This is a genomic window from Gordonia neofelifaecis NRRL B-59395, from assembly GCF_000192435.1.
Taxonomy (GTDB): domain Bacteria; phylum Actinomycetota; class Actinomycetes; order Mycobacteriales; family Mycobacteriaceae; genus Gordonia; species Gordonia neofelifaecis.
The window spans coordinates 1-56,311 of the sequence record NZ_AEUD01000012.1 but is presented as its reverse complement, the minus strand read 5'-3'; the positions used below and the strand labels follow the sequence as shown (position 1 = coordinate 56,311).

The 56,311-nt window shown below is 68.8% G+C and carries 53 protein-coding genes and 1 tRNA gene (1 of these 54 cut by a window edge); 31 read left to right on the top strand and 23 right to left on the bottom strand.

Annotated features, from left to right (window positions below; all coding sequences use genetic code 11):
- On the top strand, positions 1–1,158 hold the 3' portion of the coding sequence (locus tag SCNU_RS13720; protein WP_009679983.1) for an LmeA family phospholipid-binding protein. Its footprint begins 21 nt before the window's first position; 1,158 of the gene's 1,179 nt are visible here — the last part of the coding sequence; its start codon lies off the left edge, out of view; it ends in the stop codon at positions 1,156–1,158.
- A gap of 46 nt (positions 1,159–1,204) precedes the next feature.
- Here the strand turns inward: SCNU_RS13720 and deoC are convergent, their stop codons facing one another.
- Entirely contained in the window at positions 1,205–1,882 is a 678-nt protein-coding gene (gene deoC, locus SCNU_RS13715) for a deoxyribose-phosphate aldolase (RefSeq protein ID WP_009679982.1), read from the bottom strand.
- A 27-nt stretch (positions 1,883–1,909) separates the two neighbouring features.
- Between deoC and purU the strand changes: the two genes are divergently transcribed.
- Both purU and SCNU_RS13705 read left to right on the top strand, forming a co-directional pair.
- Positions 1,910–2,800, top strand: a complete 891-nt coding sequence (gene purU, locus SCNU_RS13710) for a formyltetrahydrofolate deformylase (protein ID WP_009679981.1) — start codon at positions 1,910–1,912, stop codon at positions 2,798–2,800.
- 362 nt (positions 2,801–3,162) lie between these two features.
- The gene (locus SCNU_RS13705) at positions 3,163–3,666 is read left to right on the top strand and encodes a hypothetical protein (RefSeq protein ID WP_009679980.1); all 504 of its coding nucleotides are present in this window, start codon (positions 3,163–3,165) and stop codon (positions 3,664–3,666) included.
- Positions 3,667–3,697: 31 nt separating this feature from the next.
- Here the strand turns inward: SCNU_RS13705 and SCNU_RS13700 are convergent, their stop codons facing one another.
- Complete coding sequence (locus tag SCNU_RS13700; RefSeq protein WP_009679979.1) at positions 3,698–4,459, bottom strand: SDR family oxidoreductase; 762 nt, start codon at positions 4,457–4,459, stop codon at positions 3,698–3,700.
- Between the two features lie 59 nt (positions 4,460–4,518).
- On the opposite strand from SCNU_RS13700, the gene SCNU_RS13695 reads away from it, so the two are divergent.
- The gene (locus tag SCNU_RS13695; protein ID WP_009679978.1) at positions 4,519–5,655 is read left to right on the top strand and encodes an ROK family transcriptional regulator; all 1,137 of its coding nucleotides are present in this window, start codon (positions 4,519–4,521) and stop codon (positions 5,653–5,655) included.
- Positions 5,656–5,657: 2 nt separating this feature from the next.
- On the opposite strand, the gene otsB is transcribed toward SCNU_RS13695, so the two are convergent.
- The 5 genes from otsB to SCNU_RS13675 are packed head-to-tail and all read right to left on the bottom strand — an operon-like array spanning position 5,658 to position 10,337.
- A complete protein-coding gene (gene otsB, locus SCNU_RS13690) occupies positions 5,658–6,431 on the bottom strand; it encodes a trehalose-phosphatase (RefSeq protein WP_040518483.1) in 774 nt (257 codons plus the stop codon).
- Entirely contained in the window at positions 6,428–7,870 is a 1,443-nt protein-coding gene (locus SCNU_RS13685; protein WP_009679976.1) for an alpha,alpha-trehalose-phosphate synthase (UDP-forming), read from the bottom strand. The genes otsB and SCNU_RS13685 overlap by 4 nt, the downstream gene beginning before the upstream one ends.
- 3 nt (positions 7,871–7,873) lie before the next feature.
- Positions 7,874–8,041 carry a hypothetical protein gene (locus tag SCNU_RS20650; protein WP_009679975.1) on the bottom strand — a complete coding sequence of 56 codons (168 nt, stop codon included), beginning with the start codon at positions 8,039–8,041 and terminating at the stop codon, positions 7,874–7,876.
- Positions 8,042–8,064: 23 nt separating this feature from the next.
- Complete coding sequence (locus SCNU_RS13680; protein ID WP_009679974.1) at positions 8,065–8,871, bottom strand: MerR family transcriptional regulator; 807 nt, start codon at positions 8,869–8,871, stop codon at positions 8,065–8,067.
- Entirely contained in the window at positions 8,868–10,337 is a 1,470-nt protein-coding gene (locus tag SCNU_RS13675) for a threonine/serine exporter family protein (protein ID WP_009679973.1), read from the bottom strand. The genes SCNU_RS13680 and SCNU_RS13675 overlap by 4 nt, the downstream gene beginning before the upstream one ends.
- A 179-nt stretch (positions 10,338–10,516) precedes the next feature.
- Here SCNU_RS13675 and SCNU_RS13670 point away from each other — a divergent pair.
- Both SCNU_RS13670 and SCNU_RS13665 read left to right on the top strand, forming a co-directional pair.
- Positions 10,517–10,591: transfer RNA gene (locus SCNU_RS13670), tRNA-Thr, on the top strand.
- Positions 10,592–10,763: 172 nt separating this feature from the next.
- On the top strand, positions 10,764–11,090 hold the full coding sequence (locus SCNU_RS13665; protein WP_139026016.1) for a hypothetical protein: 327 nt from the start codon (positions 10,764–10,766) through the stop codon (positions 11,088–11,090).
- On the opposite strand, the gene SCNU_RS13660 is transcribed toward SCNU_RS13665, so the two are convergent.
- Complete coding sequence (locus SCNU_RS13660) at positions 11,083–11,604, bottom strand: nitroreductase/quinone reductase family protein (protein ID WP_009679971.1); 522 nt, start codon at positions 11,602–11,604, stop codon at positions 11,083–11,085. The genes SCNU_RS13665 and SCNU_RS13660 overlap by 8 nt on opposite strands.
- On the bottom strand, positions 11,601–12,077 hold the full coding sequence (locus tag SCNU_RS13655) for a GyrI-like domain-containing protein (protein ID WP_009679970.1): 477 nt from the start codon (positions 12,075–12,077) through the stop codon (positions 11,601–11,603). Before SCNU_RS13655 ends, SCNU_RS13660 begins: the two co-directional genes overlap by 4 nt.
- Before the next feature lie 71 nt (positions 12,078–12,148).
- Here SCNU_RS13655 and SCNU_RS13650 point away from each other — a divergent pair, with 71 nt between their 5' ends.
- The 3 genes from SCNU_RS13650 to SCNU_RS13640 are packed head-to-tail and all read left to right on the top strand — an operon-like array spanning position 12,149 to position 15,305.
- The gene (locus SCNU_RS13650; protein WP_009679969.1) at positions 12,149–13,729 is read left to right on the top strand and encodes a carboxylesterase/lipase family protein; all 1,581 of its coding nucleotides are present in this window, start codon (positions 12,149–12,151) and stop codon (positions 13,727–13,729) included.
- On the top strand, positions 13,726–14,133 hold the full coding sequence (locus SCNU_RS13645) for a RidA family protein (RefSeq protein WP_009679968.1): 408 nt from the start codon (positions 13,726–13,728) through the stop codon (positions 14,131–14,133). The genes SCNU_RS13650 and SCNU_RS13645 overlap by 4 nt, the downstream gene beginning before the upstream one ends.
- Positions 14,130–15,305: a winged helix DNA-binding domain-containing protein gene (locus SCNU_RS13640; protein ID WP_009679967.1), complete on the top strand. Its 1,176-nt coding sequence runs from the start codon at positions 14,130–14,132 to the stop codon at positions 15,303–15,305. Before SCNU_RS13645 ends, SCNU_RS13640 begins: the two co-directional genes overlap by 4 nt.
- Before the next feature lie 11 nt (positions 15,306–15,316).
- Here the strand turns inward: SCNU_RS13640 and SCNU_RS13635 are convergent, their stop codons facing one another.
- Complete coding sequence (locus SCNU_RS13635; protein WP_009679966.1) at positions 15,317–16,897, bottom strand: multicopper oxidase family protein; 1,581 nt, start codon at positions 16,895–16,897, stop codon at positions 15,317–15,319.
- Between the two features lie 223 nt (positions 16,898–17,120).
- Here SCNU_RS13635 and SCNU_RS13630 point away from each other — a divergent pair, with 223 nt between their 5' ends.
- Genes SCNU_RS13630 through SCNU_RS13620 form a run of 3 tightly spaced genes read left to right on the top strand, consistent with a single transcriptional unit; the run spans position 17,121 to position 19,759 of the window.
- Positions 17,121–17,828 (top strand): response regulator transcription factor, encoded by a 708-nt coding sequence (locus tag SCNU_RS13630; protein WP_009679965.1) that lies wholly within the window; start codon positions 17,121–17,123, stop codon positions 17,826–17,828.
- A gap of 2 nt (positions 17,829–17,830) precedes the next feature.
- Positions 17,831–19,312: a sensor histidine kinase gene (locus tag SCNU_RS13625; protein WP_050792829.1), complete on the top strand. Its 1,482-nt coding sequence runs from the start codon at positions 17,831–17,833 to the stop codon at positions 19,310–19,312.
- Positions 19,313–19,333: 21 nt separating this feature from the next.
- Positions 19,334–19,759, top strand: a complete 426-nt coding sequence (locus SCNU_RS13620) for an HIT family protein (protein WP_009679963.1) — start codon at positions 19,334–19,336, stop codon at positions 19,757–19,759.
- A 118-nt stretch (positions 19,760–19,877) separates the two neighbouring features.
- Here the strand turns inward: SCNU_RS13620 and SCNU_RS13615 are convergent, their stop codons facing one another.
- Positions 19,878–21,977 carry a RecQ family ATP-dependent DNA helicase gene (locus SCNU_RS13615; protein ID WP_009679962.1) on the bottom strand — a complete coding sequence of 700 codons (2,100 nt, stop codon included), beginning with the start codon at positions 21,975–21,977 and terminating at the stop codon, positions 19,878–19,880.
- A 179-nt stretch (positions 21,978–22,156) separates the two neighbouring features.
- Here SCNU_RS13615 and SCNU_RS13610 point away from each other — a divergent pair, with 179 nt between their 5' ends.
- From SCNU_RS13610 to SCNU_RS13590, 5 genes are all read left to right on the top strand, one after another.
- On the top strand, positions 22,157–23,422 hold the full coding sequence (locus tag SCNU_RS13610; protein ID WP_040518461.1) for a bifunctional glycosyltransferase family 2/GtrA family protein: 1,266 nt from the start codon (positions 22,157–22,159) through the stop codon (positions 23,420–23,422).
- A complete protein-coding gene (locus SCNU_RS13605; protein ID WP_009679960.1) occupies positions 23,419–25,581 on the top strand; it encodes an ArnT family glycosyltransferase in 2,163 nt (720 codons plus the stop codon). Before SCNU_RS13610 ends, SCNU_RS13605 begins: the two co-directional genes overlap by 4 nt.
- Before the next feature lie 111 nt (positions 25,582–25,692).
- Positions 25,693–26,907, top strand: a complete 1,215-nt coding sequence (locus SCNU_RS13600) for a low temperature requirement protein A (protein WP_238526446.1) — start codon at positions 25,693–25,695, stop codon at positions 26,905–26,907.
- Positions 26,908–26,938: 31 nt separating this feature from the next.
- Positions 26,939–28,192, top strand: coding sequence for a phosphoribosylamine--glycine ligase (purD, locus tag SCNU_RS13595; protein WP_009679958.1), 1,254 nt, complete (start codon positions 26,939–26,941; stop codon positions 28,190–28,192).
- A 161-nt stretch (positions 28,193–28,353) separates the two neighbouring features.
- Positions 28,354–29,043, top strand: a complete 690-nt coding sequence (locus SCNU_RS13590) for an LppP/LprE family lipoprotein (RefSeq protein ID WP_009679957.1) — start codon at positions 28,354–28,356, stop codon at positions 29,041–29,043.
- Between the two features lie 16 nt (positions 29,044–29,059).
- Here SCNU_RS13590 and SCNU_RS13585 read toward each other — a convergent pair whose 3' ends face one another.
- From SCNU_RS13585 to SCNU_RS13575, 4 genes are all read right to left on the bottom strand, one after another.
- Positions 29,060–30,019 carry an alpha/beta hydrolase gene (locus SCNU_RS13585; protein ID WP_009679956.1) on the bottom strand — a complete coding sequence of 320 codons (960 nt, stop codon included), beginning with the start codon at positions 30,017–30,019 and terminating at the stop codon, positions 29,060–29,062.
- A 69-nt stretch (positions 30,020–30,088) separates the two neighbouring features.
- Positions 30,089–30,226, bottom strand: coding sequence for a hypothetical protein (locus tag SCNU_RS20645; RefSeq protein WP_009679955.1), 138 nt, complete (start codon positions 30,224–30,226; stop codon positions 30,089–30,091).
- 38 nt (positions 30,227–30,264) lie between these two features.
- Positions 30,265–30,669 carry a DUF302 domain-containing protein gene (locus tag SCNU_RS13580; protein ID WP_009679954.1) on the bottom strand — a complete coding sequence of 135 codons (405 nt, stop codon included), beginning with the start codon at positions 30,667–30,669 and terminating at the stop codon, positions 30,265–30,267.
- Between the two features lie 38 nt (positions 30,670–30,707).
- Positions 30,708–30,968: a metal-sensitive transcriptional regulator gene (locus SCNU_RS13575; RefSeq protein ID WP_009679953.1), complete on the bottom strand. Its 261-nt coding sequence runs from the start codon at positions 30,966–30,968 to the stop codon at positions 30,708–30,710.
- Between the two features lie 157 nt (positions 30,969–31,125).
- Here SCNU_RS13575 and purB point away from each other — a divergent pair, with 157 nt between their 5' ends.
- From purB to SCNU_RS13560, 3 genes are read left to right on the top strand one after another with little or no spacing between them, the layout of a single operon-like run.
- A complete protein-coding gene (gene purB / locus SCNU_RS13570) occupies positions 31,126–32,553 on the top strand; it encodes an adenylosuccinate lyase (protein ID WP_009679952.1) in 1,428 nt (475 codons plus the stop codon).
- A 12-nt stretch (positions 32,554–32,565) separates the two neighbouring features.
- Entirely contained in the window at positions 32,566–33,462 is an 897-nt protein-coding gene (locus tag SCNU_RS13565; protein ID WP_009679951.1) for a phosphoribosylaminoimidazolesuccinocarboxamide synthase, read from the top strand.
- A complete protein-coding gene (locus SCNU_RS13560) occupies positions 33,455–35,611 on the top strand; it encodes a S9 family peptidase (RefSeq protein WP_009679950.1) in 2,157 nt (718 codons plus the stop codon). The genes SCNU_RS13565 and SCNU_RS13560 overlap by 8 nt, the downstream gene beginning before the upstream one ends.
- A 9-nt stretch (positions 35,612–35,620) precedes the next feature.
- Here SCNU_RS13560 and SCNU_RS13555 read toward each other — a convergent pair whose 3' ends face one another.
- Both SCNU_RS13555 and SCNU_RS13550 read right to left on the bottom strand, forming a co-directional pair.
- Positions 35,621–36,787, bottom strand: a complete 1,167-nt coding sequence (locus SCNU_RS13555) for a thiolase family protein (RefSeq protein ID WP_009679949.1) — start codon at positions 36,785–36,787, stop codon at positions 35,621–35,623.
- A gap of 42 nt (positions 36,788–36,829) precedes the next feature.
- Positions 36,830–38,305 carry an MFS transporter gene (locus SCNU_RS13550; RefSeq protein ID WP_009679948.1) on the bottom strand — a complete coding sequence of 492 codons (1,476 nt, stop codon included), beginning with the start codon at positions 38,303–38,305 and terminating at the stop codon, positions 36,830–36,832.
- A 110-nt stretch (positions 38,306–38,415) separates the two neighbouring features.
- Here SCNU_RS13550 and SCNU_RS13545 point away from each other — a divergent pair, with 110 nt between their 5' ends.
- From SCNU_RS13545 to SCNU_RS13525, 5 genes are all read left to right on the top strand, one after another.
- On the top strand, positions 38,416–38,874 hold the full coding sequence (locus tag SCNU_RS13545; protein WP_009679947.1) for a winged helix-turn-helix transcriptional regulator: 459 nt from the start codon (positions 38,416–38,418) through the stop codon (positions 38,872–38,874).
- A gap of 117 nt (positions 38,875–38,991) precedes the next feature.
- Positions 38,992–39,903, top strand: a complete 912-nt coding sequence (locus SCNU_RS13540) for a crotonase/enoyl-CoA hydratase family protein (RefSeq protein WP_009679946.1) — start codon at positions 38,992–38,994, stop codon at positions 39,901–39,903.
- A gap of 3 nt (positions 39,904–39,906) precedes the next feature.
- The gene (locus SCNU_RS13535) at positions 39,907–41,517 is read left to right on the top strand and encodes a class I adenylate-forming enzyme family protein (protein ID WP_009679945.1); all 1,611 of its coding nucleotides are present in this window, start codon (positions 39,907–39,909) and stop codon (positions 41,515–41,517) included.
- A gap of 10 nt (positions 41,518–41,527) precedes the next feature.
- Positions 41,528–42,115 carry a TetR/AcrR family transcriptional regulator gene (locus tag SCNU_RS13530; protein ID WP_139026011.1) on the top strand — a complete coding sequence of 196 codons (588 nt, stop codon included), beginning with the start codon at positions 41,528–41,530 and terminating at the stop codon, positions 42,113–42,115.
- A gap of 117 nt (positions 42,116–42,232) precedes the next feature.
- A complete protein-coding gene (locus tag SCNU_RS13525; RefSeq protein ID WP_009679943.1) occupies positions 42,233–43,129 on the top strand; it encodes a type IV toxin-antitoxin system AbiEi family antitoxin domain-containing protein in 897 nt (298 codons plus the stop codon).
- Positions 43,130–43,266: 137 nt separating this feature from the next.
- Here the strand turns inward: SCNU_RS13525 and SCNU_RS13520 are convergent, their stop codons facing one another.
- Positions 43,267–44,823, bottom strand: coding sequence for a DHA2 family efflux MFS transporter permease subunit (locus tag SCNU_RS13520; RefSeq protein ID WP_009679942.1), 1,557 nt, complete (start codon positions 44,821–44,823; stop codon positions 43,267–43,269).
- A gap of 22 nt (positions 44,824–44,845) precedes the next feature.
- The gene (locus SCNU_RS13515) at positions 44,846–45,316 is read right to left on the bottom strand and encodes a MarR family winged helix-turn-helix transcriptional regulator (RefSeq protein ID WP_040518477.1); all 471 of its coding nucleotides are present in this window, start codon (positions 45,314–45,316) and stop codon (positions 44,846–44,848) included.
- A 72-nt stretch (positions 45,317–45,388) separates the two neighbouring features.
- Between SCNU_RS13515 and SCNU_RS13510 the strand changes: the two genes are divergently transcribed.
- The 4 genes from SCNU_RS13510 (at position 45,389) to SCNU_RS13495 (ending at position 48,179) form a co-directional block, all read left to right on the top strand.
- Positions 45,389–45,889 (top strand): glutathione peroxidase, encoded by a 501-nt coding sequence (locus SCNU_RS13510; protein WP_009679940.1) that lies wholly within the window; start codon positions 45,389–45,391, stop codon positions 45,887–45,889.
- Positions 45,890–45,977: 88 nt separating this feature from the next.
- Entirely contained in the window at positions 45,978–46,217 is a 240-nt protein-coding gene (gene purS / locus SCNU_RS13505; RefSeq protein WP_009679939.1) for a phosphoribosylformylglycinamidine synthase subunit PurS, read from the top strand.
- A gap of 4 nt (positions 46,218–46,221) precedes the next feature.
- Positions 46,222–46,902 (top strand): phosphoribosylformylglycinamidine synthase subunit PurQ, encoded by a 681-nt coding sequence (gene purQ, locus SCNU_RS13500; RefSeq protein ID WP_009679938.1) that lies wholly within the window; start codon positions 46,222–46,224, stop codon positions 46,900–46,902.
- Positions 46,902–48,179 carry a M18 family aminopeptidase gene (locus SCNU_RS13495; RefSeq protein ID WP_009679937.1) on the top strand — a complete coding sequence of 426 codons (1,278 nt, stop codon included), beginning with the start codon at positions 46,902–46,904 and terminating at the stop codon, positions 48,177–48,179. The genes purQ and SCNU_RS13495 overlap by 1 nt, the downstream gene beginning before the upstream one ends.
- Before the next feature lie 161 nt (positions 48,180–48,340).
- Here the strand turns inward: SCNU_RS13495 and SCNU_RS13490 are convergent, their stop codons facing one another.
- Entirely contained in the window at positions 48,341–49,198 is an 858-nt protein-coding gene (locus SCNU_RS13490) for an NmrA family NAD(P)-binding protein (protein WP_009679936.1), read from the bottom strand.
- 134 nt (positions 49,199–49,332) lie between these two features.
- Here SCNU_RS13490 and SCNU_RS13485 point away from each other — a divergent pair, with 134 nt between their 5' ends.
- The gene (locus SCNU_RS13485) at positions 49,333–49,722 is read left to right on the top strand and encodes a winged helix-turn-helix transcriptional regulator (protein ID WP_009679935.1); all 390 of its coding nucleotides are present in this window, start codon (positions 49,333–49,335) and stop codon (positions 49,720–49,722) included.
- Positions 49,723–49,734: 12 nt separating this feature from the next.
- On the opposite strand, the gene SCNU_RS13480 is transcribed toward SCNU_RS13485, so the two are convergent.
- The 3 genes from SCNU_RS13480 to SCNU_RS13470 are packed head-to-tail and all read right to left on the bottom strand — an operon-like array spanning position 49,735 to position 53,221.
- The gene (locus SCNU_RS13480) at positions 49,735–51,030 is read right to left on the bottom strand and encodes a PQQ-binding-like beta-propeller repeat protein (protein ID WP_009679934.1); all 1,296 of its coding nucleotides are present in this window, start codon (positions 51,028–51,030) and stop codon (positions 49,735–49,737) included.
- Between the two features lie 38 nt (positions 51,031–51,068).
- Entirely contained in the window at positions 51,069–51,719 is a 651-nt protein-coding gene (locus SCNU_RS13475; protein WP_040518457.1) for a DUF305 domain-containing protein, read from the bottom strand.
- A complete protein-coding gene (locus SCNU_RS13470; RefSeq protein WP_040518476.1) occupies positions 51,716–53,221 on the bottom strand; it encodes an LVIVD repeat-containing protein in 1,506 nt (501 codons plus the stop codon). Before SCNU_RS13470 ends, SCNU_RS13475 begins: the two co-directional genes overlap by 4 nt.
- Before the next feature lie 390 nt (positions 53,222–53,611).
- Between SCNU_RS13470 and SCNU_RS13465 the strand changes: the two genes are divergently transcribed.
- The gene (locus SCNU_RS13465) at positions 53,612–56,152 is read left to right on the top strand and encodes an ATP-dependent Clp protease ATP-binding subunit (RefSeq protein WP_009679931.1); all 2,541 of its coding nucleotides are present in this window, start codon (positions 53,612–53,614) and stop codon (positions 56,150–56,152) included.
- Positions 56,153–56,311 lie beyond the last annotated feature (159 nt).

The window sequence follows — 56,311 nt, the reverse complement described above, 5'->3', positions numbered from 1 at the left end:
TCGCAGCCCTCCGACGGCTCCGCCGACGACGCCGCTCGGCAGGTCCCGGATCACGCCGCGCCCGACGCGGCGGCCCCTGCTCCGTCGGACGCCGACACCGCGGCCGTCACCCCCTCCGAACCCGGGCCTGCGGAACAGGCGACCGAGTCGCCCGCCCCGGAGGACACGTCGGCCACCGAGGAACTCTCGGCCGGGCGGCACAGCGCCCCCGACGACACCCCGACCGGCGAGGTCGTGACCGGACCGATCCGCTACCAGCCGGATCCGCAGACGCAGGCCTACTCGCAGTCGGGAAAGCCGCCGACCAGGCAGATGGACGCGCTCGACTCGGAAGCGTTCGCGCCGATTCCGTCGGGACCCCCGATGCCGCCGCCCACCTCGCCCGATGCGCCGATCAAGTCGTCGCCGGCCCGCAAGCGCGGTCGTGGGCGGACGATCGGTCTGATCGCCGCGGCGGTCGTGCTGTTGATCGTCATCGCGGGTGTGGGCTCGGAACTGTACATCCGCCACAAGGTCACCAACTGTCTGCAGACATCGTTCGAGAACCTCACCGGTACCGGCACCGACGTCTCGGTGTCCCGGAAGCCGATGCTGCTGACGATGATGGACGGCGACGTGCCATGGGTGCAGGTCGATACCACCGGCGGTGGCAACGACACCATGCAGCTCCACGCTCGCGCGGAGGGCATCAGCACCGACGGCGGCACCGTGAAGTCGCTCGACGGCAACGGTTTCCTGCCGTACGAGCGCATCAAGACGATGAGCAGCGGCGAGAACGGCAGCCCGGCGATCGAGTCGATCCCCGCCGATCCCAAGGCGGGCACGCTGAAGATCGAGACCACGGTGACCGTCGCGATCCTTCCGGTGCCCGCAACTGTCACCCTCAAGCCGGTACTGAAGGACGGCGCCGTCTCGTTCGAGGTCGAGGACGCCACCGCGCTGGTCTTCGGCCTGCCCAAGGACTTCGCTCAGCCGATCGTCGACCAGGTCACCAACGCCATGTTCGGCCCGCTGTTCAAGCAGATCAAGGTCACCAAGCTCGACGTCGGTCAGACCGGGATCGACTTCGCCTTCTCCGGCCAGGACGTGAACCTGAAGTCGGCGGCGGAGTCGACGAACACCTCGTCGACCTCGTCGTCGAGCGGCTGCTCGGTCTAGCCCAGGGCCGCAGCCTTCCCCAGGCCGGTCGGGTAGCCCCGGCGCGCTACTCCGGGAAGCCGGCGAGCACCGTCCGGGTGCCCGACAACCCGAGCCGATCGGCTCCGGCGGCGATGAGTTCGGCGGCGAACTCGGCGGTCCGGATGCCCCCGCTCGCCTTGATGCGGACGTTCGGGCCGACCGCCGCGCGCATCACCTCGATCGCGCGGACGCTCGCACCGCCCGCGGGGTGGAAGCCGGTCGACGTCTTGACGAAGTCGGCGCCGGCCTCGGCCGCGCGCCGGCACACCTGCGTGAGACAGTCCTCGCCGGCCGCGTCGAGCAGGACCGCGGATTCCACGATGACCTTCAGAACGACGTCCCGTCCGACGGCCTCCCGCACCGTCAGCACGTCGGCGAATACCTCGTCGTAGCGTCCGTCGACGGCCGCACCGACGTCGATCACCATGTCGACCTCGTCGGCGCCGGTGTCGACCGCCAGACGAGCCTCGGCCGCCTTCACCAGTGAATGGTGCTTGCCGGACGGGAAGCCGGCGACCACGCACGTCTTCGCCGCCCCGGTGTCGATCGGCAGCATCGACGGGGACAGACAGATCGAGTAGGCGCCGAGCCGGAGCCCTTCGGCGACAGTCGCTTCCGCGTCTGCACGGGTCGCCTCGGGCTTGAGCAGCGTGTGGTCGACCATCGCGGCGACCGCGGCGCGGGTCAGGTTGGTGTTCGTCACGAATTCGAGCTTGGCACACTTGGAGGGGTGAGCAACTCGCAGATCTCCTCCGGCGACGACGATCGCCGCTTCGTCCTGACGCTCGGCTGCCCGGATCGCACCGGTATCGTGGCGGCACTCTCCGGCTTCCTGGCCGGTGTCGGAGGCTGGATCACCGAGGCCGCCTATCACTCGGATCAGACCACCGGCTGGTTCTTCACCCGGCAGGCCGTGCGGGCGGATTCGATAGGCATGTCGGTCGAGGAGTTCCGCAGTCGGTTCGCCGAGGTCGCCGCCATGTTCGGTCCGGAGGCCGAATGGCAGGTCAGCGACACCGGCGCGGAGAAGTCGGTGGTGCTGCTCGTGAGTAAGGACAGTCACTGCCTCACCGACCTGCTGGCCCGGGCCGAGCGCGGTGAGTTCCCGGCGCGGATCAGCGCCGTGGTCGGCAATCACCGGGATCTGGAATCGATGACGACGCGGTTCGGCGTGCCGTTCCACTACGTGCCGTTCACGCCGGGCGGCAAGGACGAGGCCTTCGGCGAGGTCCGCCGCATCGTGGACGGTTACGATCCGGACGCCGTCGTGCTCGCGCGCTTCATGCAGATCCTGCCGCCCGAGTTGTGCGAGGCGTGGGCGGGCAAGGCCATCAACATCCACCACAGCTTCCTGCCGAGCTTCGTCGGGGCGCGGCCGTACCACCAGGCCTTCGACCGCGGCGTCAAACTGATCGGCGCCACCTGCCACTACGTGACGGCCGATCTCGACGCGGGCCCGATCATCGAGCAGGACGTCAGCCGGATCAATCACGAGTACTCGGCGGCCGACATGGTTCGGCAGGGGCGCGACATCGAGACTCTGGTTCTGGCCCGCGGGGTGCGCTGGCATCTGGAACACCGGGTGCTCGTGCACGACCGCAAGACGGTGGTCTTCCAGTAGGAGAGCCGACGGCGCGAAAGTTTGTCCCGTCAGCGGCCGCCGAGGGCGCATTGCCCTCGGAAGCCGGTGAATCGACATGATTTCTTTACATGTCGGCGAGTAGCGGAACCCCGAGCCGACGGTGTGCGTCCAACTGGGTATGCGGGATTCGGGGATATACACGCGCCGGGAGCTTGTCGGGCTGGGAGTCGACGATCGCAGGCTCGCTCGATTACTGCGCTCTGGTGATCTCGCGCGGCTGCGAACCGGCTGGTTCGCGATGCGCGCGCACGATGAGAAGGTGGCGCGGGCCGTGCGGGAAGGCGTTGGCGTGCAGGCCGCGACGCGGAGGCGTCGGGACCGCACGCCATGCCGTGGACTCCGTGGAGGTCGCGCTGGCGTGCGCGGCTCGATGCCTCACCGCGGAGGAATGGATAGCGGTGTCCGATTGCCATCTCCACCACACGCGAGGCTCGGTCGAGGACTTGCGCGCGAGCCTGGTCGACGCCGGACCGGCGGTGATGCGGCTCCTCGATTCGACTGACCCGCGCTGCATGTCGGGCACGGAGAGCATTGCCCGGGTACGACTGCAGGCGCTGGGTTTCGACGTGGTGGTCCAGCCGGCGATTCCGGGTGTCGGCTGGGCCGACCTCCGGATCGGCACCCTGATCCTGGAGTGCGACAGCTTCCAGTACCACGCGAACAAGGCCGACTATGAGCGTGACCATCATCGTGATCGCCGCGCGACGGTCGACGGTGATGGCTGGTCCTGCGGCTCACCTACGACGACGTGCTCTTCGGCTGGGAGGAGACGCTCGCGGACATCCGGAAGATCACCGACCGCGACCGGCATCGGCCTCGATCACGCGAGGCCGACAGACTTTTGAACTCCCAGGGGCCGTCGGGACCGCTCGGCGCCTACCCGGTCTTGATGTTCCGGCGCGAGGTCGCCTGATCGCGGGGGCGGACGACGATCTGGTCGAGGTTCACGTGCGACGGCCGGGAGGCGGTGAAGGAGATGATCTCGGCGATGTCCTCGGCGACCATCGGGGTCACGCCGTCGTAGACGGCGTCGGCCTTGGCGGCGTCGCCGCCGAATCGCACCAGAGAGAACTCGGTCTCGACCATGCCCGGGCAGATCTCGGTGAGCCGGATCGGCTTGCCGATCAGTTCCAGGCGGAGCGTGCGATGCAGAACACCCTGCGCGTGCTTGGCGGAGGTGTAGCCCGCGCCGTTGTCGTAGGCCTCGAGCGCGGCGGTCGAGGTGATGGTGATGATCAGGCCGTCGCCGGAGGCTTCGAGCTCGGGCAGCAGTGCCTTGGTGACGCGGAGGGTGCCGACGACGTTGGTCTCCCACATCCAGCGCCAGTCGTCGAGGTCGGCCTCCGAGACCGGCGCGAGCCCCTTGGCGCCGCCCGCGTTGTTCACCAGCACATCGACGCGGTCGAGGGTCCCGACGAAGCGCTCCACCGATGCGGCGTCGGTGACGTCGAGGTACATCGCCCGACCGCCGATCTCCTCGGCGAGAGCGTCGACCCGATCGACGCGGCGCGCACCGAGGACCACCGAGTAGCCGTCTCGGGCCAGGCTGCGCGCGGTCGCCGCGCCGATGCCCGAACTCGCGCCGGTGACGACCGCGACTCTGCCGTTGCTGTTGCCTGATCTCTCGGAGCTGCTCATGGCACAGAGTGTAGGTCGTGTTGCGGTCGGGCTCCGCCGATGGCTGCTAGGTTCGAGGCATGACCATCAGCGGCGTCGTCGCCGCGCCACTTCGTTTCGGAACGGGCCCCGCCGCTGCTGTCCTCAACGCCGTTCGCGTCGGGGCACCGGCGACCCGCGACCGGCTCGTCGCCGACACCGGCCTCTCCGCGGCGACGGTGAACCGCCAGGTGAACGCGCTGCTCGAGGCGGGCCTGGTGATCGAGCGGCCGGACCTCCTCGGGCACACGGGGGTGGGCCGCCCGAAGCTGCCGCTCACCCTCGACCGTGACCGGTTCTGCGTCGCGGGCATGCACATCGGGGCCCGGCGCACCGCATTGGTGATCGCCGACGTCGGCGGCCGGACGCTCTACAGTCACGCCATCCGCACACAGGAGCTGGCGGGCGTCGACGCGGGCGCCGCCGTCGAGCGACTGTGCGATCTCCTCGCCGAGCTCGCCGGGCGGTTCTCGGGGCGGCGCGTGCTGTGGGCCGGTGCGGCGTTGGGTGGAGTCGTCGACGATGCGACCGGCGTCGTCGACCACACGATCCTCAAGTGGCGTCGCCAGCCGCTGGGCGATCGGCTGCACGCGGCACTCGGCGTGCCGGTGTCGGTGTCCGAACACGTGCAGGCGATGGCCGCCGCGGAGCTGTTGCTGTCGTCGACCGTCGAGCGCAGCGGCTCGAGTCTGTTCTTCTACGCCCGTGAGACCGTCGGCATGGCGCTGATCATCGACGGCGAGGTGCATCAGCCCGCGCGCGGTGCGGGCACCATCGCCGGCCTGCGGGTGCAGCCGGGAGTCCTGGCGACCGAGCCCGTCGCCCCGCTGCAGTCCGTGATCGGCACCGCGGCCGTCAAGGCGGCGGCGGCTCGCCTCGGGGTCGAGGCCTCATCGAGCGCCGTCGCCGACGACCGTGCGCGGGTGCTCGGCGAGGCGGTGGCGACGATGCGCGACGTGCTGAACCCGGATGCGATCACCGTCGCGGGCGACGCGTTCTCCGCGCACCCGCACGGACTGGCGCCGGTCCAGGCGGCGTTCGACGCCGCAACCCTGCTGCCGCGTCCGCTGGAGATCGTGCCGACGTGTTTCGGTGTGCAGGTTCCCGACTCCGCGGCGGTCGCGGTCGCGCTGTCGGCGGTGTACGCCGATCCACTGGGAGTGGTCTCGGCCGGGTGAGCTCAGCTCGCGGCGACGCGCAGGGACGCGATCGTCTCCAGCACCGCGGCGACACCGTCCGGATCGGCGACGCGGTACCGAGCGGCCGTGGGACCGCCGCCGACCTTCACACCGACGTCACCGGGACGCAGGTGGGCGAACGCCTTCTCATCGGTGACGTCGTCGCCGAGATAGAGCACCGCGTCGACGCCCATCGCCGCCCGAAGCCGGTCGAGGGCGTGGCCCTTGCTGGTCTCGATGACGGCGAGTTCGATGACCGCCTTGCCATGGGTCACGTGCACGCCGTCCCACGAGGCGGGGCCGGTCTCGGCGAGATCCAGGGCCGCAGCGCCGTCGTCCGGCGTCGCATTCCGCACGTGCAGCGTGGTGCTGATCGGCTTCACCTCGACGGAGGTGCCGGGGAACCGCGCGCTGATGGAGCGGAAGTCGTCGATGATCTCGTTCAGCAGGTCCCGCTGCCCATCGGTGATCGGCGAGTCGAAGCCCTCGGCGAACTCGGCGCCGTGACTGCCGACCAGGGTGAGCGCGTCGCTCGCACCCGACAGTGCTCGCAGATCTGCTCGGGCACGCCCCGACACGAGCGCGGCGAACGCGCCGGGCGCCGTCGCGCAGCGCTCGAGGGCGGCCATCGAGCGCGGATTCGGCACCGCGTCCTCGGGGCGCGCGACGATCGGGGAGACGCACCCGTCGTAGTCGGAGGCGACGAGGACGCGCGGCCTGGCGGCGAACGCGTCGAGCGCGGCCCGCAGGTCGTCGTCGAGCACGGGCGCGGTCACGCGTCGCCGGCGAGCGTCCGCAGGAAGCTGCCCGCCCACAGTTCGACGTCGTTGGTCATCACCTGGTCGTGGAGCACGCGCATCCGTGCGCGGCGATCGTCGGCGGGGTCGGTCGCCGCGGCCTCGATCACGTCGTCGACGTTGCTGTCGTCGTAGGGATTGAGGAGGTACGCCTCGGACAGTTCGGCTGCGGCGCCGGTGAACTCGCTGAGGACGAGGGCGCCGCCGAGGTCGTCGCGAGAGGCCAGATACTCCTTGGCGACGAGGTTCATGCCGTCCCGGAGGGGCGTCACGAGCATCACGTCGGCCGCGCGGAAATAGGCGAGCAGCTCGTCCCGCGGCACCGGCTGCAGGAGGTAGCGGACGGGTGGACGGGCGACGGTGCCGTACTTCCCGTTGATGTGTCCGACCATCTGCTCGATCCGGTTGCGGATCTCGATGTAGCTGTCGACGCGCTCGCGGCTCGGGCTCGCGAGTTGCACCATCACGGTCTTCGCCGGATCGAGGCGTCCGTCCGCGAACAGGCGCTCGAGGCCGGCCAGCCGGATGTCGATGCCCTTGGTGTAGTCGAGGCGGTCGACGCCGAGCAGCAGCACCTCGGGGTCGCCGAGCTCGGCGCGGATCTGGCTCGCCCGCTCCTGGGCGGAGGCGGCCTCGGCTGCGACGTTCGCGGAGTCGATGGAGATGGGGAACGACCCGACGGTGACCGTGCGCCCGTCGTACTCGACCGTGCCGAAGCATTCCCGCGCACCGATCGGTCCGCGAGAGGTCTCGGCGTCGAGCACCCGGCGCGCCAGGGTCAAGAAGTTCTCGGCGCCGCCCGGCAGATGAAAGCCGAGGAGGTCGGCGCCGAGGAGGCCCTCGGCGAGCTCGGTGCGCCAGGGGAGCTGGCTGAACAGCTCGGGGGGCGGGAACGGGATGTGCAGGAAGAAGCCGATCCGGAGATCGGGGCGCAGTTCCCGGAGCATCGCGGGCACCAGTTGAAGCTGGTAGTCGTGCACCCAGACGGTGGCGCCTTCGGCCGCAGCCTCGGACGTCTTCTCGGCGAACCGGCGATTCACGCGGACGTACGCGTCCCACCAGTCGTGCCGGAAGACCGGCTTCACGAGGAGGTCGTGGTAGAGCGGCCAGAGGGTCGCATTCGAGAAGCCCTCGTAGTAGTCGGCCACCTCGTCGGCGCTCAGCGACACCGGGTGGAGGTCGATGCCCTCGATGTCGGGGGCGTCCTCCGGCTCGCCCGGGGTCGACGGGCGCCCCGACCACCCGACCCACGCACCGGAGTGTGTCGCGAGGGTCGGGGTCAGTGCGGTCACGAGACCGCCGGGAGCCCGCTTCCAGATGTTGGTCCCGTCGGGAAGGATGCGCTTATCGACGGGAAGCCGATTTGCGACGACGACGAAATCCGCACCCGCCGCAGGGTGCCCACCGGGCGCACTCATCGCTCAGGCGGACTCGCCCGGGGCGATGCCCAGCATCGAGAGCAGCATGCGGCACTCGTCCGCGTCGGTGGCGTACGCCGCCACCACGCGACGGGCCTGATGTGCGGTCTCGTCGGTCACCGGCTCCAGGTCGTCATCGGCGATGTCGTCGGTTGTCTTTGCTGCTGCCATGGCCGGAATTCTACCCGAGTCGTTCAGCCGTGCCTCTGGGCGTTCGCGACGATCGCGTCGCGCACGTAGCGGGCGAGTCCGGGCTCCATCTCGTCGTAGCTCGCAGTGAACCGCGGGTCGCTGACATACATCTCACCGAGGCATGTGTGGAACTCGTGGCTGCAGTCGTAGAAGCGGTCGTCGATCTGCCGTCGTGCCTGCTCGGCGGCATTCATCGCGGCCTCGCCGGTGGCGGGCTCGCCCGACCGCTTGGCCGCGATGAACGCCGCGTTGATCGCGTCGGTCTCGGCCTTGACCTGTTCCCAGTCGGCCTTGGTGTACCGGGCGGTGCGCTCGGCCGACTGCTTCCACGCGTCGGTGTCACGCCAGCGTTCCTCCGCCTCCACCTGGTACTCGTCCTTGAACCCGTGGCCGAAGATCTCCCGCATCTCTGCCTCGGTGACCGGTCGTTGCGTCATCTCTCTCTCCATCGCTCGATCGATGGCTGCGACGAGGTCGGTGAGCTCGTCGAGCCGGGACATGACGGCGTCGCGCTGCCTGCGGAGGTGGTCGACGGGGTCGTCGTCTCCATCGAGCAGCGCCGCGATCTCATCGAGCGGCATCTCCAGCCGCCGATAGACGACGATGCGCGCGAGCCGCTCGCGGTCGGCCTCGGTGTAGAGGCGATAGCCCGCGGCGGTGCGCATCGTCGGCGACAGCAGTCCGATCTGGTCGTAGTGGTGCAGGGTCCGCACCGTCACGCCGGTCCGGTCGGCCAGGCGGCCCACCGTCCAGGTGGTCGCGCCCGATCCGGTTGTGCCGGGGTCGTCTGCCGTGCTGCTCACCGTCATGTCCTCCAGCGTGGAGGCTTACGTCGCGTGAGGGTCAAGCCCTGGTTCCGGTTCTCCTTCATCGCGATGCGCGGGCGGATCAGTGCGACCGGGAGCTGCGGGCGTTTGATCGTGCGCGCGATGAACTCGCCGAGGGTCACGCCGGCCGCCAGCGAGCAGCCGATGGTGATGGCCGTGGCCAACTGCTGGAAGCCGGCCAGGGTCTGTTCGCTCATCACGCCGAACAGTCCGCGGTACATCGACAGACCGGGCAGCAGCGGTGTGATACCCGCGACGGCCACGACCAGCGGCGGCACCAGCGCGCGGCGTGCGGCGAGACCGCCGACGAGGCCGACGGTGACGGCGGCGACCGCACTGCCGATGATCGGTCCGGCGTCCGTGAACGACAACCCGCTCACGACACCCGACGCCACCATGCCCGCGCCTATCGCGACCGGGATCGCGCGCCGCTCCGCGTAACTGGCCAGTGCGAACGCACCCGCCGCGATTCCGCCGCCCAGCACGCTCGGCACGACGTCGGACGGGCCGAACGGCGAGGTGGTCGACAGCGGCGGCAGTTCCACGCCGAACGTCTCGACGAGCCGGATCGCCGCGGCGACACCCGCGAGGATCCCGCCGGTCATCAACACGACCTCGGAGAATCGCGCGGTGCCGGTGATCGGCGCACCGGTGATCGCGTCCTGCACCGAACCGACCAACGACAGTCCGGACAGCAGGACGACGATTCCGGCGGCGATGATCTGCGACGGCGCGAAGCTGACGCCGAGTGCCTCGCGCCAGTGATACAGGGCCGCGGCGGGCAGCACCGCGATGAATCCGCCGAGCACCTGCTGGAAGAAGATCGGCGTGCCGATGCGGGCCAGCTTGCGGTTCAGTCCGACGATGACGACGGTCATCAGGAAGGCCGTCGCGCCGACCAGTGTGGTGCCGCCGAGCAGGATCGAGATGCCGAGGGCCATCACGCCCCACGAGAGGTTCGCGACCCAGTACGGGTACGGGTGCGACGCACTGGTGATGCCGTCGACGATCCGGTGCGCGGTGCCGGGCGTGATCGCGAGCTGGCGGATCCGTCGAACCAGACGGTCGACGTGCGCGAGCCGGGTGAAGTCGAGCGATCGGTAGTGCACGGTGCGCACAGCGGTGACCGGCGGCAGCGTCGGGCCGCGGCGGGCGCTGACGAGGATGGTGTTGTAGGTGACGTCCACCTCGACGTCGTCGAGACCGTAGATGCCTGCGACGAACTCGATCTGGCTGCGGGTGTCGATGGCGCCGGTGCCTGAATCGAGGAGCACCGCGCCGATGCGGGCGGCGAGGTCGAGCACCTCGGTGATCGCGGCCTCGTCGTCGAGCGGTATCGGTTTGCGGGGTGCGACGACGATGCTGCCCGGCTCGATCGTGTCGATCGTGGCCGTGGCCGTGGCATCGCCTAGTAGCTTGTCGAGCCCCTGTCGGAGCATCGTCTTCACTCGCACCCTGCCTCCTCACAGGTCAGTCGCGGGCCGGGCCGGGCAGGCCGCCGCTTTCGATCCTGGCATCACCGGCACCGGTCCGCCGGGGTTCTCCCGGAGCGGTGCCCGAGGGAAGTCGTCTCACCGGCACCGGGCGTTACTGGCCGGCGGTGTGACGCTATATACTTCCGCGGCAGGCCTCCTTAGCTCAGTGGTAGAGCACTCGCCTTGTAAGCGAGCGGTCGTCGGTTCAATCCCGACAGGGGGCTCCATCCGGAATCGGGTGCACAGTCGCCGATTCCGATTCTCGCGCCGAGTCCCGGCACGGCTCGCACGGGGCCGGGACCGGCGCGACGAGGTCCGCCGAGCATGGTCGTCGGTCTGTTGAATTAACGTGGCGGCCAGCACTTCTGCCGCCGGGTCTGGGTGTGGTCCAGTATCCGGGTGAACGATTCGACGCCCTCGCCGCAGATGCCGTACCCCTCGCCGCAGCAGCCGCAGTTCGGGTATCCGCCGCAGCCGGTCGTCTATCAGGCACGGTTCCGCAAGCACACCGGCATGCTGATCCTCGCGCAGTGGACCGATGCGAGCGTCGTGGGTTCGATCCACGAGGTCCGGGCGGCCTATCGCGGTGCCCAGTCGCACTGTCTGCTCGCCGGCTGGTGGGGTGTCTTCTCGATGCTCTTCTACAACCCGATGGCGCTGGTCGGCAACTGGAGCGAGATGCGCCGCATCACGCACCTGGCCAAAGCCAACGGGGAGGTCAGCTGATCCGGATCACCGGGATCGTCCGACCGACCTCCGCCGCTCGTCGCCGATAGTCGGCGAACAACGGGAACACGCTGTCGGCGAGCGCCCACAGCCGCGCCAGCTCCGCCTCGTCGTCGACGACCTCGGCGGTCCGCCACCGACCGCCGCCGGACTTGCTGAGCCGAACTCGCGGGTGGGCGCGCAGGTTGTGGAACCACGCCGGGTTCGTGTCGCGACCGTAGCTCGAGGCGATGACGACGACGTCATCGCCGTCGTGGAAGTAGAGCACCGGGTTCACCCGCTCGGCTCCGCTCTTGGCGCCGATCGTCGTCAGCAGAGCGGTCGGCAGCACCATCCCCGAGCTCACCTTTCCGCGACTGATCCGCAGGAGCGTCGGGTCGATCCGCGGCGCGAGTTCGATCGACGTCCACCGGCCGACGGGCGTCCGCAGGACGGCGGCGAAGAGTTTGACGCTCGTCCGGAGTCCGCGGGCGGGATCGACGATCGGCAGATCGTCTTCGGTCGGGGAACTCACAGCAGCACCAGCAGGTCGGTGCGGAGGTCGTCGTGCGCGATGACGCTCGGGTCGGTCACATAGATCTCGACGACGGCGCGAGGCGCGGCGCCACCCCGTGCGAAGTGCATCTCCATCAGCAACTCCCACGCCGAACCGAGTCCGTCGAAGCCTCCGAGGTGCGACATCACCAACGCGCGGCCGGTCGGGAACAGGCAGTTGTCGACGCCGTCGACGTCCGCGGGGCCGGCGACCGGGAACCCGATGGTCAGGTCGAACTCGTCGGAGACGTCGCCGTCGTACACCGCGAATCCGGGGCCGATCGGCCCGGCCTGGGCGATCTCGTGGAAGTGCCCGTCGAAGATCTCGGGCAGATCGTCGAGGCGGACCTCGGGGAACTCCATGGTCGCGACCTGTACGGCTTCCGGCAGGAATACCTCGGTGGCCTCGAAGAACGGCTCTTCACGCAGGATCAATGGCAGCGAACTGGTCATGCGTCCATGCTACGGGCGGGCGAGGCGGCCATCCGGGCAAGTCGTGCGGACTCACCGCGGTCGGGGGCAAAATGGCAGACGTGACTGACACCGATCACGTCGTCGACACCGTCTACGGCCCGCTTCGGGGCACCAGCACTCCAACCGCCGACCTCTGGCTCGGCGTCGCGTACGCGGCGCGGCCGACCGGACCCCGGCGTTGGCTGCATGCGCAGCCGCCGCGGGAACGCACCGAGGTGGTCGACGCCCGCAACTATGCGCCGGTGTGTCCGCAGCCGGTGATGCAGGTGATCGATCTCGGCCCGGACGCCTTCGCCAACGAGGACTGCCTGTACTTGAATGTCGGGACGCCGCGCGGCGTCGCGGGCACCGAGAGCCGTCTTCCGGTGATGGTGTGGGTGCACGGCGGCGCCTACCTGTGCGGTGCCGGATCTCAGCCGCTGTACGACCCGGGCTCGCTGGTCCAGTCGTCGGTGACCAGGGGGACGCCGACCATCATCGTCACCCTGAACTACCGGATGGGCGCGTTCGGATTCACCGATCTGCGGCACCTGTCGTCCGGCGGCGAGACGTTCCAGGCCAACTGCGGTCTCTCCGACGTCCTCGCCGCACTCGGCTGGGTGCGCGACAACATCGAGCGGTTCGGCGGCGATCCCGGCAACGTGACGCTGTTCGGCGAATCCGCGGGCGCGGGCGTGGTCACGACGCTGCTGGCGTCTCCCGCGGCGAAGGGCCTGTTCCACAAGGCGATCGCCCAGAGCTCTCCCGCCACCACCGTCTACGACGCCGAGCGCGCGCAGCGCTACACGAACATGCTGCTCGCCGAGTTGCCGCCGGAATACGTGAAGAGCAGCGAACTGCGCCGGACACCCGCAGTGGACCTGGTGAACGCGTCGTCGGCGATCTTCAACCTGGTGCCCAACCGGTTCCCGGGCACCATCGCCTTCGCGCCGGTGGTCGACGGCGACCTGGTTCCGCTCGATCCGCTCGAGGCGATCGTGACCGGTGAGGCGCATCGGGTGCCCCTGCTCATCGGCACCAACCGGCACGAGACGTCCCTGTTCCGCTGGATGTCGACGCCGCTGCTGCCGGTCAAGGACCACGGGGTGGACGCGATGTTCACCCTGATCGGCGTCGAGCGGCCCGCGCTCCGGGTGCCGGAGGCCGACCACCTCGACTCGTCGTACCAGCACGTGCCGTCCGGAGTTCGCAGCATGGCGATCTCGCGGGACATCGGATTCCGGATGCCCGCGGTGTGGATCGCCGAGTCGCACGCACAGGTGGCGCCCGTCTATCTGTACCGATTCGACTGGGCCACACCGATTCTCCGCGTCCTGGGGTACGGCGCCGCGCATGCCACCGAGGTGCCGTACGTCTGGGGGAATCCGGCGTCGTCCAAACGCGATCCGATGTACGCTCTCGGCGGTCGGGCCACCGGGGAGAAGGTGCGGCACCGGATGCAGTACCGCTGGCTGGGTTTCGCCGCGGACGGCGATCCGAACACCGGTGAGGACGGCCACGCGGTGTGGGAGGCGTACGTTCCGCAGCGTCACAGCTCGCTGCTGATCGGCGGTACCGAGGACACCCCGGTGGAAGGCCTCGATGACAACATTCTGCGAGCGTGGGGAGATGAGGTGCTGAGCTTCCGATGACGGGTCCGGAGTACTTCCGTTCGGCGCGGCTGCACGACGGAGGGTTCGCGTACGGCGCCCAGGTGGCGCCGCATTCGCTCATCTACACCGCGGGTCTGTCACCGCTGGACCGGCACGGGGCGGTCGTGGCGGCGGGCGATCCGCTCGCGCAGGTCGATCGCGTGGTCGAATGCCTCGACGAGCTGCTCGACGAACGGGGCGCCGGGCGCGCCGACATCGTGAAGCTCACCGTCTACGTCGCCACGATCGACGGCGAGGTGCTCGGCGCGGTGTGGTTCGCACTCGATGCGATCTTCGACGGTGCGACGCCGCCGGCGATCGTGCTCGGGGTCTCGGCGCTGCCCTATCCGGGTCAGCGGGTCGAGCTCGAAGCGGTGGTCGCGCTGGGGGTTGAGCCTCGATGACCTTGCCGCATGTCTCCGACGACCAGCGTCGCGCACGGTTCCAGCGACGGCAGTTGCTCGACGGATCGGCCGGTCACGCGGTCACCGAAGTGGCGGACGCGGTGGTCGGACTGCATGCGACGGTGCCGTCGACCGTGCACCTGTCGGTCTGGGCACGCGGCGGCGCGCCGAGCCCCGACGCGGTCGAGGACGCGCTGTACGCCGACCGGTCGGTCGTGAAGCAGCTGGCGATGCGCCGGACACTGTTCGTGATGACGCGACCGGTGCTCGCCGATGCCGTCGGCGCCATCGGTCTGCGGGTGGCGGCGTCGGAGCGCACCAACATGCTGCGCGATCTTCGGCGCGACGACGGTCCCGCCGATCCGGAGGGCTGGATCGACCGCGGTCGTGCGGCGGTCCTCGCGCAGTTCGCGGACGGATCGTCCCGGTCGGCGTCCGAGCTGCGGAAGCTGCTGCCCGAGTTCGACATCGAGATCATGCGCGATGAGCACAAGTCGTACGGCGGCCCGTCTCCGATGCTGCCTCGGCTGCTGAACTATCTGGCCGCGCGAGGCGATGTGGTCCGCGGCGTCAATGCGGCCGACTGGCATCGGTCGCGGCCGACTTGGACGTCCATGGAGACCTGGCTCGGCGAGCCGCTGGCCCACGTCGAACCGCCGGTCGGACACGCGGAACTGATCGAGCGGTGGCTGCGGCAGTACGGGCCCGGAACCGAGACCGATCTCGTCTGGTGGCTCGGCACCACCAAGTCCGCGGTGCGCAAGGCGCTCGCCTCGCTGCCGGTCACCGAGGTGGAGCTGGACTCGGGCGCGGTCGGTTACCTCATGTCCGACGACCTGGCGCAGGTCGAGCCGGTGGAGCCCCGAGCGCTGCTTCTGGCCGGGCTCGATCCGACCACCATGGGCTGGAAGGAGCGCGACTTCTACCTGGGCGGTCACGGTCCGCAGTTGTTCGATCGCAACGGCAACGGCGGCCAGACCGCGTGGTGGGACGGGCGGATCGTCGGCGGGTGGGTGCTGGCCGACGACGGTGTTCGGGTCATCCCGCTCGAGGATCTGCCGGCCGACGCGTCGAGGGCGTTCGCCGAGCGGGCCGACGAGCTCTCGCACTGGTTGGGCGAGGACCGTCCGACCCCCGGATTCCCGTCGCCGTTGATGCGCGAGCACGGCTGACCGGGCGATCCTCAGCCGACGTCGAGGCGGGTCATCATTCCGGAGTCCATGTGGTATCCGTTGTGGCAGTGGAGCATCCACGCGCCGGGATTGTCGGCGACGAGGTCGACAGACACTGACGACCGGGGAAGCACGTTGACGGTGTCCTTGCGTGCGCCGGGCACGCCGTCGGCGCGGCGCAAGGCGAAGGTGTGGCCGTGCAGGTGCACGGGATGCCACATCGACGACTCGTTGACGAAGGTGAGGCGCACGGCCTGCCCCTGGGTCACGCGCATCGGGGTGACGTCCGGATAGCGCTGCCCGTTGATCGCCCAGTCGTAGGCCATCATCGACCCGGTCAGCCGAGCGGTCAGCTCCACGTCGGGGCGTTGGGCGGGCAGGGCGACCGAGTCGAGGGCGCGCAGACCGTACGCGGTGGTCACCGGCCCGGAGAGTTCGGCGGCCGCCTGTGCCGTGGTGACGTCGGTGTTCGGTGCCGTGGTCAGAACGGCCCGGGCCCGGCCGGACTTACCCTCCGGCTGTGCGATGAGCGGGAACGCGCCGTCGCCGACCGTGACGATCGCGTCGTACCGCTCGCCCATGCCGACGAGGACCGCCGCGGTCGGAGTCGGCACGATCGGGAAGCCGTCGGTGTGCGTGAGCGTCATGGTGTGTCCGCCGAGCGCGACGCGGAACGCGGTGTCGGCGGCGGCATTGATGATCCGGAGGCGGACCCGTTCGCCGGGCCGCGCGCGCATCACCGACGGGTCGGTCTCCACCCGCCCGTTGATCAAGTAGTGGGGGTAGGTGACGTCACCGGCGTCGCCGCCGAGCAGATCGCTCGAGTTCATGCCCATCCCGGCCATGTCTCCGGTGCTCATATCCATTCCGCCCATGTCCATTCCGCTGTGGTCCATGGAGCCGTGGCCACCGGTCGACCCGGCGGGTCGGAGACCTTCGAGGATCTGCTCGGGGCTCTTGCCGACGCCGCTGGTCCAGTCGTCGAGGACGACTGTCCACTCGGCGTCGTACCGGCCGGGGTCGGCCGGATCGTCGACGATCAGCGGCAGGTACAGGCCGTAATCGGTGTCCATGCCGACGTGCGGATGCGCCCAGTAGGTGCCCGGATGGGGGAGGGAGAAGCGGTAGGTGAAGTCGTCGCCGGAGGCGATGTCGGGCGTCGCGGGCGCGGCACCGTCCATGTCGTTGCGCAGGGCGATGCCGTGCCAGTGCATCGAGGTCGCCTTCGGAAGCCGATTCTCGACGTTCACCGAGAGCTCGTCGCCGACATCGGCGCGCAGTAGTGGGCCGGGGACCGATCCGTTGTACGCGAGTGTCCTCGCACGGACTCCGCCGCCGAGGTCGATCTCCGACTCGGCGGCTCTCAGTGTCGCCTCGACCGTGCGCCCGGTGTGCGGTCGTGCCCGTTCGGCGGCCGCGACGACACCGCGATCCGAAGTCGCGGCCGGCGGGCCGGCGGGCTCGGCCGTCCTGGTGCAGGCGGCGACGGTCGCAGCCCCGGTGAGGGCGACAGCAGTCAGGAAGGAGCGTCGGGTCACGGAGTCGACCGCCTTCGGCGTCGTAGGCGATGGAGCACCGGGCTTCGCAGTCATGGGTCCTCGTCTCGGGGGAGCAGCTGGTTCTCACCATGCCCGGACGAGATCAAGATGCTCGGTGCCGTTTCCTCAAGCTTCGGTGAAGACTCAAGCTTCGGTGAAGATCGGAGGGTGCGTCGTCGGTCGTCCCGACGCGCGCTTGTCGGGCGGGACCGTCGCTCACAGAACCCTCCCAGGCGTTTACCAGTCGAACCTCCGGAGGAGGGGGCAAGCTGAGGGCATGACCTCTGCTGACAAACCCGCCAAAGTCCTCGTCGTCGACGATGAGGAGAACATCAGGGAACTGTTGTCGGTGTCGCTGAAATTCCAGGGCTACGAAGTGGTCGCGGCCGCGGACGGGCCTCGCGCCCTCGACGTGGTCCGGACTTTCAAGCCCGACATCTTGGTACTCGACGTGATGATGCCGGGAATGGACGGCTTCGGTCTGCTGCGCAGACTGCGCGCCGACGGCATCGATGCACCGGCTCTGTTCCTCTCCGCACGGGACTCTGTGGAGGACAAGGTGAACGGACTGACCATCGGCGGCGACGACTACGTCACCAAGCCGTTCAGTCTGGAAGAGGTGGTGGCTCGACTGGCAGTCCTGCTGCGCCGCAGCGGCTTCGGGGTGGGCGACGAGGAGCCGACGCGGATCGTCTTCTCCGACCTCGAACTCGACGACGAGACGCACGAGGTCTTCAAGAACGGCGAACTGGTCTCGCTGTCGCCGACCGAGTTCACACTCCTGCGGTATTTCATGGTGAATGCGGGAACCGTCCTGTCGAAGCCCCGGATCCTCGACCATGTCTGGAGCTACGACTTCGGCGGCGACGTGAACGTCGTCGAATCGTACGTGTCGTACCTGCGCCGTAAGGTCGACACAGGTCCCAAGCGGCTCATCCACACCCTCCGCGGTGTGGGCTATGTGATGCGCGAACCGCGGGAGTGACCATGTCGAGTCCGTCCACCGCTCCGCCGCGGGCGCCCCAGCGGGCCCGCAGACGCGGCGTGCCGCTGCGCATCTCCCTGGTCTTCCTCACCGCGTTGCTGGTCGCGCTCGGGCTGGTCTTCTCCGGGCTGGCGGTCACCTCCGCGATGCGCGGCAACCTGATCTCCCGCACGGATGAGGGCCTGCAGGATGCGGTGAACGGGTGGGCGCGTCCGCGCGACATGTCCGACGATCACCGGACGGGTCCGCCCGGACCCAAGCGTCCGCCGTCGCAGTACTATGTCTCGACGACGCTGCCCGACGGAATGACGCTCACCATCAGCGACTTCACCTCGAGCCCCGACCTCAGTTCGCTGCCCGACGGCGACGCCTCGCCGGTGACGGTGAAGTCGGTCGACTCGGGTCCGCAGTGGCGGGTCATCAAGCGGCAGTCGGACTTCGGATCCACAATCGTCGCGATCCCGCTGACCGACGTGCAGGAGACGATGAACCGTCTCATCTGGCTGCAGGTCGGCATCGGAACGGTCGTCGTGATCGTCATCGGTGTGCTGAGCTATCTCTTGGTGCGGTCGAGTCTGCGGCCGCTGCGGCGGGTGGAGGAGACCGCGCACGCCATCGCCGGCGGCGACCTGCATCAGCGTGTCGCCGAGGCCCCGGCGAACACCGAGGTCGGGAGTCTGGGACGGTCGGTGAACGCGATGCTGACGCAGATTCAGTCGGCGTTCGCCGCAACCGCCCGTTCGGAACGGCAGGCGTGGCAGTCGGAGGAGAAGATGCGCCGCTTCGTGGCGGACGCGTCACACGAGCTCCGTACCCCGCTGACCTCGATCAAGGGGTTCTCGGAACTGATGGCGATGGGCGCCGTGGACTCCGACGACGCGGTGCGCCGCATCTCGTCGGAGGCTGATCGGATGAGTCTGCTCGTCGAGGATCTGCTGATGCTCGCCCGACTCGACGCACAGCGACCGCTGAGCCGCGGGGAGGTCGAGATGGTGCCGCTCGTCGAGGACGCGGTTGAGGCGGCGCGCGCCGGGTCGCCGGGCGCCGACATCGCGTTCGACGTCCCCGCACAGACCGGCGACCCGGTGATCTCCGGCGATCCGTCGCGACTGACCCAGGTGGTCCGCAATCTCGTCGGGAATGCAGTCGCCCACGCCGGTCCCGATGCGCACATCCAGGTGTCGGTCGAGTCCGCGCCCACCGAAGTCCGGGTGACCGTCGCCGACGACGGACCCGGCATGACGGCCGAGGATGCCGAGCACGTCTTCGAGCGCTTCTATCGCGGCGACGACTCCCGGCATCGCGACGTGCCGGGCGCGGGTAACGGGCTCGGACTGTCCATCGTGGCCGCGCTCGTCGACGCCCACGGCGGCCGCGTCGGCGTGGACACGGCACCGGGTGCCGGTGCGCGCTTCTGGTTCGTGCTCCCGCGCATCGACACCGCGGGCTTCGACGTGCCGGGCCAGCCGCCTGCGCCGGTCTGACCCTGGTCTTACACTCGGGACATGCCTTCGGTTTTCACGCACATCATCAACGGCGATCTGCCGGGCCGCTTCGTCTGGAAGGACGGCACCGCCGTCGGTTTCATGACCATCGCGCCGGTGACCCCGGGGCACGTGCTCGTGGTGCCACGCAAGGAGATCGACCACTGGGAGCAGATCGACACCCCGACGTTCACCCACATGACAGACGTCTCGCAGAAGATCGGTCGCGCGGTCAAGGACGCGTTCGACGCGCCGCGGATGGGTCTGCTGATCGCCGGCCTCGAGGTCCCGCACCTGCACATCCACGTGTTCCCGGCGCACTCGCTGGAGTCGTTCGACCTGACGAAGGCCGACCCGAATCCGTCGCCGGAATCCCTCGACGAGGCCGCCGAGAAGATCCGCACGAGCCTCCGTGCCCTCGGATACGGGGAGAACGTTCCAGACTGACTCTCGCGATGCCGTCCTCCGCGTCCCCGTCACCGCACCTGATGGACACATGGTCCACGGGCAGTCGTCACGGGGACGCGCAGGACACCAGGTCGAGGCAGTGCGACATAGGCCGCGGCTACGCCGTCTTGTGAATCACCAGCGGGAGGACGGCGGAGGCACCGGCGTCGCGGAGTGCCGCGGCGGCGAGGGTGACCGGCCATCCGGTGCCGGTCTCGTCGACGACCAGCAGCACTGTGCCGGCGGTCTGCGGCATCGGACCGAGATGCTCACGCCAGTACGCGGCCTCGTCGGCGCCGGTGGTCTCGCGTCCCGGGCGCGGTCCGGGGATCACTGACAGTGGTTCGCCGACGTCGCGGCGGCCGACCTCCCGTAGTCGGGCGGCGAGGACGGCGGCCAGCGATCCGCCGGTCAGGTCGAGCGAGTAGATGCCCTCGGCCCGGACCCCAGACGAGCGGGTCCACTGCGCGACGACGGTGACTGCGGCGTCGGCGAGCGCTCCGGTGGCGTCGGGATCACCGGCCTTCGCGGCATCGAGCACGTCTCGCCACTGCGGGGCGTCGGCGAACGCGAGAACCCGGCCGGGTTCGGCCATCGAGCCCGGCGGAATCCGGCCGCGGGTGCCGAAGGCGCCGCCCGGCCACATCTTGCGGGGCTCGAGGATCTCCGCGTCCCGGCGGAGCACGCCGCCCACCGTCGCGACGATGTCCGCGGCGGGCGCCTCCGCCAGACCCGGGGTGATCTCACCGCGGCACACCGAGCACTGACCGCAGTCTTGCGCTTGCGGATCGTCGAGGGACTCCGTCAGCAGCCGCATCAGGCACTTCTCGCCGCGAATGAACGATCGCATGATGTCGGCCTCGCGGCGTCGGACCGCCAGCACGCCCGCGTAGTGCTCGGCGTCGTACACCCACGGCTCGCCGGTGACCGACCAGCCCTCGCTGGACCGTTCGACCACGCCGTCGACCGCCAGCTGCTTGCACATGAGCTCCACCCGGCCGCGTCGAATACCGGTCGCCGACTCGAGACCCGGAACGGTCATCGGGCCGTCGGCCGCGCCCAGCGTCTCCAGCAGCCGATCCATGCGGGCCGGGTCGGGAATGGTGGCCGTGGCGAAGTGCTCCCAGATCGCGTCGTCGAGCTTGGACGCCAGCAGCATGACGACTGCCTCGTCGAGCGCGCGACCGGCACGACCCACCTGCTGGTAGTACGACACCGGCGACGGCGGCGCCCCGACGTGCACGACGAATCCGAGGTCGGGCTTGTCGAAGCCCATCCCGAGCGCCGAGGTCGCGATGAGGGCCTTGACGCGGCCGGCGAGGAGGTCGTCCTCCAGCCGGTGGCGTTCCTCGGCGGGTAGTCCGCCGGTGTACGCGGCGACGGGGAGGTCGTCGCCGTGCACGGCACGGATCGCCTGGACCAGCCGATCGGCGTCGGCGACCGTGAGGACATAGACGATGCCCGAACCGGGGAGCATCGGTAGTTCCTGCGCCACCCACGCATAGCGCTGCAGCGGCTCGAGCCCGTCGATCACGTTGAGATGCAGGGACTTCCGTGCCAGCGGGCCGCGGAGGACGAGGGTCGCGTCGCCGAGCTGCGCGGCGACGTCGGCGGTGACGCGCGCATTCGCCGTCGCGGTGGTCGCCAGCACCGAGGTCTGCGGGTTCAGGGTCTGCAGCACGTCGGACACGCGCCGGTAGTCGGGCCGGAAGTCGTGGCCCCAGTCGGAGATCGCGTGCGCTTCGTCGATGACGACCAGACCCAGCCTCCCGGCGAGGGCCTCAAGCACCCGCCTGCCGAATCCCGGGTTCGCCAAGCGCTCCGGCGACACCAGCAGGACGTCCAGCGAACCGTCGAGCAACTCCTGCTCAACACCTGCCCACTCGTCGATGTTCGCGGAATTGACTGTGGCGGCGCGTAATCCGCCGCGAGTCGCGGCCGCGACCTGATCGCGCATGAGGGACAGCAGCGGGGACACGATCAGGGTCGGGCCGCCGCCGGCGGCACGGATGACGGCGGTTGCGGCCCAGTAGACGGCCGACTTGCCCCAACCGGTGGCCTGGACGACGAGCACACGCGCCCCGGGCGAGGCGAGCGCGGCGACCGCCGTCTCCTGATCGGCGCGGAGCCGCGCGTCGGGTCCGGCCAGCGAGGTGATCACCTGATCGGCGATCTCGCGTTGCGCGGGGGCGAGCTGCTGCGGGGTCTCGGTGCTCATGTCGCCCAATCTATCTGTGCCGTCGGACGATCACGAGCGGGTCGTCCACAGGAAGATCGCCTTCATCCACAGGAATCCAGGGGTGATCCACAGAATGATCCACAGGACCGCAGCCATCCACAGCAGGCTCCCAGGACAGCCCCAGGGCTGCGGGAGCGTGGCCCGCGAGTCTCGTACCCATGACAGAAGTACTGAGCCGGGCCTCGGCGGAGAACGAAGCCGTGCCCGAGACGCCGGTTCTCGACGTGGTGATGCCGGTCTACAACGAAGAAGACGATCTGGAGCAGTCGGTGCGACGACTGCATCGGCACCTGAAGGACAACGTGCCGTACCCGGCGCGGATCACCGTGGCCGACAACGCGAGCACCGACTCGACCCTGGCGATCGCGCTGCGGCTGCAGGCCGAGATCCCCGGCGTGCGCGCGGTGCATCTGGACCTCAAGGGCCGCGGGCGCGCGCTCAACCACGTCTGGCGCGACAACGACGCGCAGATCGTCGCCTACTGCGACGTCGACCTGTCGACCGATCTCAACGCGCTGATGCCCCTCATCGCGCCGCTGATCTCGGGGCACTCCGACATCGCGATCGGAACGCGCCTGTCGCACTCGTCACGGGTGGTTCGGGGCGCGAAGCGGGAGTTCATCTCGCGGTCGTACAACCTGATCCTCCGGACGGCGATGCGCGCCCGGTTCTCCGACGCCCAGTGCGGATTCAAAGCCATGCGCACCGACGTCGCGCGCAGCCTGCTGCCGTACGTCGAGGACACCGGGTGGTTCTTCGACACCGAACTGCTCGTGCTCGCCGAGCGGGTCGGCCTCCGGATCGCCGAGGTACCGGTGGACTGGATCGACGACCCGGACAGCTCAGTCGACATCGTCGCGACGGCGGTCGCCGACCTGCGCGGCTGCGCCCGCGTGGCCTGGGCGCTCGGGAGGGGACGGATTCCGGTCGCGGAACTGCGCAAGACCCTGGGCCGGGACCGGCTGCCGGGCCCGGCCCTCGAGGGCGTTCCGCACGGGATGGTCGGCCAGCTCGTCCGCTTCTGCGCGGTCGGCGTGGCGTCGACGTTGGCCTTCGCGCTGCTCTATCTGGTGCTCCGGCCGCTCGGTGCGCAGGGCGCCAACTTCCTCGCGCTCGCGATCACGGCGGTCATGAACACCGCGGCGAACCGGCGGTTCACGTTCGGTGTGCGCGGAGCGGAAGGTCGTGGCCGCCACCACCTGTTCGGCTGGGGAGTCTTCCTCTTCGGCTGGGCGGTCACGGCCGGATCGCTGTTCGCGCTGCACCGCTGGCAGCCGGACGCCGGGCGCGGGCTGGAACTGACCGTCCTCGTCGTCTCGAACCTCGTCGCGACCGCGACGCGCTTCGTCGGACTGCGGTGGGTGTTCCGCCGCAAGCCGACGAGCTCAGACACCCTCATCACCACAGAACGGAGTGCCGCATGACTGCGACCGTCCTCGATCGGCCGCAACCGGCGGATCCCGAACCCGACCGAACCGATCGACCGGCGCGCGGACCCCTCTATCGGGGTCTGTCGCTGGGCGCACTGCTGATCGGCACCGCCGTCCTCTATCTCTGGAATCTGTCGATCAACGGCTGGGCCAACTCCTTCTACACGGCCGCGATCCAGGCCGGTTCGCAGTCGTGGAAGGCCTGGTTCTTCGGCTCGTCCGACATGGCGAACTCGATCACCGTCGACAAGCCGCCCGCCTCCCTGTGGATCCCGGGGCTGTCGGTGCGGATCTTCGGTCTCAACTCGTGGTCGGTGCTGGTACCCGAGGTGCTGATGGGCGTCGGATCGGTCGCCCTGCTGTACGTCATCACCCGGCGCTACTACGGCCACTGGGCTGCGATCGGCGCGGGCACGGTGCTCGCGCTGACCCCGGTCGCCGCGATGATGTTCCGCTTCGACAACCCCGAAGCGCTGCTGATCCTGCTGATGATCGCGGCGTGCGGCGCGGTGCTGCGGGCGATGGAGCCCGGCGCCGGGAGCTCCGCGAGCGGGCCGATGCAGCCCGGCGCGAAGAGCGTGTGGTGGATGGTCGCGGCGGGGTCCGCGGTCGGATTCGGATTCCTCACCAAGCAGCTCGAAGTCATGCTGATCGTCCCCGCGATGGCGCTGACCTACCTGGCCTTCGGTCCCGGCCGCTGGCTGCGCCGGATCGGGCACCTGTTCGCCTCGCTGGCCGCGCTCATCGTGAGCGCCGGCTGGTGGGTGCTGGCCGTCGAACTGTGGCCGGCGTCGAGTCGGCCGTACATCGGTGGCTCGCAGAACAATTCGATCCTGGAGCTGACCCTCGGCTATAACGGGCTCGGCCGCCTCGACGGTAATGAGCGGGGCAGCGTCGGCGGCCGTGGTGCGCACGAGATGTCCGGTGCCGCCGCCGAGATGTTCGGCCAGGGTGGACCGGGTGGTCCCGGCGGTGGCGGCATGTGGGGCTCGACCGGGATCCTGCGGATGTTCGAGCCCGCGCAGGGCGGTCAGATCGCGTGGCTCATCCCGTCGGCGCTGATCCTGGCGGTTGCGGCGTTCGTGCTGATCGGCAAGGCCCCGCGCACCGATCTGCGCCGGGCGCACCTGAGCATCTTCGGGCTGTGGATGTTGATCATGATCGGCACGTTCAGCTTCATGGCGGGCATCTTCCACAGTTATTACACCGCCGCGATCGCCCCGGCGCTGGCCGCCGTGATCGCCGGCGCGGCCGCGGTCTGCTGGCGTGAGCGCGAGAAGCTGTGGGTCCGGATCGTTTTGGCCGCCGCGACCTGGACGGCCGCGATCTGGGGGTTCGTCCTGCTGGATCGATCCCCGGACTTCGTCCCGTGGCTGCGGCAGGTGATGATCGTCGTCGGCATCGTCGCCGGTGTGCTCCTGCTGTTCGCACGAAGTGGTGTGCTCGCGATCGTCGCGGCCGGGGCGGCGATCGCGGCCGGTCTGGTCGGTCCGCTGGCCTACACGATCGACACGGTCACGACGGCGAAGCAGGGTTCCATCATCAGCGCCGGACCGCAGGTCGAGGGAGAGTTCGGTCCCGGCGGCATGGGCGGGCGGCATCGGATGAACGGTGCGTTCCCGGGTATGCCCGGCGGACCCGGTGCTCAGAACGGCACGCCCGGCGGACCGGGTCAGGGCTTCCCGGGCATGGGCGGACCGGGCACGAGCCAGAACGGCTTCCCCGGCATGGGTGGCCCCGGCAAGGGCGGATCGCCCGCCGGCGGACTGCTCAACGGTTCCACCCCGTCCGACGAGATGGTCGCGGTCCTGCGCGCCGACGCCGACGAGTACACGTGGGTCGCGGCGGCCATCGGCTCCAATGAGGCCTCCGGCTACCAGATCGCCAGTGGCTACTCGGTGATGCCGATCGGCGGCTTCAACGGCACCGACCCGTCGCCGACGCTTGCCCAGTTCAAGCAGTATGTCGCCGACGGCAAGATCCACTACTTCATCGCCGGCGGTCGTGGTGACCGCGGCGGTGAGGGCTTCGGTGGACCGGGCATGGGTGAGAGCGGCACGTCGTCGGAGATCAGTTCCTGGGTGAAGGCCAACTTCAACACCAGGACGGTCGACGGCGTCACGCTGTACGACCTGACGTCGCCGAAGAAGTAGTTTCGCAGCGCGGCCCAGAGGCTCCCGCACCGCTCCGGCGGCTGCGGGAGCCTCGTCGTCGCCGGTGCGTTCGCACTGTGCGCTCCGGCGGCGTCGGTCTACCCTCGTGCCGTGAGCATCTCGACGACGATTCGCCGAATGTCCGGCCGCGACCCCAGCGAGGAGGACCGCGCGGCCAGCAGCCTCGAGGTCTTCTACGACCTCGTATTCGTGGTCGCCTTCTCGATCGCGGGTGTCCAGCTCGCCGAGTACCTGGCCGACGGTCACTACCGCACCGCGATCATCGGCTACGGCATCGCGACGTTCGCCTCGGTGTGGGCGTGGATCAACTTCGCGTGGTTCTCCTCGGCCTTCGACACCGACGACTGGGTGTACCGGCTGCTGACCTTGCTGCAGATGATCGGCGTCGCGATCATCGCGATCGGGCTGCCGCCGGTGTTCTCATCGATCGACGCGAACGCCCATGTCGATCTGGCAGTGGTGGTGATCGGCTACCTGGTGATGCGGGCGGGGATGATCGTGCAGTGGCTGCGGGCCGCGGTCCAGGCACCCGACTACCGCGCGACGTGTCTGACGTACGCGGTGATGACCGCGGTCGCCCAGGTCGGCTGGGTGGTCGTCGCGATCGTGCCGTTGACACTGGCCCCGACGCTCATCGGCATTGCGGCATGCATGGTGGTCGAGCTGCTCGGACCGGCGATCGCCGAGACCCGCTTCGCCCGGACGCCGTGGCATCCGGGCCACATCGTGGAGCGCTATTCCACCCTCGTCGTCATCACCCTCGGCGAAGGCGTGGTCGGAACGGTGGCAGTTCTGCAGGCGATGATCGGCCGGTCGGGATGGAGCGTCGAGACCGCGGTGCTCGGGCTGGCGGCGATGGGCGTGACGTTTGCGATGTGGTGGCTGTACTTCCGGCTCGACGTCGGCCGACCGCTCGCCCAGCATCCGGAGAAGTGCTTCGTCTTCGGCTACGGAAGCATGCCGGTGGTCATCGGCTGCGCCGCGGTCGGTGCGGGGCTGCACGTGGTCGCCCTGTGGCTGGACGGCGAGGCACACGTCTCGGTGGCCGCGGTGTACGGCGCGGTGGCGATCCCGCTGGCACTGTTCTGCCTGGGAGCCGTCGGCATGTACTACTACCTCGCCGGGGTCGACGCGCTGCTCGTCCCGATGCTGGTCGCGGTGGCGGTTCCACTGGTCGTCGGAGGCCTGATGGCGATCGGCGGCGCCGGGCTCCTCTCCTCTGTGGTGGCCGGCTGCCTGGCGCCGGTGCTGGCATTGCTGGTGATCGCGTTCGGATCGCGGCGGTCGGACACGCCCGTCGCATGAAGTGGCGCGTTCACCCACTACGCTGAACTGCGTGCGCGTACTCGTGATCGGCTCGGGCGGCCGCGAACATGCCCTTCTCCTCGGACTGGACCGCGACCCGTCGGTGACGGAGCTGCATGCGGCTCCCGGCAATGCCGGCACGGGATCGGTGGCGACCAACCACCCGGTGGACGTCGCGTCGGCGGACGCCGTCGTCGCGTTGGCTCGGGAACTCGCCGCAGACCTGGTGGTGATCGGTCCGGAGGTCCCGCTGGTCCTCGGCGTCGCGGACGCGCTCCGCGAGGCCGGTTTCGACACCTTCGGTCCGAGCGCGCAGGCCGCGCAGATCGAGGGTTCCAAGGCGTTCGCCAAGGACGTGATGGCTGCCGCCGGAGTCCGGACGGCCCGCGCCGAGATCGTCGACAATCCAGCCGAGCTCGATGCGGCGCTCGACCGGTTCGGCCCCACCTGGGTGGTCAAGGACGACGGCCTGGCCGCGGGTAAGGGCGTCGTCGTGACTCCCGACCGCGCCGCCGCCCGCGCGCACGCCGCGGACTGCCTGGAGCATGGGCATCCGGTGCTGCTCGAGAGCTTCCTCGACGGACCCGAGGTGTCGCTGTTCTGCCTGGTCGACGGGGAGACCGTCGTTCCGCTGCTGCCGGCCCAGGATCACAAGCGAGTCGGCGACGGCGACGCCGGCCCGAACACCGGCGGCATGGGCGCGTACACCCCGCTGCCGTGGCTCCCGGCGGCGATGGTCGACCGGATCGTCGACGAGGTGTGCAAGCCCGTGGCAGCGGAGTTGGTCAATCGGGGGACCCCGTTCTCCGGCCTGCTGTACGCGGGCCTGGCGATCGGCGCAGAGGGCCCAGCCGTCGTCGAGTTCAACTGCCGCTTCGGCGACCCGGAGACGCAGGCGGTGCTCGACATGCTGGAGTCGCCGCTCGGTGAAGCGCTCGCCGCCACGGCCCGCGGCACTCTCGCCGACTTGCCGCCGCTGCGCTGGCACGACGGCGCCGCGGTGGTCGTGGTGCTCGCGGCCGAGAACTACCCCGGTCGGCCGCGGACGGGCGATCCGATCACGGGCGCGAACGCCGAGGGCGTCCTCCACGCGGGCACCGCGGTGGGAGCCGCCGGCGAGGTGCTGTCCGCCGGCGGCCGCGTGCTGTCGGTCGTCGGACGCGGTGCGGACCTGAAGGCCGCTCGAGCGCAGGCCTACGACCGCCTCGGCCAGGTCAAACTCGCCGGTTCGCACTTCCGCACCGACATCGGCAAGGCCGCCGAGGACGGGCGCATCTCGCTGTAGCCGGCGGCGCCCGCCCAGAGAACAGCAGTGTTCCGCGTGACCACCTGGTGGTCACGCGGAACACTGCTGTCGCGGTCATTCAGCTGACCGACCCGAGGTCACGCGCTCCGGCGTCTCACCGATCTAACCGACGAGGTCGGGAGGATTCGAGGGAGGCGAAGATGAGGATCGGAGATTCGGCACGGGTGCTCGCTGCGATGGCGGTCGTCGGGCTCTTGCTCGGCGCGTGTTCGACTTCAGAAGGCGACCCCGTCGCGGAGCAGTCCACGACTGCGACCCGAGGGCGGCCGTCCGCGACAGTGCCGCCGCGGCCGGACGATACCGCACCACCGGCGGAGACCGCGCCGGCGGAGGTCACGGCGGTCGAACCAGGTGGACCCGATGCCGGTGCTCCCCGAACGGCGCCGGCGTCGAACACGGAGGCGCCTCGGCCGGGCAGCGGGCACGGACTGTGCTTCGATCTGAACTCGAAGTTGGCGGCCGATGCGATCGCGACACTGGGCGCCGATTCGAACGGCGGCTCGTGGCAGCCGTACAGGGCGAGCAATCATCCACTCTCCGACGGCTGCGGGTTGGACTGGATGCAAGTCAACGGCTCCGGGTTCAACGACGCGACGTACACCTCGCGGGTGTTGCTGTTCGCCGCCGGCGAGTTCTTGGGAACCGTTGAGCCGCACGAGTACTCGTACACGTCGATCGCCGGGGACACGCTGGATTCGGTGACCGTCCGCTATCGATGGCTGCGGCCCGACGACCCGTTCTGCTGTCCGCAGGGCGGTCCGACCGATGTCACGGCGACCCTGTCCGGCGGTGCGGTGGTGCGCAGCGGTCAGTTCCCGCCCGCGACATAGTCGGAAACAACCGGGCTCAGCGAGCCAGATTGCGACCGAGGAACTCCACCTGGTCGGGCAGTACCGACCGCCAGAAGCGGTTGGTGTGACCGCCGGGGGTGGTCGAGAATGCGGCGGGCGGATGCAGGTCGGCGGCCCACTGCCTGGTGTAGGTGTAGAACTGGTCGGCCATGCCGATGGAGATCATCACCGGGATCTTGCTGAACGCATGCTGCTGACCGAACAGCGAGTTCGCCTGGTAGTCGGCGTAGGAGTCGAAGGCGCGCGGCGGGAAGTTGTTCGGGTCCGCCCACATCGCGGGCGAGCTGACCGCGATCGCGGCGACGCGCGGAGCACCGACGAGCGCGCCCAGTCGCAGCGCGCCGTACCCGCCCATCGACCAGCCGTAGAGGCCGATCCGGTCCGTTCGGAGGTCCAGTCGCGGATCGCCGTCGAGCATCGGGATGAACTCGTCGAGGATCATGGCGGCGCCGTCGGCGCCGTCGGTCCGGGCATGGAAGTAGTTGCGCCCGACGTCGACGCTGGCGACGGCGAACGGCGGGTTTCCGGCGTTCACGTACTGCTGCACGACGCCCTGGATGTTGAGCTGCTTGCCGAAGATGCTGCTCTCATCGGTATTGAGGGCGTGGGCGACGATCACGACCGGCAGTTCGCCGGTGACTCCGTTGGGACGACTGACCGCCCAGCGGGTCGGCCGCCCCGCCATCTTCGTCGAGACGAAGCTGCCGGTGATCACCGGTGGATCGGTGGGGATCTCCGGGGGCGCGGTCTGGACGGGGAGCCGGTCGTCGCCGCCGATGTTCGCGGCGTCCTTGGGGACCAGCGGGTCCGGCTTGCTGCAGGAGACGGCACCGCCGAGCGCGGCGAGGCCGACGACCCCGGCGAGCATTGCCCGCCGGGACACCGGACGCCGCGACGTCGCCGGATGATCGGCGGCCGTCGCGGCGTCGTCGGTGGAGGGATCACTGGAAGCCATCTCGGGTAGCGAGTCTACCGGGTGCGACGCAGGCGCCGCGCTGCGAGAGACCGTCGCGACCCGCGGTCGTCAGCGGCCGGCCAGGCGGGGGTCCGGGCAGGTGCAACGCTGCTCGGCGGGTACCGGCGCCATGACGTCGGCGACGTGTTCGCCGCAGCCGTCCCAGGTGATCTTTCCGCACTGGTTGCAGGTGACGGGGAAACACATGTCGGGGTCCTTCTGTCGATCGGGAGCGGGAGGGGTGTTCAGGAATCGGATGACAGCGAGGTCACCGCTGCGGTGAGCTTGGCGGTCGCCTCGTCGGCGACCGCGACCAGGTCGGGGTTGTCGACGACGGTCACCATCAGCTGCGGGTTCATCGCCTCGACGATGGTACGGCCCGGCGCCGTCGTGTCCGCCCGGACGACGACGTTGCAGGGGAGCAGCAGGCCGATCTGGCGTTCGGCGGTCACCGCGCTGTGCGCGAGCGGCGGATTGCAGGCGCCGAGGATGACGTAGTCCTCGATCTCGGCGCCGATCTTGGTCTTGAGCGTGGCGGCCATGTCGATCTCGGTGAGGACGCCGAAGCCCTGGGCGGCCAGGGCCTCTCGGGTGCGTGCAACGGTCTCGTCGAGGGGCGCGTCGACGGTGGTCGCGATGGCGAGGTTCATCTCGTCTCCTTTTCGGTGGGGTCGGCTGTCGGGGAGGCTCAGGCGAGGGTGAGGAAGAGCTTCTCGAGCGTCTCGAGGTCGGGGCCCTCGTCGTTCGGTGCGGTGAGGCATTCGCGCAGGTTGGTCGTGATGATCTTGAATCCTGCGCGGTCCAGTGCACGCGAGACGGCGGCGAGCTGGGTGACCACGTCCTTGCAGTCGCGGCCGTCCTCGATCATGGCGATCACGCCACCGAGCTGTCCCTGCGCGCGGCGCAGCCGGTTCAGCACTGCGGTGGTCGATTCGGCGTCGGTCTGCATGTGGGTCCTCCTTCTGAAACGGACAGGGCCCACTATACCCCGAGGGGTATAATTGGTCCATCGGTCGGTGTTCGGTGACGACCCGGTACGGCGGGCGCGGCGTTGAGCCCGCTTCGCGCGTTCAACGCCGCCGCGACCATGCAATAGACTGGCCGACGTGGGTAAACCTGCCATCAGCAATGTCCTGGCCAATCGCTACGCTTCCGCCGATCTCGCCGAGATCTGGTCGCCGCAGCACAAGATCGTCCTGGAGCGGCAGCTCTGGGTAGCGGTGATGAAAGCGCAGCGCGACCTCGGGATCGACGTCCCGTCCGAGGCCATCGCCGACTACGAGCGGGTGATCGACACCGTCGACCTCGGTTCGATCGCCGACCGTGAACGGGTCACCCGCCACGATGTGAAGGCGCGGATCGAGGAGTTCAACGACCTCGCCGGGCACGAGCAGATCCACAAGGGCATGACCAGCCGCGACCTCACCGAGAACGTCGAGCAGCTCCAGGTGCTCCTCTCGCTGAACCACGTCCGCACGCACGGCATCGCCACGCTCGCCCGCATCACCGAACGGGCCGCGCAGTACTCGGCCGTCGTCATGGCCGGCCGCAGCCACAACGTCGCCGCGCAGGCCACCACGCTCGGCAAGCGTTTCGCGAGCGCTGCCGACGAGCTGATGGTGGCACTGACCCGCGTCGACGAGCTGATCGCCCGCTATCCGCTCCGCGGCATCAAGGGGCCGATGGGCACCAGTCAGGACATGCTCGACCTCCTCGACGGGGACGCGGACAAGCTGGCGCAGCTCGAGTCGAAGGTCGCGCAGCATCTGGGCTTCGCGAACTCGTTCACGTCGGTCGGGCAGGTGTACCCGCGATCGCTCGACTACGACGTCGTCTCGGCGCTGGTCCAGGTCGCCGCCGGACCGTCGTCGCTCGCCACCACCATCCGGCTGATGGCCGGGCACGAGCTCGTCACCGAGGGCTTCCAGCCCGGTCAGGTCGGCAGCTCGGCGATGCCGCACAAGATGAACACCCGCAGCTGCGAGCGCGTCAACGGCCTCACCGTGATCCTGCGCGGCTACGCCTCGATGACCGGCGAGCTCGCGGGCAATCAGTGGAACGAGGGCGACGTGTTCTGCTCGGTGGTCCGCCGCGTCGCGCTGCCGGACGCCTTCTTCGCGATCGACGGACTCATGGAGACCTTCCTGACCGTCCTCGCCGAGTTCGGCGCCTACCCCGAGGTGATCGCGAACGAGCTCGACCGCTACCTGCCGTTCCTGGCCACCACCAAGGTGCTGATGGCGTCGGTGCGCGCGGGCGTCGGCCGCGAGACCGCCCACGAGGCGATCAAGGAGAACGCCGTCGCGGTCGCGCTGGCGATGCGCGAGGAGGGTCGCGAGCCCGACCTGCTCGACCGGCTGGCCGCCGACGACCGGATCCCGCTCGACCGCGCCGGGCTCGACGCGCTGATCGCCGACAAGTCGGCGTTCGTCGGTGCAGCCCAGGCCCAGGTCGCCCAGGTGATCGCCCAGGCGGCCGAATGGATCGACGCGAACCCCGAGGCCGCGGCGTACGCGCCGGCCCCGATCCTCTAGGAGCAGACACACATGCGCCCCACCCTCGCCGACTACCGTCATGTCGCCTCCGGCAAGGTCCGCGACATCTACGAGATCGACGACGCCACCCTGTTGCTGGTCACCTCCGATCGCATCTCGGCGTACGACTTCATCCTCGAGACGCCGATCCCGGACAAGGGCCGGATCCTCACGGCGGCCAGCTTCTTCTGGTTCGACGTGCTCGGCGTGCCGAACCACCTCGACGGCGGTCCGACCGATGAGCGCATCCCGGCGGATCTCGTCGGCCGCTCGATGGTCGTCAAGAAGCTGCCGATGGTGCAGGTGGAGTGCGTCGCTCGCGGCTATCTGACCGGTTCGGGCCTCGTCGACTACAACGCGACGGGCGCCGTCTGCGGTGTGGAGCTGCCTGCCGGACTCGGCGAGGCCGACAAGCTGCCCGAGCCGATCTTCACCCCCGCGACCAAGGCCGCGGTTGGCGATCACGACGAGAATGTCAGCTTCGAGCAGGTGGCGCAGACAGTCGGCGCCGACCTGGCCGCCGCGCTGCGCGACGCCACCCTCGACATCTACGGCCGCGGTTCCGACCTCGCCGCCGAGCGCGGAATCATCCTCGCGGACACCAAGTTCGAGTTCGGTCAGGCCCCCGACGGCTCGCTGGTGCTCGCCGACGAGGTGCTGACGCCGGACTCGTCGCGTTACTGGGACGCCGCGACGTATGCGCCGGGCGAGGTGCAGCCCAGCTTCGACAAGCAGATCGTTCGGAACTGGCTGACCGGCCCGGACTCCGGGTGGGACCGCAAGGGTGAGGAGCAGCCGCCCGCATTGCCCGCCGACGTCGTCGAACGGACACGTGCGCGCTACATCGAGGCGTACGAACGCATCTCGCAGCTGAGCTTCGCCGACTGGCCGGACGCACAGCATGGCTGATCGTGTGAGCCCGCCCGTCGCCAAGAAGGTGCCGACCGAGCGCGTCCACCACGGCGACGTCGTCGTCGACGAGTACGAATGGCTCCGCGACAAGGACGACCCCGAGGTCATCGCGTACCTCGAGGGACAGAACGCGTTCGTCGAGCAGGAGACCGCGCACCTGGCCCAACTGCGCAGCGACATCTTCGGCGAGATCAAGTCCCGGGTCCAGGAGACCGACATGAGCGTGCCGACGCGCAGCGGACGGTACTGGTACTACACGCGCACCACCGAGGGGCTCGCGTACGCGGTGCGCTGCCGCTGCCCGATCTCCGCCGACGACGACTGGACCCCGCCCGAGGTGACCCCGGGCGTCGAATTGCCCGGCGAGCAGGTGTTCTTCGACGCCAACGCCGAAGCCGAAGGGCACGACTTCTTCGGTCTGGGGGCCATGTCGGTCAGCCACGACGGCGACTGGCTGGCCTACAGCACCGACGTCAAGGGCGACGAGCGGTACACCCTCCGCATCAAGAACCTCGTGACCGGCGAACTGCTGTCGGACGTGATCGAAGGCGTGTCCGCCGGTGCGGTGTGGTCGCTCGATGCGCGGTACGTCTTCTACTCGACGGTCGACGACGCCTGGCGGCCCGACACCGTCTGGCGTCACGAGGTCGGTTCCGCCGAGCCCGATGTCAAGGTCTTCCACGAGCCCGACGAACGCTACTGGGTCGGCATGGGAACGACTCAGAGCGACGAGTACCTGGTGATCGGCGTCGGCTCGAAGGTGACGTCGGAGGCACTCGTGCTCCGCGCCGACGACCCCACCGGCGAGTTCGTCAGCGTCGCCGGTCGTACCGAGGGCGTCGAGTACTCGGTCGAGCACGCGCGGATCGATGGCCGCGACTGGTTCGTCATGGTGCACAACGGTGAACAGGCCGGCGGTGAACGGGCCGGCGGTGAGAAGGCCGTCGACTTCGCCGTCGACATCGTGCCGGTCGATGACTTCGGCGCCCGTCGCGAGCTGATCGCTCACCGCCCGGGCCGCCGGGTGGAGGACGTGGACTGCTTCCGCGACTACCTCGTGCTGTCGTACCGGGCGGACGCGCTGCCCCGGATCGCGATCGCGGATCTGCGACGGATCGACGGTGTTCCGGTCTCCGACGACTTCGTCGAAGTCACTTTCGACCAGGAGCTGCGGTCGGCGGGCCTCGGCGCCAACGCGGAGTGGGACACGCCCAAACTGCGGATCGGCTATGGCAGTTTCGTCGACCCTTCCGAGGTGATCGACCTCGACGTCGCGACCGGTGAACGGACGCTGCTGCGTCGTCAGCCGGTTCTCGGCGGTTATGACCCGGAGCAGTACACCGCGGTCCGCGAATGGGCTGTGGCCGCCGACGGCACCCGCGTTCCGGTGTCGCTGGTGTTCCGCCGTGACCTGGACCGGTCGACGCCCGCGCCGATGCTGCTGTACGGCTACGGCTCCTACGAGACCTGCCTCGACCCCGGTTTCTCGGTGGCGCGACTGTCGATGCTCGACCGCGGCGTCGTGATGGCGTTCGCCCACATCCGCGGCGGCGGTGAGATGGGCCGGATGTGGTACGAGAACGGCAGGACGCTCACCAAGAAGAACACCTTCACCGACTTCGTCGACGTCGCACGACATCTCATCGACACCGGCTGGACTTCGCCGGAGCATCTCGTCGCCGAGGGCGGCAGTGCCGGTGGTCTCCTCGTCGGCGCCGTGGTGAACCTCGCGCCGGAGCTGTTCAACGGGATCTTGGCCGCAGTGCCGTTCGTCGACGCGCTCACCTCGATCCTCGATCCGTCGCTGCCGTTGACGGTGATCGAGTGGGACGAGTGGGGAGACCCGCTGCATGATCCCGAGGTCTACGCGTACATGAAGTCGTACTCGCCCTATGAGAACGTGCGACCGCGTGCGTACCCGGCGATCCTCGCCGAGAACTCGCTCCACGACACCCGGGTGCTCTTCGTCGAAGCCGCGAAATGGGTTGCGCGACTGCAGGAGAACACCACCTCCGGCAATCCGGTGCTGCTCAAGACCGAGATGTCGGCAGGCCACGGCGGAGTCTCGGGTCGCTACAAGCAGTGGGAGGAGACCGCGTTCGAGCTGGCGTGGATCCTGCAGCAGTCGGGCGCGCTGACGAACTGACCGCGTCGGTCACAGTCGCTCGACGATCATCGCGTTCGCCTGACCACCTGCCTCGCACATCACCTGCAGGCCGTAGCGACCGCCGGTCTGTTCGAGGACGCCCAGCAGAGTGGTGGTCAGGCGCGCGCCGGATCCGCCCAGCGGATGGCCGATGGCGATGGCGCCGCCGTTCACGTTGACCTTCGCCAGATCGGCGCCGGTCTCGGCCTGCCAGGCCAGGACCACGCTCGCGAAGGCCTCGTTGACCTCGAAGGCGTCGATGTCCTCGATCCGGAGCCCGGCCCGAGCGAGAACCTTGCGGGTGGCCGGGATGATCCCGGTCAGCATCAGCACGGGGTCGTCGCCGACGACGGCGGTCGCGACCATCCTGGCGCGGGGAGTCAGCCCCAACCGGTTCGTCGCGGCTTCGCTCGCGACGAGGACTGCGGCGGATCCGTCGTTGACCGGTGAACTGTTGCCCGCCGTGACCTTCCAGTCGAGATCGGGGAATCGGGCGGCCCAGTCGTCGGTGCGGAACGCGAGCCGCAGCGCGGCCAGACTCTCCGGGGTGCTCTCTGGGCGAATGGTCTCGTCGGTCCGCAGTCCGGTGATGGGGGCGACCTCCGCGTCGAACCGACCCGCAGACCAGGCGGCAGCGGCGCGCCGATGCGATTCGGCGGCGAACTCGTCGAGGCTCCGCCGGGAGAGCCCCCAGCGGTCGGCGATGAGTTCGGCGCTGATGCCCTGCGGCACCAGAGCGTCGCCGTAACGCGCGCCGACGGCCGGTCCGCGCCAATCACGACCCACCGACTGGCTGCCGATCGGGATACGGCTCATCGACTCGACACCGGAGGCGACCGCGATCTCGTACGCGCCGGCCTTCACGCCCTGCGCCGCGAAGTGAACGGCCTGCTGGCTCGAGCCGCACTGGCGGTCGACGGTGACGCCGGGTACCGACTCGGGATACCCCGCAGCGAGTGCCGCCCAGCGGGCGGTATCGCCCGACTGCTCACCGATCTGGGCGACCGCGCCCGAGATGACGTCGTCGATCTGGCCGGGGTCGATGCCGGTACGTTCGACGATCGCGCGGAGCGCATGGGCGTGCAGGTCGACGGGATGGATGTCGGCGTACGCGCCGGACGACTTGCCTTTGGCGACGGGGGTGCGGACGGCGTCGATGATGTATGCGTCGGTCATGAGGAGCTTCTTTCTCGGGCGGATGATCTTCAGGGGCCGGTCTCAGGCCGCGGCGGGGCGGCTGCGGATGAACAGGAACGCGGGGACGGCCGCGGCGAGCAGTACGGCACCCGCGACGAGCGTCCCGGAGTGGAAGGCTTCGGTGAACGCCTCGGGAACGGCCCGTTCGGCGGGCTCGGCGTCGGCCAGCCGTCGCGCGAGGGCCGTCGCGTACTGACTCGTGAGAACGGTGCCGAGCACCGCGGTCCCCAGGACGTTGCCGAGCTGACGGAACATGTTCACCGCCGAACTGGCCATGCCCGCCTGGCGATGCGACACGCTGATCATGGCGGCGGCGGTGGACGGGGCGATCAGCAGACCGCTGCCGATGCCCGCCACGATCAGCCCGGGCACCAGGGGGCCGAGTCCGGACTGCGGACCCGCGAGGAGGAACAGCAGGACTCCGACGGCCATCATGACCAGGCCCGCAGTGATCAGGACCTTGAACCCGAGCCTTCGGACGAGGCGGGCGGCCAGCGGGCTCACCACGACGAACGGGACGAACATGATCAGGATCCGCAGGCCGGCGCCGAGTGCGTCGGTCCCCTGAACTCGCTGCAGGTACAGCACCACCATCAGCGATCCGCCGGTGAATCCGAACATGGTCACCGCGGCCACGCCCATGACGCTGCTGAACGAGGCGGACCGGAACAGCCGGACGTCGAGCATGGGGTCGGTCCGGCGGAGCTCGTAGCGGACGAACGCGATCAGGGCGGCGCACGCCAGCACGTCGGCGGCCAGGATCACCGGCGACGAGTAGCCGCGAGACCGGCCCTCGATGATGCCGAACGTCAGGCTGCCGATGGCCACCGTCGCCAGGACGATGCCGACCGGGTCCAGGCGCCGGGACCGCTGACGGCTCTCCGGAATCACGGCGAGCGCTCCGATGAGGGTCGCGGCACCGAGGACCACATTGACCAGGAAGACGGCATGCCACGACCACGCGTCGATCAGCACGCCGGCGGCCACCGGTCCGACCGCGACGCCGACGCCGGAACTCGCCGCCCAGATCGACACCGCGCCGGTCCGCTCGGCTGGATCGGGGAAGAGTTCACTGATCGCCGAGAGACCTGCGGGCAGGACGCAGGCGCCGCCGAGGCCCATCACCGCCTGTGCGGCGATCAGCACGCCCGTCGACGGCGCCAGCACGGCGACGCCGCTGCCGAGGACGAATGCCGCGGCGCCGGCCATGAACACCGCGCGACGGCCGAACAGATCGGCCGCCGTGCCTGCGGCGAGGATGAACGTCGCGACGACGAGGCTGTACATGCTCGAAATCCACACCGTCGCGGTGGGTGAGGAGTGCAGGTCGCCGGCGATCGCGGAGAGGGCGCCGATCGTCGATGAGACGTTGATGAAGGTCATCATCGTGCCGACGCCGATGACGGCGAGCGCGAGGCGGCGGGCGCCCGGCCGGGCCGGCTCGGCTGATCGGGCGGGGCGGATGTCGAGGCCGCCGGGCAGTGTCCGACTCGTCATGGTCAGTCCTCCTCATCGATAAGCTGACTTCAATGAAGTGAAGTGAGCGTGATCAGAGTATGCTGACTTCAATCATGTGAAGTCAAGTGAGTGGGGTGGATTCGATGAGGATGGAAGAACGGCTCGCCGATCGTTCGACGTGGAGTGCTGTCGGGCGCTGCCCGATCGAGAAGGCGATGAAGCTCGTCGGCTCGCGCAACGCGATGCTGGTCCTGCGGGAGGCGCACTACGGCACCGCCAGATTCGACGACTTCGCGAAGCGGGTGGGGATGTCGCCGGCGACCACCTCGTCGAATCTCGCGGCACTCGTCGACGCCGGGCTGCTCGCGCGCAGGCCGTATCAGGACGAGGGCGCCCGGACTCGCGACGAGTACGTGTTGACTCCTGCGGGAACGGACCTGATGCCGGTCGTCTCGGGACTGTTCGAGTGGGGGAGCAGGTACGCGGGTGACCGCCCCGACGTCGAACTCGTGCACGCCGGCTGCGGTGAGCCGGTGCAGGTGCAGGTGACCTGCGCGGCCGGGCACGAACTGTCCTCGGATGACGTGGAGTTGCGTGTGCGTCGGTGAGGGTTAGGAGTTCTCGGCGCGGGAGTTCGCTGCTATAGACACCCGAGTTCATTGACAGTCCAGACGGACCGTGAAAATGTGAACGGCACCACTCAACGATGTGAGGAGCTGCCGGTCATGGCCTTCAACGGAACCGTCGTCCAGTACGAGGTGCGTGAGCACTGCGCGTACATCACCCTGAATCGTCCCGAGCGACTCAATGCGATCAATGCGGAGATGGGCGAGCAGATCGCCGCCGCCGTCGCCGAGGCGAACGCCGACGACGCGGTCCGAGTCATCGTGCTGCAAGGTGCCGGTCGTGCCTTCTGCGCCGGATACGACCTCAAGCTGTACGCCGAGGGCGGTGCCGAGCATCAAGGCGAGGTGTGGGACCCGATCCGCGACTTCCGCATGATGAAGACCAACACCGACCGCTTCTTCTCCTTGTGGCGGTCGGCCAAGCCGACCATTGCGAAGGTCCACGGCTACGCGGTGGCCGGCGGCAGTGACATCGCGCTGTCATGCGACTTGGTCGTGATGGCCGACGACGCGAAGATCGGTTACATGCCCGCGCGGATCTGGGGCTGCCCGACCACGGCGATGTGGGTGTACCGATTGGGTGCGGAGAAGGCCAAGCGGATGCTCCTCACCGGTGACACGATCGACGGCACGCAGGCCAAGGACTGGGGCCTGGTGATCGACGCGGTCCCGGAGTCGGAGCTCGACGCCGCCGTCGACCACCTGGTGCAGCGCATGTCCGGCGTGCCGACCAACCAGCTGGTGATGCAGAAGATGATGATCAACCAGGCCTACGACAACATGGGGCTTCAGAGCACGCAGAACATGGCGGTCCTCTTCGACGGCATCACCCGACATTCCCCGGAGGGGCGCTGGTTCGTCGACTTCGCGCAGAAGTACGGCTTCGGTGCGGCGGTCGAATGGCGCGACACCGGGCGCTTCATGCCGGACGGCGGTGGCGAGATCCCGACCGAGGACGAGATCGAGGCGATGCGTCGCGAACTCGACGCCCGCGATGCCGAACGGGGTTGAGTGATGGCACTGCTGACGACGTCGTTCTGGCCGGCGGACACCTCGGTCCCGGTTCTCCGGCAGTCGGTCGGCGACCTCCTGCGCGGAGCCGCCGCCGATGCGCCGACGCAGCCGGCTCTCATCTCGGTGGCACCCGGCCGTGACGCTCGGACGTGGACGTACCGCGAACTGCTCGACGACGCGGAACACGCGGCCGCGTGGTTGCTGGATCGCTTCGATCCCGGCGACGCGGTGGTCGTCTGGGCGCCGAACGTGCCGGAGTGGGTGGTCCTGCAGTACGGAGCAGCGCTGGCCGGACTGGTGCTGGTGACCGCGAATCCGGCGCTGCGCGGCGCGGAACTGCGGCATGTGCTGGCCAGCTCGCACGCCGCGGGAATCTTCTTCGTCGCGGACTTCCGCGGAACCGATATGGCCGCACTCCTGAACGACGTGCTGCCGCACGTCCCGAACGTGACAGAGCACGTCGATCTCGCGGACTGGCTCGATCACACGCGGCAGTGCGCTGTGCGTACGGACCTGCCGACGGTGGATCCGGAGTCGCCGACGCAGATCCAGTTCACCTCGGGCACCACTGGACCGGCCAAGCCCGCGGTGCTGAAGCACCTGTCGATGGTGTCGAACGCGGCCTACGTGAGAAGGCGATGCGGCGCGCCGTTCGGCGCGACGTATCTGACCGCCCTGCCGCTGTTCCACACCGCCGGGTGCGGGCTCGCGGGCATGGGGTCGGTTCACGAGCGGGCCACTCTCGTCCTCGGTGAGGTATTCGACCCCGCGACGCTGATCGCAGCGATCGACGACTACGACGTCGTCACCTTCGGCGGTGTGCCCGCGATGCTGCATGCCATGATCGGTCACCCCGCGATGGCCGAGGCCGACTTGAGTTCGCTCCGAATCGTGATGAGCGGTGGAGACATGGTGCCCGCCGATCTGGTGGCTGCCTGGATGCAGCGGTGTGGAGCCGCATCGAGTTCCGTCTACGGGCAGACTGAACTGAGTCCGATCGTGTGTCAGACCGCTCCCGACGACGCTCCGGCGGACAACCTCCGCACGGCCGGTCGGCCACTTCCGAACGTCGATGTCGCCATCCTGGAACCGGGCGGCTCGACGGTGTTGCCGATCGGGGCGGAAGGCGAGATCTGTGCGCGTGGCTACCAGGCGATGATCGGATATCTCGACCAGCCGGAGGCGACCGCCCGCGCGATTGACGCCGACGGTTGGGTGCGCACCGGCGATCTGGGACGAATGGACGACCGCGGCTACGTGACCGTCACTGGGCGGCTGAAGAATCTCATCATCCGCGGAGGCGAGAACATTCACCCGTTCGAGGTGGAGGAGACGATCGTGCCGCATCCCGCGGTCGCGAACGCGACGGTGATCGGGGTCCCGGACGAGCAGTGGGGCGAGACGGTCGCCGCGGTGCTGCAACTGGTCCCCGGTGCGGACGCGCCGTCGGCTGTCGAGCTCAAGACGCTGGTACGGGAACGCCTGTCGCCGCAGAAGACGCCCTCGGCGTGGTTCGTCACCGCGGAGCTCCCGGTGAACGCGATGGGCAAGCTCCAGCGCTTCCGGCTGCTCGAAGAGATCGATGCGGGTCGGTTGACGGTCCTGACTTAGAGTGGCTGACGTGGCCGGAGTGTCGAGAAAAGAGCAACGCGAGCGGACGCATCAGTTGCTGCTCGATGCCACGATGAGCTGTCTGGTCGAGTTCGGACACTCCGACACCACGACGCAGCGAATCCAGGACGAGGCAGGTGTCTCTCGCGGTGCGCTGCTTCATCATTTCGGTTCGAAGACGGAACTGCTGGTCGCGGCGATCCACCACATCGCCGACATCCGCGTGGCGAACATCGATGCGATGATCGCCGACCTCGGTGACGGTCCCGACGCGCTTCGAGACATGGTGACGGCGCTGCGTCAGGCGATGACCGGACCGCCCTTCCAGGCCGCTCTCGAGCTGTGGACGGCCTCGCGCACCGATCCGCAGTTGCGCGAGGCGCTGCTACCCGCCGAACGCCGGTTGGGGCAGCGGATCCGCGCGGTGTTCGACGAGCACTCCGGGATCTCGGATCCGAGGGACTCTGAGCTCGCCTTCGAGTCGTTGTTGGCGCTGATCCGCGGATTCGAGATCACCCGCAACATGCGGTCCGACCAGCGTGTCGCTGACCTGGTGATCGACGATTGGATTGCGCGGGCGTCTGCGATGCAGGACTGACCGGCAGCCGTCCGCGCGACGGCCGGTCGTCGACTGTCGAGTCATCGACCGTGGGGAACGACAAGTCGACACTTTTCTCGATGGAACCGATCCCGGCCCGGGTGCGTCTAATCAGGTATGGGGGACTCGGGGGAGATCGCGGCCTTTCTCGCCGCGAACGACGGCATCATCACCACCGATCAGGCACTGAGATTCGGTCTGACGCACGCGCATATCCGCGGACGCGTGCGCCGGGGCGAATGGTTCGCTCTGGCGCGCGGGCTCTATCGATCGGCCGCGAACGACTTCACCGAAGCCGCGATGGTGCGCGCGGTGGTCGTGGCGCATCGCGGAGTCGCCGATCGCACCACCGCGGCATGGTGGTTCGGGATGCTCGACGATCTGCCCGGTCCGATCACGCTCTCGTGTCGGTCGGAACGCCCGCCGCTGCGGTGGCCGGTCGGTGTGCATGCCACGCGGCGGCGCTACCGTCCGGAATCGCTGACCCGGGTCCGCGGGCTGCTCCTGACCCGCAAGCCGCTCACCGCGTTGATGGCGGCCGTCGACTTGGACGACGGCACGGTGTTCCTGGATCGGATGCTGCAGACCAGGCAGGTCGAGCTGCGCGACCTCGAGCGCGCGATCGACGACCATCCGGGCCATCGCGGCATCGCCGCCGCGCGGCGACTGGTCGCGATCGCGGGCTCGGACAGCGAGTCGGAGGCCGAGCGGCTGTTCGTGCGACTGCTCCGCCAGTGGCAGGTGACAGGGTGGGTGCAGCAGTTTCCGACGGGCCGCTGGCGACTGGACTTCGCCTGGCCGGAACAGCGCGTCGCGGTCGAGATCTCGGGGTGGGCGTTCCATCGACTTCCTCGTCGGCACCAGAACGACCTCGAGAAGGCGAACCACCTCGAGCGGGAGCAGTGGCGCGAACTGCAGTACAACTGGCACATGCTGGCCGCTGACCCGGCCGCCTGCATTCAGGAGGTCATCGACGTCCTGAACGACCGTGGTGCCGCTGTCGCGCTCGGATGAGATCCCGAAGACTGTCGAGGTATCGACCGTCACGATCAACGACACGACAGAGTTTCGCATCGGCCCGATGACGAACCCAGACGACGAAGGACGCCCCCGGCACCTGCCGGGGGCGTCCTTCGTCGTCTGGCGAGAGGTCAGTGCATCGCGACGGGCACAGACTGCTCGTCGGCACCCTCCACGACCATCTTCTTGCGGGGCAGGAAGAAGGCGGGGATCAGCGTCAGGACGACGAGGGCCGTCGCGACGATGAAGGTGTTCCCGTAGGTGGAGGCGATGTCCGAGATCACGCTCTGACCGGCGGCGCCGACGGCGGCGGGATCCTGCACGTTCACGCCGTTCTCGACCATCGCGCCTGCAGTCTTGGCGGGGTCGCCTCCCGCCTGCATGATGGCCCGCGACAGCGGCATCAACATGGTGGTGAAGATGACCGTGATGACGGCGGTGCCGATGGACGACGAGGTCTGCTGAATCGCGTTCATCAGCGTCGAACCGTCGGCGATCTCCGGTCCGCGCAGGGTCGCCAGCGACGCCGACATGATCGGCATCATCGTCATGCCCATGCCGAGGCCCTGGACGAACAGTGCACCGCACAGGAACCAGTACGAGGTGTCGGTGCCGAGCGTGATGAACGCCGCGACGCCGATGGCGATCAGCACCAGGCCGCTGAGCACGAACTTGCCGGGGCCGATCTTGTCGGTCATCTTGCCCGCGATGGGCATGGTCAGCATCGCGCCCAGGCCCTGCGGCGCGAGCAGCAGACCGGCCATCAGGGTCGACTCGCCGCGCACCACGATGAAGTACTGCGGGTACAGCAGCGAGGCGCCGAAGAATGCGATTGCGAACAGCGACATGGTGATCACCGAGACGCGCAGTGTCGAGTTGCGGAACAGGCGCAGGTCGAGCAGCGGATTGGTGGTCCGGAAGGCGTGCCAGATGAAGCCCGCGATCAGGACCGCGCCGATGATCATCGGGATGTAGACGCGCGGCGCGTTGAAGGTCTGCTCCTCGGCGCTCGACGAGACGCCGAACAGGAACAGGGCCAGGCCCGGCGACAGCATGAGCAGGCCGGGGACATCGATCTTCTTACCCGGTTCCTCGTCGCCGCCCGGCAGCGCGAAGAAGGCGTACACCAGCGCGATCACGCCGATCGGGACGTTGATCAGGAACACCCAGTGCCACGAAGCGATCTCGATCAGCCAGCCGCCGAGGATCGGGCCCGCGATGGGGCCGAGCAGCATCGGGATGCCCAGCACGGCCATCACCGAGCCGACGCGCTCCGGACCTGCGGCGCGGGTCATGATCATCATGCCGATGGGCATGAGGAGACCGCCGCCGAAGCCCTGGATCACGCGGAACGCGACCAGTGAGCCGATGTTCCAGGCCATCGCACAGAGGACGGATCCGACGAGGAACAGCACCAGCGAGGCCATGTAGACGCGTTTGGTGCCGAACCGCGACGCGGCCCAGCTGGCGGTCGGGATCACGGCTGCGAGGGCGAGGGTGTAGCCGGTCATCGACCACGCGGCGCTGGCCGACGAGGTGTCGAACTCGGTCATGAAGGTGGGCTGGGCCACGGCGACGACGGTCACGTCGAGGATCGACATGATCGCGCCGAGCACGACGACGCCGGCGACGATGAAGACGTCGCGCCCCAGCTTGTCGCTCGCGGCTCCCGGCGGGGAGTTGGTCATCAGGTTCTCTCTTCTCAGTTCGTCAGGAGTGAGCGGTGTTCGGGGTGGTGGGCAGCGATTCGAGCGCCGCAGACAGGGCCGCGGACAACTGGCCGCGGACGTCGCTCGGCAGGTCGCCGACGATCCCCGCGAGATCGTCGTCCCGCATCCGGAACTTGGACGCGATCAGTTCGCGGCCCTGTTCGGACAGGGAGAGCCGTTTCACGCGACGGTCGCACTCGTCTTCTCGCCGGACGACGAGATCGAGCACCACGAGCCGGTCGGCGCCGCGACCGGCCGCGGCGAGCGACAGGCCGACGGCTTCGGCCAACTCGTTCACCGACAGATCGTGGTCGGACCGCGACAGGACCATCAGCATGCGGAGCTGCGAGAGGGTCATGTCGGTAGCGGCCACTCGGTCGACGGTGCTGCAGGAGGCGCGTGCCGCGACCCGCTCGAGAAACGACACCAGCGCACGGGTGCAGGACTCGACGGAAGTTTCGGATTCGGACACCTGAAAGAACTTACGCACGCGCAATTATTGCTGCAACGCAATAACTGGTGACTTTCCTCACCGGCGTTTAGCATGTGGGACATGGGTCACTCCAACATCAAAGACATCCCTGTTCACGCCCTCGACGGAAGCGATTTCAGCCTTGCCGGACTGCCCGGACCGCTGCTGGTCGTCAACGTCGCGTCGAAGTGCGGACTCACCCCGCAGTACACCGCGCTCGAGCAGTTGCAGAAGGACTACGGGCCGCGTGGACTGACGGTCGTCGGTGTTCCGTGCAACCAGTTCATGGGTCAGGAACCGGGCAGTGCCGAGGAGATCGCCACCTTCTGCTCCACGAACTACGGCGTCACCTTCCCGTTGCTGGAGAAGACCGATGTGAACGGGGCGGACCGTCATCCGCTGTACGCGGCGCTCACCGAGACCCCCGACGCGGACGGTGAATCCGGTGACATCCAATGGAATTTCGAGAAGTTCCTCGTCGCGGCCGACGGCAGCGTTGCGGGGCGGTTCCGTCCCCGGACCGAACCGAATGCTCCGGAAGTGATCACGGCCATCGAGGCAGCGCTCAGCTAGGGCTGCTCTGCCAGGTAGAGTGGGCGCGTAAACCGTCCGTCCCATCGGGACGGATTTCAAGACCATCGGTGTGAGGAGCGGTGCCCGAATGGCGCGTGTAGTGGTCGATGTGATGCCCAAGGCCGAGATCCTGGACCCGCAGGGCCAGGCCATCGTCGGAGCGCTGGGTCGCCTGGGCTTCGGGGGCGTCGCAGACGTCCGTCAGGGCAAGCGGTTCGAGTTGGAGGTCGACGGCACCGTCGACGACGCCGCGCTCGAGCGGATCGCCGAAGAACTCCTGACCAACACGGTCATCGAGAACTTCAACGTCACACGCGTCGCGGAGTAGGGATATGACTGCTCGTATCGGAGTCATCACCTTCCCCGGAACGCTGGACGACGTCGACGCGGCTCGCGCGGTCAACGCCGCGGGCGGCGAGGCGGTGAGCCTGTGGCACGGCGACGCCGACCTCAAGGGCGTCGACGCGGTAGTCGTGCCCGGCGGTTTCTCGTACGGCGACTACCTGCGCTGCGGTGCGATCGCCAAGTTCGCCCCGGTGATGGGCGAAGTGGTCGCGGCGGCCGAGCACGGCATGCCGGTGCTGGGCATCTGCAACGGTTTCCAGATCCTCTGCGAGGCCGGACTGCTGCCCGGTGCGCTGGCGCGCAACGAGGGCCTGCACTTCATCTGCCGCGATCAGTGGCTGCGCGTGGAGTCGAACACGACCGCGTGGACCTCGCGCTATGAGGTCGGCGCGGAGATCCTGATCCCGCTGAAGTCGGGCGAGGGTCGCTACGTCGCCTCCCAGCGGACGCTCGAAGAGCTCAAGGGCGAGGGCCGGATCGCGTTCACCTACGCCGGTGACAATCCGAACGGATCGTCGCTCGACATCGCTGGCATCGCCAGCGCCAACGGCCGGGTCGTCGGTCTGATGCCGCATCCCGAGCACGCCACCGAGGCGCTCACCGGACCCAGCGACGACGGGCTCGGACTCTTCTACTCGGCACTGGACGCGGTGCTCGCGTCCGTGTGATGACGGCGCACACTTCTGCGACGGCGGCGGGGCTCGGTGAATTCATCGACGCCTCGCCGTCGCCGTTTCACGTCTGCGAGACGGTGGTGGCGACTCTCGACGCGGCCGGCTACGCGCGGCTGTCGGAGACGGACGGTTGGCCGGATCAGCGCGGTGCGACCGGGAAGCACTATGTGGTGCGCGGCGGTTCGATCATCGCCTGGAACGCCGAGGCGGTAGCGGGCGATCTGCGATTCCGGATCGTCGGCGGCCACACCGACAGCCCCAATCTGCGCGTCAAGCAGAATCCGGATCGGACGTCGGCCGGGCTGGCGACCGTCGCCCTCGAGCCGTACGGCGGCGCCTGGCTGAACTCCTGGCTGGACCGCGATCTGGGGCTGTCGGGCCGGTTGGCCTACGACGACGCGGGGGCCGTCGCCTTCCGGCTGGTCCGGATCGACGAGCCGATCCTGCGTGTGCCGCAGCTGGCGATCCATCTGTCGGAGGATCGCAAGGGTGTGCATCTCGATCCGCAGCGGCACGTCGACGGGATCCGCGGGGTCGGTGAAGCCGAGCCGCTGCTGTCGTTTGTGGCGGGTCGAGCCGGAGTCGACCCCGACGCGGTGCTGGGTTGGGAACTGATGACGCACGATGTCGCGCCGTCCCGGATCATCGGTGCCGCAGGCGATCTGCTGAGCGCGCCGCGCCTCGACAATCAGGGGACCTGCTATGCCGGGCTGCGTGCCCTGCTCGACGCGGAGCCGAGCGGCGGCGTCGCGATGCTCGCGCTGTTCGACCACGAGGAGGTCGGCTCCGGCTCGGAGCGCGGCGCGTCGTCGGACTTCCTGGTGACGGTGTGCGAGCGGATCGTCGCTGCCCGCGGCGGAGGCCGTGACGAGTTCCTCCGCGCGATGGCGGCGAGTGTCTGCGTGTCGGGCGACATGGCGCATGCCACGCATCCGAACTATCCGGATCGTCATGAGCCGTCCCACCGGATCGCGGTGAACGGCGGCCCAGTGCTGAAGGTGAATCAGAATCTTCGGTACGCCTCCGATGCGATCGGCGAGGCCGAGTTCGCCCTAGCGTGCCGGGACGCCGACGTCCCGCTGCAGCGCTACATCCACCGAGCGGATCTGCCGTGCGGTTCGACGATCGGGCCGCTCACTGCGACTCGAACCGGGCTGTTGACCGTCGACGTCGGTGCGCCGCAGCTCGCGATGCACAGTTGCCGCGAGTTGATGGGCACCGACGACGTCGCCATGTACTCGGCCGCACTCGCCGCGTTCCTGCGGAGATAGGTCCGGTCGCCGACCCGGCTGACTCGTTGGTTGAGCGAGCGCAGCGAGTCGAAACCGCCGTGCGATGAGGCAGGGTCTCCAGCCTCGGGTCGCGGGGGGTTTCGACTCGCTGCGCTCGCTCAACCAACGGGTGTGGCTCGCACAACCAGCGACGGCGGGAATCAGCGCAGTCCGGCTTCGACCACCGCAGTGAACGGTGTCGCGGGCTTGCCGCGCAGGTCGGCGAGGTCGGTCGAGTCGGAGTCGAGGGCGCCCTTGCCCGCGCCGGCGTCGGAGTCCGCGAGGACGGCGGCGAAGGGCGCGGGAACTCCGGCTGCGGTGAGCGCCGCGGCGTAATCGGACTCGGGCAGATCCCGATACGACACCGGGCGGCCGCTGGCGGCGGCGAACGTCGCGGCGACGTCGGTGTAGGTGAGTCGCTCCTCGCCCGCGAGTTCGTACACGCTCCCCGCAGGTGCCGAGATCAGTGCTGCCGCAGCGGCGTCCGCGAAGTCGGCCCGAGCGGCCGGTGCGACCACGCCGTCGCCCGCGCTGCCCGCGAAGACACCGGACTCGACCGCCGGTGCCAGTGACTGTGTGTAGTTCTCCGAATACCAACCGTTCCGAAGCAGCACCACGTCGAGGTCGCTCTCGGCCAGCAGCCGCTCGGTCTCGACGTGCTCGCGGGCCAGGATCAGCGGGGACGAGTCGGCGCGCAGGATGCTCGTGTAGGCGATGAGTCCTACGCCCGCGTCCTTGGCTGCCTGGATCACGTTGGTGTGCTGGGGAAGCCGCTGTCCGACCTCGGAACCGGAGACCAGCAGCAGCTTGTCGACGCCGTCGAGCGCCGATCGCAGGGCCGCTGAATCGGCGTAGTCGGCGACGCGGACGGTCACGCCCGCGGCCTTCAACGCGTCGGCCTTCGACTCGTCGCGGACCACGGCGACGATGTCGGACGGTGCGACACCGCGGTCGATCAGGGAGTCGATCGCGCCGCCGCCGAGTCCGCCGGTCGCGCCTGTCACTGCGTAAGTGGTCATGTTCGGGTCCTCTCGTCGCTGCCGCCGGCGATCGGCGGTCCGCGTTGGATGCTTCCCAATCAGAGTGCACTTACTAAAAGTAATGTGCAAGTGTGAGAGTAAGCACATGCGTTTCGCGGGAGTATGCTGATCCCATGTCCGAGATGCCCCAGGCCGACGTCGATCCGACCCTCGAGGCCGACGTCTTCTCGCGCAACTGCTCGTCGCGCGAGATCCTCCAGAACGTCACCAGTCGGTGGGGGCTGCTCGCACTGGTCGCCCTGCTCGACGGCGAACTGCGGTTCAATGCGCTGCGCCGCAGGGTGGACGGGGTCAGCGAGCGAATGCTGTCGGTGACGCTGCAGTCGCTCGAGAGGGACGGCTACGTACGCCGCGAGATGCTGCAGGCGATCCCGCCGCGAGTGGAGTATTCGCTCACCGAGTCGGGACGGCAGGTCGCGGTGCTGCTCGCCGGGCTGATCGACCTCGTCGAAGGCCAGGTCGGATCGGTGGACGGGGCGCGTCAGGAGTACGACGCGCGCTGAACAGAGGCGCTGTCAGTTCGGCCGCAGTGCCGTCAGCGTGGTGCCCTGCTGCAGCACCAGATAGCCGTCGACGTCCGTGGCGGTGCCGAGGAGACTGCGGTTCCACAGCTGTGCGCCCGAGTCGATGCTGTAGGCGGTGAGCTGGTTCGGGTTCGCGAACACGGCGACGTCGCCGGATGCGCCGACGCAGCTCGACGAGTCGATGGCGGAGTCGGGGTCGTCGAGCGAGGGCGGCGGCATCGCGCCGCGCCGGGTGCCGTCGGCGAGGTCGAAGAACACGCGAGAGCGATCCTTGCGGGCCACTGAGAACACGGCTCCGCAGGGCCGCGCGTTCGCCTTCGAAAGCTGGGGGTCGCCGATCTGCCAGAGACCGCTGCCCGTCGCCGGGTCGACGATCTCGTAGTGTCCCGCCGCCTCGAGCGAGGATCCCTCGCCCGCCGCAGTGAGTACCGGCAGCGTCGACGGCCCTCGGATCACGCGCATGCGCGCGGCGGTTCCGGCGGGCTGCTGGGCGACGTCGTCGCCGGCGATCGGGTACATCGCGACGGATTCGGCGCCGAGCGCTGTGCGCGTCACCGCGAGGCCCGTCGAGTAGACGTCGACCGTGCACGACGAGCACGCCACGCGGTCGGTGCCGTCGGCCGGTGCGATGACGAAATGTGCGTCGTCGGAGGTGTCGACGAGCAGCGAGCCCCCGGCTCTGCGCAGCTTGGCCGCACCGGCGAACGTCCGGCTCCACCGGACCTCGCCGGACGGCGATCGCAGACTGACCTGGTAGCCGGTCTGGTTGACGTGGACGAAGTCGGACCCCAGTCCGAGCAGGGCGGCGGTGTCGTCCCCGTCGGCAGTTCGTGTGAGGTCGCCGGAGTCGCGATCGACGAGGTAGAAGCCGTTCTCCGGGCCGTCGATGCGCAGGCGCACGGCGCAGCCGATCTGGTGACGGTCGTTGACGGCGCATGCGCCGAAGCCGGCATTCACCGGCGCGTTCCACCGGGGCTCGCCTGAGCGTGCATCGACCAGCAGGTATTGGTGCCTGATGCCTGCGGGGTAGGAGATCAGCCAGTCGTCGCCGTCGGTCGCCGCAACGGTGACGGGCCCGGTGACGCCGGGCAGCACGGCGTCGTCGAGGATCCACGCCTCCGACGGTTCCGCCGTGTACGACCGCAGGACGCCCGCGGCGGAGGTGTCGGCCGCCGGCTCGGGCGTGCCGCTCAGCACGGCTCCTGCGGTGATGACGAGAGCGATCGCGCCGACGGCGGCGACGGCGGCCATGCCCGGGCGAGGGCGACCGGTGGAACGAATCGGCATGCGGTCAGTCAACCATGCTCACCGACGCCCTCCGCGGCTCACCGCGCGGGCAGCGGGGCGGCGCCGCGGGCACGGAGCAGGAGCGTCATCTGCCCGATCTCGTCGCCCTGATCGGAGATCATCGCCAGGGCGAGTCGCTTGGTCGCCGGGGACGCCAGATCGGAATTCTGCGCGGCGGTCGCCATCTCGATGCCGCCCCGGTGATGCCGGATCATCAGCTGCAGGAAGAGGACTTCCGCCGCCGCGCCGTGCGCTTCGGCGAGCCGTCCGATCTCATCGGTGCTCGCCAGCCCCGGCATCGGAGGTTCGTCGGACGACGCGGTCGTCGTGCCGTGGTCGTGGCCACCGGGATGCATCCACGACATCGGGACGCCCGACGTCGGCGGCAGGCCGAACCAGTCGAGCCAGCCGCGGAGGGTCGCGGCCTCGGCGGACTGCGCGGCGGCGATCCGATCGGCGAGTCCCCGGATCTCCGGCGCGACGTCTGTTCCGAGAGTGCGGGCGATCAGGATCGCCTGGTCGTGGTGGACGCCCATGTCCTGCGCGAAGCCGATGTCGACGGGTCGGGGTTCATGGGAGCCCTGGTCGGCCCGCCGGCTCTCCCAGGCCACGCCTGCGAAGACGCCGAGCGCGACCAGGAGCAGGGCGAGTCCGACGGCACAGGCCACTGTCGCGAGACGCCCAGTCATCCGGAGGTCGAGCGTTGGTCGGCGGGCGGGGTGTAGACGGACGGACTCAGCCCGAGCGCGTAGAAGCCGCCGTCGGCGCACGTCGTCCAGAGTTGACTGCCGTGGAACTCCGGCGGTGAGAAGCACCAGTCGGTCGACATGTCACCACCCACCAGCATTCCCGAGCGCGGTCCGAGCATATCGGTGAGCTTGACCTTCCCGTTCACGATCGACATTCCCAGACTGAGGAACTCGATGGCCGGGACGCCGAGGATCGATCCCATCACGTGCGGTGAGTTCGGGAGGTCGACGATTGTGGCGTTCTTCTGTGCGGGCGGATTGAAGTACCCGATCTCCCGGATCTTCTTCAGGTTCCGGATGTCGAAGACCCGAATGCCCGACGACTCCCACGAACAGGCCAGCGCGGTCGGCTCGACGGGTCGGTCCACGGCGCAATAGTGCGGGTTGCTGCTGAAGATGCTGCCGCCCATCGACGACCGAAGGTTGGTGTCGAGGTTCTCCGGCAGGTTGATCTCGAGCTTGATCTGAGCGACATAGCGGGGCTTGTCGACCTTGGTCACGTCGAAGACCTTGACGCCGCCCGAGCCGGCCTCGTCGGCGGTGACGATGTGCGGCCGTCCGTCGATCGTGACCGGGATGGAGTGCTGATTGATCTGTCCGTCGGGCCAGAAGTACGCGGCCACGCGCGGGACCTGCGGATACGGTGTGCGTCGCTGGACGGCGCTGATGTCGAGCACGGTGACGCCCAAGCCGTTCGAGATGTACATCCGGTCGCCGTCGGGCGAGATCCCGAACCCGTGTCCGATGACGCTGTTGAGGCCCTGCCAGATGACTCGCGGCCGCGCCGGGTCGGCGATGTCGATGGCGCTGAGGTGGCCGGGCGCGATCCCGGACGCCCAGTACGTCCGGCCGTCGGGTGAGAATCCGCCCTCGTGCGAGGTGAACGGCAGCGGGGTCGCGGTACCGGGGCCGGTGTTGAGCAGCCGGGGATGCTCGCAGTCGGAGATGTCGTACACCGAGAAGAATCCGCCGCCCCAGAGCAACGGAACCGACGTGGCGGCGAGCAGCTTCCGTGCTCGGTTGACCTTCAAGGTCTCCCAGGTGCCGCCCAGGGTGGCGGGTGAGGCGAGCGACCCGACGACCTTCGGCTTCGCGGGGTCCGAGGCGTCGACGACCTGGACACCGGGCTGACGGACGAGAGCATTGCCCGGGAACATGGTGCCGGTGTAGCTGCAGTGATCGAAGGTGGCCGAGACGATGCCGCCACCGCCGGCGCGGACGTTGCCGATCTCGGTGATGTTGCAGTGGTAGCCGCGTCGCGAGCGTCCGGAGTCGCGGTCTTCGGCGCTGACGTCGCCTTGGAGGCCCTTCTCGGGCTGCGACCCCGGCGCGCACGAGGCCGGCCTCGGCACGGCGACGTCGGAGATATCGGGGAAGACGTGCGTCTGAGCGTCGGCTCGGGGAGCGGTGATCGTCGAGGCGATCAGGGCGACGGTGAGCATCACGACGAGCGTCGGGGTGAACGCCGCCCGGCGTGCCGGGATAGGACGATTCGCCATCTCTGCACACCTCTCGGTCATGAGCGGGTCGAATGGCCAGACGCTAGCATCCTGCGCTCATGAAGGAATTGATTCGCGGGAATCGGGTCGATCCGGCCTCCGGATGTCCGGGGTCCGGAGGCCGTTCGCTCAGGGCGTATCCGGCCGGGAACATTGCCCTTGAGCGCTGCGTTGTCAACCACAGAACCCCGCCGCGGTCCCGGGCCCTCGCCCGAGGACGGGAGTAACGGCCGCTTTGTCTTCGTCGACCACTAGAGTGAAGGCAGGGCTGGTCGCCGAGCACGTCACACCGCGCGTGGCAGCGGCCGGGGCGCAAGCAATAGAGGGAGAACAATGTTCGAACGGTTCACCGACCGCGCACGCCGGGTTGTCGTCCTGGCGCAGGAAGAAGCGCGGATGCTCAACCACAACTACATCGGTACCGAGCACATCCTCCTGGGTCTCATCCACGAGGGTGAGGGCGTCGCCGCCAAGGCGCTCGAATCGCTCGGCATCTCGCTGGAGGCTGTGCGCAGCCAGGTGGAGGAGATCATCGGACAGGGCCAGCAGGCGCCGTCCGGTCACATTCCGTTCACTCCGCGTGCCAAGAAGGTGCTGGAGCTCAGCCTGCGCGAGGCACTGCAGCTGGGCCACAACTACATCGGCACCGAGCACATCCTGCTCGGCCTGATCCGCGAGGGCGAAGGCGTCGCGGCTCAGGTGCTGGTGAAGCTCGGTGCCGACCTGAACAAGGTGCGCCAGCAGGTCATCCAGCTGCTGTCGGGTTACCAGGGCAAGGAGCCCGCGGAAGCGGGGACCGGCGCGCGGTCGTCCGAGGCGGGCACGCCGTCGACGTCACTGGTCCTGGATCAGTTCGGCCGAAATCTCACGACCGCCGCGAGCGAGGGCAAACTCGACCCGGTCATCGGCCGGGAGAAAGAGATCGAGCGGGTCATGCAGGTCCTCTCGCGACGCACCAAGAACAACCCGGTGCTGATCGGCGAGCCCGGTGTCGGCAAGACCGCTGTCGTCGAGGGACTGGCGCAGGCGATCGTCAACGGCAACGTCCCCGAGACCCTCAAGGACAAGCAGCTCTACACCCTCGACCTCGGGTCGCTGGTGGCGGGCAGCCGGTACCGCGGTGACTTCGAGGAGCGCCTCAAGAAGGTGCTCAAGGAGATCAACACCCGCGGCGACATCATCCTGTTCATCGACGAGCTGCATCAGCTGGTCGGTGCCGGTGCGGCCGAGGGCGCGATCGACGCCGCCAGCATCCTGAAGCCGAAGCTGGCCCGCGGCGAGCTGCAGACCATCGGTGCCACGACCCTCGACGAGTACCGCAAGTACATCGAGAAGGACGCCGCGCTGGAGCGCCGCTTCCAGCCGGTCCAGGTCGGCGAGCCGTCGGTGGAGCACACCATCGAGATCCTCAAGGGCCTGCGCGACCGCTACGAGCAGCACCACAAGGTGTCGATCACCGATGGCGCGCTCGCGGCGGCGGCGACCCTCGCGGATCGCTACATCAACGACCGCTTCCTGCCGGACAAGGCCATCGACCTGATCGACGAGGCCGGCGCCCGGATGCGCATCCGCCGGATGACCGCACCGCCAGACCTGCGCGAGTTCGACGATCGCATCGCCGACGCGCGCAAGGAGAAGGAATCGGCGATCGACGCCCAGGACTTCGAGAAGGCGGCCAGCCTCCGAGACAAGGAGAAGCAGCTGGTCGGTGAGCGTGCCGAGCGCGAGAAGCAGTGGCGTGCGGGCGACCTCGACGTCGTGGCCGAGGTCAACGACGAGGAGATCGCCGAGGTCCTCGGCAATTGGACCGGCATCCCGGTGTTCAAGCTCACCGAGGAGGAGACCACCCGTCTGCTCCGCATGGAGGACGAGCTGCACAAGCGGATCATCGGTCAGCAGGACGCCGTCGCGGCCGTCTCGCGGGCGATCCGTCGCACGCGTGCCGGTCTCAAGGATCCGAAGCGCCCGTCGGGCTCGTTCATCTTCGCCGGCCCGTCCGGTGTCGGTAAGACCGAGCTGTCGAAGGCGCTCGCGAACTTCCTGTTCGGCGAGGACGACGCGCTCATCCAGATCGACATGGGCGAGTTCCACGATCGCTTCACCGCATCGCGGTTGTTCGGTGCGCCTCCCGGGTACGTCGGCTACGACGAGGGCGGCCAGCTCACCGAGAAGGTGCGGCGCAAGCCGTTCTCGGTGGTCCTGTTCGACGAGATCGAGAAGGCCCACCCGGAGATCTACAACACCCTGTTGCAGGTCCTCGAGGACGGTCGTCTCACCGACGGTCAGGGTCGTACGGTCGACTTCAAGAACACCGTGCTGATCTTCACGTCGAACCTGGGCACGTCCGATATCTCCAAGGCCGTCGGCATGGGCTTCAGCAAGGACGACGGTCGCGGCTCCAATTACGACCGGATGAAGCAGAAGGTCAACGACGAGCTGAAGAAGCACTTCCGCCCCGAGTTCCTCAACCGCATCGACGACATCATCGTCTTCCACCAGCTGACGCAGGACGAGATCATCCAGATGGTCGACCTGATGATCGGCCGCGTCGAAGCGCAGTTGAAGAACAAGGACATGGATCTGGAGCTGACCGAGAAGGCTAAGAACCTCCTCGCGAAGCGCGGATTCGATCCGGTTCTGGGTGCACGGCCGCTGCGCCGCACCATCCAGCGTGAGATCGAGGATCAGCTGTCGGAGAAGATCCTGTTCGAGGAGATCAAGGCCGGCCAGATCGTCGTCATCGACGTCGAGGGCTGGGACGGTGAAGGAGCGGGCGAGGACGCGACGTTCACGTTCACCGGCTCCGACCGTCCGCGCGCGGTCCCGGACGCTCCGGAGGAGCTGACGCAGACCGCCGACGGCGAAGCAGGCTGATCGAACCGGACTGAACTGCACTGAGCGCCGGCCGCCATCGGGAGAGATCCCGGTGGCGGCCGGCGCTTTCGTCGTAGGTCGAAGCGCTGTTCGAGCGACGCCGCCCTGCCCCGTTGGTTGAGCCCGGATCCATCGATTGTTGGGGTGGCGGCTCGGGGA

Coding starts and splice junctions, on each gene's coding strand:
- SCNU_RS13645 (WP_009679968.1), top strand. CDS start 13,726: ATGACGGGTCCGGAGTACTTCCGTTCGGCGCGGCTGCACGACGGAGGG.
- SCNU_RS13635 (WP_009679966.1), bottom strand. CDS start 16,897: ATGACTGCGAAGCCCGGTGCTCCATCGCCTACGACGCCGAAGGCGGTC.
- SCNU_RS13610 (WP_040518461.1), top strand. CDS start 22,157: ATGACAGAAGTACTGAGCCGGGCCTCGGCGGAGAACGAAGCCGTGCCC.
- SCNU_RS13555 (WP_009679949.1), bottom strand. CDS start 36,787: ATGACCGACGCATACATCATCGACGCCGTCCGCACCCCCGTCGCCAAA.
- SCNU_RS13525 (WP_009679943.1), top strand. CDS start 42,233: ATGGGGGACTCGGGGGAGATCGCGGCCTTTCTCGCCGCGAACGACGGC.
- purS (WP_009679939.1), top strand. CDS start 45,978: ATGGCGCGTGTAGTGGTCGATGTGATGCCCAAGGCCGAGATCCTGGAC.
- SCNU_RS13625 (WP_050792829.1), top strand. CDS start 17,831: ATGTCGAGTCCGTCCACCGCTCCGCCGCGGGCGCCCCAGCGGGCCCGC.
- SCNU_RS20645 (WP_009679955.1), bottom strand. CDS start 30,226: ATGTGTTTCCCCGTCACCTGCAACCAGTGCGGAAAGATCACCTGGGAC.
- SCNU_RS13620 (WP_009679963.1), top strand. CDS start 19,334: ATGCCTTCGGTTTTCACGCACATCATCAACGGCGATCTGCCGGGCCGC.
- SCNU_RS13640 (WP_009679967.1), top strand. CDS start 14,130: ATGACCTTGCCGCATGTCTCCGACGACCAGCGTCGCGCACGGTTCCAG.
- SCNU_RS20650 (WP_009679975.1), bottom strand. CDS start 8,041: ATGGCAGCAGCAAAGACAACCGACGACATCGCCGATGACGACCTGGAG.
- SCNU_RS13475 (WP_040518457.1), bottom strand. CDS start 51,719: ATGACTGGGCGTCTCGCGACAGTGGCCTGTGCCGTCGGACTCGCCCTG.
- SCNU_RS13535 (WP_009679945.1), top strand. CDS start 39,907: ATGGCACTGCTGACGACGTCGTTCTGGCCGGCGGACACCTCGGTCCCG.
- SCNU_RS13695 (WP_009679978.1), top strand. CDS start 4,519: ATGACCATCAGCGGCGTCGTCGCCGCGCCACTTCGTTTCGGAACGGGC.
- SCNU_RS13480 (WP_009679934.1), bottom strand. CDS start 51,030: ATGCCGATTCGTTCCACCGGTCGCCCTCGCCCGGGCATGGCCGCCGTC.
- SCNU_RS13580 (WP_009679954.1), bottom strand. CDS start 30,669: ATGAACCTCGCCATCGCGACCACCGTCGACGCGCCCCTCGACGAGACC.
- SCNU_RS13680 (WP_009679974.1), bottom strand. CDS start 8,871: ATGACGGTGAGCAGCACGGCAGACGACCCCGGCACAACCGGATCGGGC.
- SCNU_RS13565 (WP_009679951.1), top strand. CDS start 32,566: ATGCGCCCCACCCTCGCCGACTACCGTCATGTCGCCTCCGGCAAGGTC.
- SCNU_RS13550 (WP_009679948.1), bottom strand. CDS start 38,305: ATGACGAGTCGGACACTGCCCGGCGGCCTCGACATCCGCCCCGCCCGA.
- SCNU_RS13465 (WP_009679931.1), top strand. CDS start 53,612: ATGTTCGAACGGTTCACCGACCGCGCACGCCGGGTTGTCGTCCTGGCG.
- SCNU_RS13520 (WP_009679942.1), bottom strand. CDS start 44,823: ATGACCAACTCCCCGCCGGGAGCCGCGAGCGACAAGCTGGGGCGCGAC.
- SCNU_RS13615 (WP_009679962.1), bottom strand. CDS start 21,977: ATGAGCACCGAGACCCCGCAGCAGCTCGCCCCCGCGCAACGCGAGATC.
- SCNU_RS13605 (WP_009679960.1), top strand. CDS start 23,419: ATGACTGCGACCGTCCTCGATCGGCCGCAACCGGCGGATCCCGAACCC.
- SCNU_RS13490 (WP_009679936.1), bottom strand. CDS start 49,198: ATGACCACTTACGCAGTGACAGGCGCGACCGGCGGACTCGGCGGCGGC.
- SCNU_RS13545 (WP_009679947.1), top strand. CDS start 38,416: ATGGAAGAACGGCTCGCCGATCGTTCGACGTGGAGTGCTGTCGGGCGC.
- SCNU_RS13485 (WP_009679935.1), top strand. CDS start 49,333: ATGTCCGAGATGCCCCAGGCCGACGTCGATCCGACCCTCGAGGCCGAC.
- SCNU_RS13560 (WP_009679950.1), top strand. CDS start 33,455: ATGGCTGATCGTGTGAGCCCGCCCGTCGCCAAGAAGGTGCCGACCGAG.
- SCNU_RS13700 (WP_009679979.1), bottom strand. CDS start 4,459: ATGAGCAGCTCCGAGAGATCAGGCAACAGCAACGGCAGAGTCGCGGTC.
- SCNU_RS13495 (WP_009679937.1), top strand. CDS start 46,902: ATGACGGCGCACACTTCTGCGACGGCGGCGGGGCTCGGTGAATTCATC.
- SCNU_RS13540 (WP_009679946.1), top strand. CDS start 38,992: ATGGCCTTCAACGGAACCGTCGTCCAGTACGAGGTGCGTGAGCACTGC.
- SCNU_RS13510 (WP_009679940.1), top strand. CDS start 45,389: ATGTGGGACATGGGTCACTCCAACATCAAAGACATCCCTGTTCACGCC.
- SCNU_RS13470 (WP_040518476.1), bottom strand. CDS start 53,221: ATGCTCACCGTCGCCCTGATCGCCTCGACGATCACCGCTCCCCGAGCC.
- SCNU_RS13630 (WP_009679965.1), top strand. CDS start 17,121: ATGACCTCTGCTGACAAACCCGCCAAAGTCCTCGTCGTCGACGATGAG.
- SCNU_RS13590 (WP_009679957.1), top strand. CDS start 28,354: ATGAGGATCGGAGATTCGGCACGGGTGCTCGCTGCGATGGCGGTCGTC.
- SCNU_RS13685 (WP_009679976.1), bottom strand. CDS start 7,870: ATGAGTGCGCCCGGTGGGCACCCTGCGGCGGGTGCGGATTTCGTCGTC.
- SCNU_RS13575 (WP_009679953.1), bottom strand. CDS start 30,968: ATGCAGACCGACGCCGAATCGACCACCGCAGTGCTGAACCGGCTGCGC.
- SCNU_RS13655 (WP_009679970.1), bottom strand. CDS start 12,077: ATGACCAGTTCGCTGCCATTGATCCTGCGTGAAGAGCCGTTCTTCGAG.
- purQ (WP_009679938.1), top strand. CDS start 46,222: ATGACTGCTCGTATCGGAGTCATCACCTTCCCCGGAACGCTGGACGAC.
- SCNU_RS13585 (WP_009679956.1), bottom strand. CDS start 30,019: ATGGCTTCCAGTGATCCCTCCACCGACGACGCCGCGACGGCCGCCGAT.
- SCNU_RS13650 (WP_009679969.1), top strand. CDS start 12,149: ATGGCAGACGTGACTGACACCGATCACGTCGTCGACACCGTCTACGGC.